The 55,853-nt window shown below is 72.0% G+C and carries 51 protein-coding genes (1 of these 51 running past the window's edge); 28 read left to right on the forward strand and 23 right to left on the reverse strand.

The window, feature by feature from the left end; all coding sequences use genetic code 11:
* Positions 1–635, forward strand: a 635-nt coding sequence (locus NJ376_RS01940) for a Bug family tripartite tricarboxylate transporter substrate binding protein (RefSeq protein WP_252951526.1), incomplete at its 5' end; no start/stop codon positions are given.
* A 190-nt stretch (positions 636–825) separates the two neighbouring features.
* On the opposite strand, the gene NJ376_RS01945 is transcribed toward NJ376_RS01940, so the two are convergent.
* Complete coding sequence (locus NJ376_RS01945) at positions 826–1,560, reverse strand: aspartate/glutamate racemase family protein (RefSeq protein ID WP_252951527.1); 735 nt, start codon at positions 1,558–1,560, stop codon at positions 826–828.
* Between the two features lie 202 nt (positions 1,561–1,762).
* Positions 1,763–2,611, reverse strand: a complete 849-nt coding sequence (locus tag NJ376_RS01950) for a TauD/TfdA family dioxygenase (RefSeq protein ID WP_252951528.1) — start codon at positions 2,609–2,611, stop codon at positions 1,763–1,765.
* 199 nt (positions 2,612–2,810) lie between these two features.
* Here NJ376_RS01950 and NJ376_RS01955 point away from each other — a divergent pair, with 199 nt between their 5' ends.
* Positions 2,811–3,944 carry a M20/M25/M40 family metallo-hydrolase gene (locus tag NJ376_RS01955; protein ID WP_252951529.1) on the forward strand — a complete coding sequence of 378 codons (1,134 nt, stop codon included), beginning with the start codon at positions 2,811–2,813 and terminating at the stop codon, positions 3,942–3,944.
* A 220-nt stretch (positions 3,945–4,164) separates the two neighbouring features.
* On the opposite strand, the gene NJ376_RS01960 is transcribed toward NJ376_RS01955, so the two are convergent.
* Positions 4,165–5,178, reverse strand: a complete 1,014-nt coding sequence (locus tag NJ376_RS01960) for an NAD-dependent epimerase/dehydratase family protein (RefSeq protein ID WP_252951530.1) — start codon at positions 5,176–5,178, stop codon at positions 4,165–4,167.
* A 435-nt stretch (positions 5,179–5,613) separates the two neighbouring features.
* Between NJ376_RS01960 and NJ376_RS01965 the strand changes: the two genes are divergently transcribed.
* Positions 5,614–6,588 (forward strand): Bug family tripartite tricarboxylate transporter substrate binding protein, encoded by a 975-nt coding sequence (locus NJ376_RS01965; RefSeq protein WP_252951531.1) that lies wholly within the window; start codon positions 5,614–5,616, stop codon positions 6,586–6,588.
* Between the two features lie 137 nt (positions 6,589–6,725).
* Here NJ376_RS01965 and NJ376_RS01970 read toward each other — a convergent pair whose 3' ends face one another.
* Positions 6,726–6,956: a hypothetical protein gene (locus NJ376_RS01970; RefSeq protein WP_252951532.1), complete on the reverse strand. Its 231-nt coding sequence runs from the start codon at positions 6,954–6,956 to the stop codon at positions 6,726–6,728.
* 134 nt (positions 6,957–7,090) lie between these two features.
* On the opposite strand from NJ376_RS01970, the gene NJ376_RS01975 reads away from it, so the two are divergent.
* Positions 7,091–7,516, forward strand: a complete 426-nt coding sequence (locus NJ376_RS01975; RefSeq protein ID WP_252951533.1) for a hypothetical protein — start codon at positions 7,091–7,093, stop codon at positions 7,514–7,516.
* A 138-nt stretch (positions 7,517–7,654) separates the two neighbouring features.
* Here NJ376_RS01975 and NJ376_RS01980 read toward each other — a convergent pair whose 3' ends face one another.
* From NJ376_RS01980 to proB, 5 genes are all read right to left on the reverse strand, one after another.
* The gene (locus NJ376_RS01980; RefSeq protein WP_252951534.1) at positions 7,655–8,104 is read right to left on the reverse strand and encodes an acyl-CoA thioesterase; all 450 of its coding nucleotides are present in this window, start codon (positions 8,102–8,104) and stop codon (positions 7,655–7,657) included.
* Complete coding sequence (locus NJ376_RS01985) at positions 8,097–8,714, reverse strand: HD family hydrolase (RefSeq protein WP_252951535.1); 618 nt, start codon at positions 8,712–8,714, stop codon at positions 8,097–8,099. The genes NJ376_RS01980 and NJ376_RS01985 overlap by 8 nt, the downstream gene beginning before the upstream one ends.
* Positions 8,715–8,904: 190 nt before the next feature.
* A complete protein-coding gene (locus tag NJ376_RS01990; protein WP_252951536.1) occupies positions 8,905–9,660 on the reverse strand; it encodes an MBL fold metallo-hydrolase in 756 nt (251 codons plus the stop codon).
* Between the two features lie 131 nt (positions 9,661–9,791).
* Positions 9,792–10,787 carry an asparaginase gene (locus NJ376_RS01995; RefSeq protein ID WP_252951537.1) on the reverse strand — a complete coding sequence of 332 codons (996 nt, stop codon included), beginning with the start codon at positions 10,785–10,787 and terminating at the stop codon, positions 9,792–9,794.
* Between the two features lie 194 nt (positions 10,788–10,981).
* Entirely contained in the window at positions 10,982–12,130 is a 1,149-nt protein-coding gene (gene proB, locus NJ376_RS02000; protein WP_252951538.1) for a glutamate 5-kinase, read from the reverse strand.
* 256 nt (positions 12,131–12,386) lie between these two features.
* Between proB and NJ376_RS02005 the strand changes: the two genes are divergently transcribed.
* The 6 genes from NJ376_RS02005 to NJ376_RS02030 all read left to right on the forward strand — a co-directional run bounded on the left by NJ376_RS02005 (position 12,387) and on the right by NJ376_RS02030 (position 17,704).
* Positions 12,387–13,379 (forward strand): Bug family tripartite tricarboxylate transporter substrate binding protein, encoded by a 993-nt coding sequence (locus tag NJ376_RS02005; protein WP_252951539.1) that lies wholly within the window; start codon positions 12,387–12,389, stop codon positions 13,377–13,379.
* Positions 13,380–13,512: 133 nt separating this feature from the next.
* Positions 13,513–14,742 (forward strand): MFS transporter, encoded by a 1,230-nt coding sequence (locus tag NJ376_RS02010; protein WP_252951540.1) that lies wholly within the window; start codon positions 13,513–13,515, stop codon positions 14,740–14,742.
* Positions 14,739–14,930, forward strand: a complete 192-nt coding sequence (locus NJ376_RS02015) for a twin transmembrane helix small protein (protein ID WP_252951541.1) — start codon at positions 14,739–14,741, stop codon at positions 14,928–14,930. The genes NJ376_RS02010 and NJ376_RS02015 overlap by 4 nt, the downstream gene beginning before the upstream one ends.
* 136 nt (positions 14,931–15,066) lie before the next feature.
* Positions 15,067–15,816 (forward strand): electron transfer flavoprotein subunit beta/FixA family protein, encoded by a 750-nt coding sequence (locus NJ376_RS02020; RefSeq protein WP_252951542.1) that lies wholly within the window; start codon positions 15,067–15,069, stop codon positions 15,814–15,816.
* Between the two features lie 3 nt (positions 15,817–15,819).
* Positions 15,820–16,749: an electron transfer flavoprotein subunit alpha/FixB family protein gene (locus NJ376_RS02025; protein ID WP_252951543.1), complete on the forward strand. Its 930-nt coding sequence runs from the start codon at positions 15,820–15,822 to the stop codon at positions 16,747–16,749.
* A gap of 76 nt (positions 16,750–16,825) precedes the next feature.
* Positions 16,826–17,704 carry a 3-hydroxybutyryl-CoA dehydrogenase gene (locus tag NJ376_RS02030; protein WP_252951544.1) on the forward strand — a complete coding sequence of 293 codons (879 nt, stop codon included), beginning with the start codon at positions 16,826–16,828 and terminating at the stop codon, positions 17,702–17,704.
* A 180-nt stretch (positions 17,705–17,884) separates the two neighbouring features.
* Here NJ376_RS02030 and NJ376_RS02035 read toward each other — a convergent pair whose 3' ends face one another.
* Entirely contained in the window at positions 17,885–18,766 is an 882-nt protein-coding gene (locus NJ376_RS02035; RefSeq protein WP_252951545.1) for a helix-turn-helix transcriptional regulator, read from the reverse strand.
* Between the two features lie 86 nt (positions 18,767–18,852).
* Between NJ376_RS02035 and NJ376_RS02040 the strand changes: the two genes are divergently transcribed.
* The 5 genes from NJ376_RS02040 (at position 18,853) to NJ376_RS02060 (ending at position 24,625) form a co-directional block, all read left to right on the forward strand.
* A complete protein-coding gene (locus tag NJ376_RS02040; RefSeq protein ID WP_252951546.1) occupies positions 18,853–19,557 on the forward strand; it encodes an ABC transporter permease in 705 nt (234 codons plus the stop codon).
* Positions 19,557–20,402 (forward strand): ATP-binding cassette domain-containing protein, encoded by an 846-nt coding sequence (locus NJ376_RS02045; RefSeq protein WP_252951547.1) that lies wholly within the window; start codon positions 19,557–19,559, stop codon positions 20,400–20,402. Before NJ376_RS02040 ends, NJ376_RS02045 begins: the two co-directional genes overlap by 1 nt.
* A 185-nt stretch (positions 20,403–20,587) precedes the next feature.
* Positions 20,588–21,418, forward strand: coding sequence for a substrate-binding domain-containing protein (locus tag NJ376_RS02050; protein ID WP_252951548.1), 831 nt, complete (start codon positions 20,588–20,590; stop codon positions 21,416–21,418).
* A 7-nt stretch (positions 21,419–21,425) separates the two neighbouring features.
* Positions 21,426–22,544, forward strand: coding sequence for a molybdopterin-binding protein (locus NJ376_RS02055; RefSeq protein WP_252951549.1), 1,119 nt, complete (start codon positions 21,426–21,428; stop codon positions 22,542–22,544).
* Positions 22,545–22,648: 104 nt separating this feature from the next.
* Positions 22,649–24,625 (forward strand): molybdopterin biosynthesis protein, encoded by a 1,977-nt coding sequence (locus tag NJ376_RS02060; protein ID WP_252951550.1) that lies wholly within the window; start codon positions 22,649–22,651, stop codon positions 24,623–24,625.
* A gap of 263 nt (positions 24,626–24,888) precedes the next feature.
* Here NJ376_RS02060 and NJ376_RS02065 read toward each other — a convergent pair whose 3' ends face one another.
* Positions 24,889–25,320, reverse strand: coding sequence for a DoxX family protein (locus NJ376_RS02065; RefSeq protein ID WP_252951551.1), 432 nt, complete (start codon positions 25,318–25,320; stop codon positions 24,889–24,891).
* Positions 25,321–25,448: 128 nt separating this feature from the next.
* On the opposite strand from NJ376_RS02065, the gene NJ376_RS02070 reads away from it, so the two are divergent.
* The 3 genes from NJ376_RS02070 (at position 25,449) to NJ376_RS02080 (ending at position 28,727) form a co-directional block, all read left to right on the forward strand.
* On the forward strand, positions 25,449–26,405 hold the full coding sequence (locus NJ376_RS02070; protein WP_252951552.1) for a LysR family transcriptional regulator: 957 nt from the start codon (positions 25,449–25,451) through the stop codon (positions 26,403–26,405).
* A gap of 131 nt (positions 26,406–26,536) precedes the next feature.
* Positions 26,537–28,162 (forward strand): GMC family oxidoreductase, encoded by a 1,626-nt coding sequence (locus NJ376_RS02075; RefSeq protein WP_252951641.1) that lies wholly within the window; start codon positions 26,537–26,539, stop codon positions 28,160–28,162.
* A 49-nt stretch (positions 28,163–28,211) separates the two neighbouring features.
* Positions 28,212–28,727, forward strand: coding sequence for a pyridoxamine 5'-phosphate oxidase family protein (locus NJ376_RS02080; protein ID WP_252951553.1), 516 nt, complete (start codon positions 28,212–28,214; stop codon positions 28,725–28,727).
* Positions 28,728–28,817: 90 nt separating this feature from the next.
* On the opposite strand, the gene NJ376_RS02085 is transcribed toward NJ376_RS02080, so the two are convergent.
* Both NJ376_RS02085 and NJ376_RS02090 read right to left on the reverse strand, forming a co-directional pair.
* Positions 28,818–29,753 (reverse strand): histone deacetylase family protein, encoded by a 936-nt coding sequence (locus tag NJ376_RS02085; RefSeq protein ID WP_252951554.1) that lies wholly within the window; start codon positions 29,751–29,753, stop codon positions 28,818–28,820.
* Positions 29,750–29,989 (reverse strand): sulfurtransferase TusA family protein, encoded by a 240-nt coding sequence (locus tag NJ376_RS02090; RefSeq protein WP_149537293.1) that lies wholly within the window; start codon positions 29,987–29,989, stop codon positions 29,750–29,752. Before NJ376_RS02090 ends, NJ376_RS02085 begins: the two co-directional genes overlap by 4 nt.
* 89 nt (positions 29,990–30,078) lie before the next feature.
* Here NJ376_RS02090 and NJ376_RS02095 point away from each other — a divergent pair, with 89 nt between their 5' ends.
* From NJ376_RS02095 to NJ376_RS02110, 4 genes are all read left to right on the forward strand, one after another.
* Complete coding sequence (locus tag NJ376_RS02095; protein WP_252951555.1) at positions 30,079–30,969, forward strand: ROK family protein; 891 nt, start codon at positions 30,079–30,081, stop codon at positions 30,967–30,969.
* A gap of 12 nt (positions 30,970–30,981) precedes the next feature.
* On the forward strand, positions 30,982–31,638 hold the full coding sequence (locus NJ376_RS02100) for a response regulator (protein ID WP_252951556.1): 657 nt from the start codon (positions 30,982–30,984) through the stop codon (positions 31,636–31,638).
* A gap of 8 nt (positions 31,639–31,646) precedes the next feature.
* Entirely contained in the window at positions 31,647–32,906 is a 1,260-nt protein-coding gene (locus tag NJ376_RS02105; protein ID WP_252951557.1) for a DNA polymerase IV, read from the forward strand.
* A gap of 177 nt (positions 32,907–33,083) precedes the next feature.
* A complete protein-coding gene (locus NJ376_RS02110; protein WP_252951558.1) occupies positions 33,084–34,007 on the forward strand; it encodes a manganese catalase family protein in 924 nt (307 codons plus the stop codon).
* 143 nt (positions 34,008–34,150) lie between these two features.
* Here NJ376_RS02110 and NJ376_RS02115 read toward each other — a convergent pair whose 3' ends face one another.
* From NJ376_RS02115 to NJ376_RS02125, 3 genes are read right to left on the reverse strand one after another with little or no spacing between them, the layout of a single operon-like run.
* Complete coding sequence (locus NJ376_RS02115) at positions 34,151–34,996, reverse strand: ABC transporter permease (RefSeq protein WP_252951559.1); 846 nt, start codon at positions 34,994–34,996, stop codon at positions 34,151–34,153.
* Between the two features lie 19 nt (positions 34,997–35,015).
* Positions 35,016–35,954, reverse strand: coding sequence for an ABC transporter permease (locus NJ376_RS02120; RefSeq protein ID WP_252951560.1), 939 nt, complete (start codon positions 35,952–35,954; stop codon positions 35,016–35,018).
* Between the two features lie 9 nt (positions 35,955–35,963).
* The gene (locus NJ376_RS02125) at positions 35,964–36,725 is read right to left on the reverse strand and encodes an HpcH/HpaI aldolase family protein (protein ID WP_252951561.1); all 762 of its coding nucleotides are present in this window, start codon (positions 36,723–36,725) and stop codon (positions 35,964–35,966) included.
* Positions 36,726–37,020: 295 nt separating this feature from the next.
* Between NJ376_RS02125 and NJ376_RS02130 the strand changes: the two genes are divergently transcribed.
* A complete protein-coding gene (locus NJ376_RS02130; RefSeq protein WP_252951562.1) occupies positions 37,021–41,655 on the forward strand; it encodes a beta strand repeat-containing protein in 4,635 nt (1,544 codons plus the stop codon).
* On the opposite strand, the gene NJ376_RS02135 is transcribed toward NJ376_RS02130, so the two are convergent.
* The 5 genes from NJ376_RS02135 to NJ376_RS02155 form a co-directional block, all read right to left on the reverse strand.
* Positions 41,656–42,759: a glycosyltransferase gene (locus NJ376_RS02135; RefSeq protein WP_252951563.1), complete on the reverse strand. Its 1,104-nt coding sequence runs from the start codon at positions 42,757–42,759 to the stop codon at positions 41,656–41,658.
* Complete coding sequence (locus NJ376_RS02140) at positions 42,756–43,901, reverse strand: glycosyltransferase family 4 protein (protein WP_252951564.1); 1,146 nt, start codon at positions 43,899–43,901, stop codon at positions 42,756–42,758. Before NJ376_RS02140 ends, NJ376_RS02135 begins: the two co-directional genes overlap by 4 nt.
* The gene (locus NJ376_RS02145) at positions 43,898–44,953 is read right to left on the reverse strand and encodes a GNAT family N-acetyltransferase (RefSeq protein ID WP_252951565.1); all 1,056 of its coding nucleotides are present in this window, start codon (positions 44,951–44,953) and stop codon (positions 43,898–43,900) included. Before NJ376_RS02145 ends, NJ376_RS02140 begins: the two co-directional genes overlap by 4 nt.
* Before the next feature lie 36 nt (positions 44,954–44,989).
* Positions 44,990–45,529 (reverse strand): PEP-CTERM sorting domain-containing protein, encoded by a 540-nt coding sequence (locus NJ376_RS02150; protein ID WP_252951566.1) that lies wholly within the window; start codon positions 45,527–45,529, stop codon positions 44,990–44,992.
* Between the two features lie 117 nt (positions 45,530–45,646).
* Complete coding sequence (locus tag NJ376_RS02155; protein WP_252951567.1) at positions 45,647–46,732, reverse strand: alpha/beta hydrolase family protein; 1,086 nt, start codon at positions 46,730–46,732, stop codon at positions 45,647–45,649.
* A 141-nt stretch (positions 46,733–46,873) separates the two neighbouring features.
* On the opposite strand from NJ376_RS02155, the gene NJ376_RS02160 reads away from it, so the two are divergent.
* Together NJ376_RS02160 and NJ376_RS02165 are read left to right on the forward strand one after the other, a co-directional pair.
* Positions 46,874–47,458 carry a chromate transporter gene (locus NJ376_RS02160; protein ID WP_252951568.1) on the forward strand — a complete coding sequence of 195 codons (585 nt, stop codon included), beginning with the start codon at positions 46,874–46,876 and terminating at the stop codon, positions 47,456–47,458.
* Positions 47,455–47,979 (forward strand): chromate transporter, encoded by a 525-nt coding sequence (locus tag NJ376_RS02165; protein ID WP_252951569.1) that lies wholly within the window; start codon positions 47,455–47,457, stop codon positions 47,977–47,979. Before NJ376_RS02160 ends, NJ376_RS02165 begins: the two co-directional genes overlap by 4 nt.
* Positions 47,980–48,213: 234 nt before the next feature.
* On the opposite strand, the gene NJ376_RS02170 is transcribed toward NJ376_RS02165, so the two are convergent.
* Together NJ376_RS02170 and NJ376_RS02175 are read right to left on the reverse strand one after the other, a co-directional pair.
* Positions 48,214–48,828 (reverse strand): HAD family hydrolase, encoded by a 615-nt coding sequence (locus NJ376_RS02170; protein ID WP_252951570.1) that lies wholly within the window; start codon positions 48,826–48,828, stop codon positions 48,214–48,216.
* Positions 48,828–49,841, reverse strand: a complete 1,014-nt coding sequence (locus tag NJ376_RS02175) for a TauD/TfdA dioxygenase family protein (protein ID WP_252951571.1) — start codon at positions 49,839–49,841, stop codon at positions 48,828–48,830. The genes NJ376_RS02170 and NJ376_RS02175 overlap by 1 nt, the downstream gene beginning before the upstream one ends.
* 140 nt (positions 49,842–49,981) lie before the next feature.
* Here NJ376_RS02175 and NJ376_RS02180 point away from each other — a divergent pair, with 140 nt between their 5' ends.
* From NJ376_RS02180 to NJ376_RS02190, 3 genes are all read left to right on the forward strand, one after another.
* Complete coding sequence (locus NJ376_RS02180; RefSeq protein ID WP_252951573.1) at positions 49,982–51,484, forward strand: flavin-containing monooxygenase; 1,503 nt, start codon at positions 49,982–49,984, stop codon at positions 51,482–51,484.
* A 300-nt stretch (positions 51,485–51,784) separates the two neighbouring features.
* A complete protein-coding gene (locus NJ376_RS02185) occupies positions 51,785–52,975 on the forward strand; it encodes an efflux RND transporter periplasmic adaptor subunit (RefSeq protein WP_252951574.1) in 1,191 nt (396 codons plus the stop codon).
* A 6-nt stretch (positions 52,976–52,981) separates the two neighbouring features.
* A protein-coding gene (locus NJ376_RS02190; protein ID WP_252951575.1) for an efflux RND transporter permease subunit crosses the window boundary here: on the forward strand, positions 52,982–55,853 show its 5' portion. It continues 317 nt past the right edge of the window; 2,872 of the gene's 3,189 nt are visible here — the first part of the coding sequence; its start codon is at positions 52,982–52,984; the stop codon falls past the right edge of the window.

Here is a 55,853-nt window from a genome sequence, read left to right on the forward strand (position 1 = left end):
GCCTGCTGACCAAGGTGCCGAACCTGATCTTCGTCCACCCCTCCACCCCGGCGCGGAACGTGGCGGAGCTGGTGGCGCTGGCCCGGGCACGGCCGGGGCAGATGAACTATGGCAGCGCCGGCAGCGGCGGCTCCCCGCATATGTGCATGGAGCTGTTCAAGATGCGCACCCGCACGAACATCAACCACGTACCCTTCCGCGGCGCGGGGCCGATGCTGGTGGAGGCGGTGGCGGGGCGGCTGGATTGCGGCTGCGACAACATGCCTTCGGTCATCGGCCATGTGCGGGACGGCAGGCTGCGCCCCCTCGCGGTGACGGGGCGGGGCCGTGCCGCGGTGCTGCCGGAGGTGCCGAGCCTGCACGAGGCCGGGCTGACGGATTTCGAGGCGACGGCCTGGTTCGGCATCCAGGCCCCGGCACGGACGCCGGCGGCGGTCGTCGCGCGGCTGGGGCAGGCGGTGGACGCGGTCACCCGCGACCCGGCCTATCGCGCTCGGCTGGCCGATCTCGGCGGCGCCCCGCCCGGCCTGACCGAGGGTGACGGCACCAGCCCGGCAGCCTTCGAGGCCTTCATCACGCAGGAAATCCGCCGCTGGGCGGAGGTGGTGCAGGCGTCCGGCGCGACGGTGGACTGATACCCGGTTCGGAAAGTCCTGACTTTACGAACCAGGTATCGCGCGCAGGGTTGGTGTGGCGGCCGCGCGCCCGTGGGCCGACGTCGGTCAGTATTTCACGCGGCCGGTATGGTACCCGGCGCGGCAGGCGAGGCGTCCCCCGGCCGGCTGTCGCCGCGCCATCCGGCCGCAACCGGCCGCCCGCCGGCCTTCAGCCGCCGCGCAGCAGCGCCGCCAGGGCGGGCGCGACCCCGCCCACCTCCCGCCCCTGCGCCGCGGCGTAGCTGCCGCCCTGCGGCTTGGGCAGCTGCAGCCGCACCAGCATCTCCAGCAGGCCGACGCCGCAGGCCATGCCGTCCAGCAGCGGCACCAGGCTGTCCGGCTGCAGCTTCGGCGCCATGCCGGCCAGGGCGGCGCCGCCCAGCACCACCGCATCCGCCCCCTGCGCCACCAGCGCGCCGAGCCCGGCCCGGAGCTTCCGCGCCACCCCGTCCGGGTCGCGCACCGCCTCCTGCGGCGTCGCCGCCACCGAGGCCAGCCCGGCCAGGCGGCTGGCGAGGCCATACTGGGCGATGCGCTCCCGGTAGGTCTCCGTGCTGCCGAAGGTCATCAGGCCGAAGCGCCCGCCGATGAGGCAGGCGGCGAAGCAGGCGGCCTCCGTCATCCCCACCACCGGGCAGGGCAGCATCTGACGCGCGGCTTCCAGCGCCGTGTCATGGCTGACGGCCAGCAGCACGCCATCCACCCGGCCGGCATGCTCCGCCAGCAGCTCCAGCAGCGCATGGCCGGCGATGATGTTCTCGGCGCGGGTGGAGATGACGGCGGGGCCGAAGCGCGGGGTCGCCGGGATGATCTCGGTGCCCGCCGCGGCCGCGCCGCGCGCCGCCGCGGCGCAGAGTTCGGTGATCGCCTCCGTGGTGTTGGCGTTCGCCACCAGCAGCTTCATCGTCCCGGCCCCTTCTGCGGATCTGCGCCGAGAGTGCGGCCAGGCCTTTCAGCGCGCCATGGCTGAATCGCGCTTGCCTGCTGTCGCAACCCGGACCGCCCGATGTCCTGCCGCGGCTTCGCCGCGGCAGGCTGTGCGAGGCTTCGGTCACCAAGCGCTTCCCGGGACCCCCGCGAAGGCGCGGAGCGACTTCGTGGGGAGCTTACCCGCCCACCAGCCCCGGCGGGGTGGCGACGCCGCCGCGAGGGGCACCGGCCGCGGTCTCGCCGAAGACCGCGCGGAAACTCTCCGGCAGAGCACGGCTGCCGGGCAAGGCCAGCCACAGGCGGAGCAGTTGCCGCACTGCCTCCTCCGGCGGCGGCGCCTCCCCCGCCGCCACCCGCTTCCAGACCAGATGCGGGTTGTGCAGCAGCAGGTCGCCCGCATGCAGCGGGATGGTCAGCGCCTGGCCCGGCGCGGCCGCCGCATCGTCCAGCGCCGCCAGGGCGGCGAGCTGGGCCGGCTCCAGCGCCGTCTCCAGCATCGACTCCCGGTCGTAGCGGCCGACGAAAGCGCCGCTCGCCGTGCTGAACACCGGCAGGGGCAACGGCGCCTCCGCCCCCAGATGCGGGAAGGGCTGGTGCAGCGTGGCCAGCGCGGCGCGATCCGATTTCATCAGCGCATTGTGCAGGGCGGGGGCGGAGACCAGCGTCACCTCCCCACCCTCCCGCGCCTGCTGCAGGCAGAGCAGCGCCACGGCATCGGCCGGGTCCGCATGGAAGCGCGCCGGCCCGCCCGACGCCGCGCCCGGCCCGGCCAGCATGCCGACCAGCCGCCCGGTGGCATCCTGCGGCAAGGGGGTGCCGAGGCCCTGGCCGAGCGCCAGCAGCGCCGCCTCCGGCGCGGCCAGCTTCTCGAGCGGCAGGCCGCGCAGCAGCACGAAGCCGCGGCCATGCTCCAGCCGCTCCGCCACGGGGCCCAGCAGCGGGGCCAGCCTGGCGGCAGGGTCCGGCTCGGCCAGGGCGGCGGCCAGCTCGGCACCGACCGGCAGCATCCAGTCGGCAGGGGTCAAGTCAGCGCCGCTCCAGACGGAGAGGCCGGCCTGGGGGATAAGCCGGGGGGGTGGGGTCATGCGCCGAAGGTAGCAGGCTCGCCCCCCCTTCCGCACCTTGCCTCTCCATGCCTGCCCCGCAGCGGGGGGTTGTGGCGGCGCGGCGAAGCGGCAAACCTGCGCCGCCCGCCCTTCCCTGGCGGCCACGGAGACCGATGCGATGGATGCCCCCGTTCTCGACCTGCCCTTCGACGCCGCGGCGATGATCCCCGGCCTGAAACGCTGGGTGGAGTGCGAGAGCCCGACCTTCGATGCCGCCGCGGTCGGCCGGATGATGGACATCGCCGCGCGGGATCTGGCCCTGCTCGGCGCGCGGATCGAGGTGATCCCCGGCCGCATGGGCTACGGCCCCTGTCTGCGCGCCACTTTCGCCCACCCCAAGGCCAGCGAGCCGGGCGTGCTGGTGATGGGCCACATGGACACCGTGCACCCGATCGGCACGCTGGAGCCCCTGCCCTTCCGGCAGGAGGGCAACCGGCTCTACGGCCCCGGCGTCTACGACATGAAGGGCGGCAATTACATCGCCGTGGAGGCCATCCGGCAGCTGCTGAAGGCCGGCATCCCCACCAGCCGGCCGGTGACGGTGCTGTTCACCTCGGATGAGGAGATCGGCAGCCCCTCCACCCGCGACCTGATCGAGGCGGAGGCGGCGCGCCATGCCGTGGTGCTGGTGCCGGAGCCGGCGCGGCCGGATGGCGGGGTGGTGACGGGGCGCTACGCCATCGCCCGCTTCAACCTGCGCACCACCGGCCGCCCCAGCCATGCCGGCGCCCGCCTGGCCGATGGCCGCAGCGCGATCCGCGAGATGTGCCGCCAGGTGGTGGCCATCGAGGCGATGACGACGGAGGACGTGACCTATTCCGTCGGCGTCATCCATGGCGGGCAATGGGTGAATTGCGTCGCCACTTATTGCGATGCGGAGAGCCTTTCCATGGCCAAGCGCCAGGAGGACCTGGATGCGGCGGTGGAGAAGATGCTCTCCCTCCGCCCTACCGGGAACGATGTGCAGCTCACGGTGACGCGCGGCGTGACGCGGCCGGTCTGGGAGCCGGATGCGAAGGGGATGGCGCTGTACGAGACGGCGCGCGGCATCGCCCGCAAGATCGGCTTCGACATCAACCACCAGAGCGCGGGCGGCGGCTCGGACGGGAATTTCACCGGGGCGATGGGAATCACCACGCTCGACGGCCTCGGCGTGCAGGGTGCCGGCGGGCATACGCTGGAGGAGCATCTGGTGATCGACAGCCTGGTGCCGCGGGCGAAGCTGTTGGCCGGGCTGCTGCAGGTCGTCTGATCGGGGCGAAGAATGGGGGCTCCGCCCCCATGCCCCGGGCAGGGGGCGGAGCCCCCCGTTGGCGGCAGTGCCGCCAACCCCCGGCAGGGTTAAAGCTTCCCCCGGCCCCCGCCCTCAGTCGGCAGGTTGAACCGTCGGGTCTGAAACTCGGACCGGGGTCCGGGGAGGAGCATCCTCCCCGGTGGGGGCTCGGGGGCAACGCCCCTGATCTTTTTCCTTGCTACTCCGCGGTCTTGCCCTCGTTCCCGTCCCGCCAGGCGATCAGCCGGCGCAGGCCTTCCCGCATATCCACCTCCGGCTTCCAGCCAATGGCGTTGAAGGCTTCCTCATGCGCGATGCGGAAGGCGCCGCCGCTGGTCAGCCGCACCTTGCCGTCATTGCCGACGAATTCCGGCTCGGGCCCGCCGCCCGCCAGCTCCGTCACCAGCTTCACCAGCTCCAGCGTGGTGATCGGCGCGACGCCGGAGGCGTTCACTGCCACATCGGTCGCATCCGCCTCGAAGGCCATGCGGTTGGCCCGCGCCAGGTCGCCGACATAGACGAAGTGCTTGGTCTCGGACCCGTCGCCGAAGACCTGCGGCGCCTCGCCGCGGCGCACCCTGTCGATGGTCTCGATGATGTAGAGCGCGTTGGCGGCGCGGTAGTGCTGGCGCTCGCCATACACCGTCGAATAGCGCAGCACGACATAGTCCTGGCCATGCTTACGGTAGGCGTCGCGGCAGAGCTGCTCGCCGATGATCTTGCTGGCGCCGTAGAGGATGGCGGCCGGCGGCGCGCCCACCGAATGGAAGGGCGTGCTCTCCACCAGCTCGCCCGAGACGCCGGGGCCATAGCCATAGACGGCGTTGGAGGAGGCGAAGACGACCTTCCTCACCTTGTTGGCGCGGCAGGCCTCCAGCGCGTTCTGCACGCCGCGGATGTTCACATCCAGCCCGCCCCAGGGGTCGCGGTCCATCGACAGCGTCATGAAGGCGGCGAGCTGCAGCACGCCGGCGGCGCCCTCCGTCACGCGCAGCAGGTCCGCCATGCGCATGACGTCGCCACGCACCAGCTTGAGGCGCGGATGGTCCTTCACATGGGCGATGGCGGCTTCCGAGCCGAAGGCGAAATTGTCGAACAGCACCACCTCGGCCGCGCCGTGATCGAGCAATTCGCCGGCGGTGGCGGAGCCGACGAGGCTGGCGCCGCCGATGATGACGAAGCGGTTGCCGGCGATGGGCACCGAAGCGGGCATGTTTCTCTCCCCTAGGGAATCGCGGCGGCATCCAAGCGCGGACCGGGCGCGGGGGAAAGGGGGCGGGTGGGCAAGAATGCTCCACAAGGCCGCCGCGTGGCGTCGTGCTCCCTGGATTCGCGGATTCCCCGGACCTGGCGCGCCTGCCGCAGCCAGGCCGCAAGGGACAGCGGGCGGCCGCAGGCTTGGCGGGTGCGCCGATCCATCGGCGGCGCCATCTCCCGCGCCACATGCACCGGCTGGTCTCCATCCCGCCGGACATGCCAAGCGAGGTCGAGGCGGCCTCCCTCCACCGGCAGGGGTGGCAGCTCATTACACCGTCCGATTGGCTCCCCTCCCAAGGTTGTGCCTGCTTGCCGGCGGGTGCATGTAGCGCCCCTGCGCGCCGGGATGGCCCCGCCTTGCCGCCCGGCGCGCCGGAAGGAAGGTCCCCCCATGAAAAGCGTGACCCGTCGCGCCGCCCTTGGCGGTGCCGGCAGCCTGTTGCTCGCCCCCCGCCTCTCCGCCCAGCCGGCCTGGCCCAGCCGGCCGGTGCGCATCATCGTGCCCTTCAGCGCCGCCGGCACCACGGATATCGTCGCCCGGCTGCTGGTGGAGCCGCTGACGGCCCGGCTCGGCCAGTCCGTGGTGGTGGAGAATCGGCCCGGCGCCGGCGGCAACATCGGCGCCGATGCCGTGGCCAAGGCCACCGACAACCACACCCTGCTGATGACGACGATCGGCACGGCGGCGATCAATTACGGCCTCTACCGCACCACCATGCCCTACAAGCCGGAGGATCTGGCGGCGGTCTCCAACATCGCCGGGGTGCCGAACGTGATCATCGCCGCGCCGAACCTGCCGGTGAAGACGCTGGCGGAAGCGGTGGCGCTGGCGAAGCGGCGCAGCGGCGGCCTGACCATCGCCTCCTCCGGCAACGGCACCTCCCTGCACCTGACCGGTGAGCTGCTGAAGCAGGTGGCGGGGATCGAGCTGGTGCACGTGCCCTTCCGCGGTTCGGGCCCGATGCTGACGGAGGTGATCGCCAGCCGGGTGGACCTGGCGGTGGACAACCTGCCGAGCTCGCTGGGCCATATCCGCGACAACCGGGTGAAGGCCCTGACGGTGACGACGCCGCAGCGCAGCCCGGCGGTGCCGGAGGTGCCGACGACGGCGGAGGCCGGCTACCCGGCGCTGGACGCCACCGCTTGGTTCGGCATCCAGGCCCCCTCCCGCATGCCGAAGGAGATCGTTGCCCGGCTGTCGCAGGAGCTGCAGGCGATCGTGAAGGAGCCGGCGATGCGGGCGAAGATCGCCGAGCAGGGCGCGGTGCCGATCGGCGACACGCCGGAGCAGTTCCAGGCCTTCATCGACAGCGAGATCGCCAGATGGGGCGAGGTGATCCGGAAGGCGAATATCAGCCTGGAGTAGATCCCCACGAAGCCGCTGCGTGGCTCCGCGGGGGCCCCGGGACGCCTGGGCATTCAGGGCCTCGCACAGCCTTCCGCGGCGAAGCCGCGGAAGGGCAACGGGCGGCGCGGGTTGCCGCAGCGGCGCCGAAGACGGGGTCAGCCCGCCTTCCCGGCCCCCGTCTCCTCCTCCTCGGCCATCGCCAGCAGCTCCGCCGTGCTCAGCAGCAGCACCCGGCGGGCGTCGAGGAGCTGCGGCGCCTGGTGCTGCAGCGTCTCCCAGCGCGCCTCCACCGCGTCCAGCGCGGCATCCAGGTTGGGGAATTCCTCCTGCTCCGGCGCCGGGCGCCCGGCGCGCCAGCGCAGATAGACCGGACCTTGTTGCGCCATGCGTGACCCTCCTCCGATCCTTCCTTTGCGTTATGGCGGCACCGGCTGACAAGCCGCCCGCACGACCCCAGATGAGGCGGGGCCGCCGGGGCGCGCGCCGGCCGGCCAGCCATCTCAGCCAGGGGGAGGGCGATATGCGCTACATCTGCGACGCGCCAGGGGGACTGAGCTGGTTCCGCCTGGAAACCGAGGCCGAAGCGGCCCAGGAATCGCTGCTGATGCGCCATGCGGTGGAGAAGCACTACCGCCGGGCGCGGGAGGATGCGGCGCAGGGATTCGACCCCTCCGGCATCCCCTTCATCGAGCAGGATATCCGCCGCGCCACGCATATCGAGCGGACCATGCCGGTTTTCCTGACGCTGCGCGACGCCGAGGGAAAGCCGCTGGTGACGGCCATGCTGCCGCCGCCGAGGCAGGGGCTGCAGGGGTTCCGGCCCATCGTCGTCGGCGCGGGGAACAGCGACCCCTTCCCGGATTACGGGGAGGCGATCGCGGCGCTGGCGCGGCATCTGCGCCTGACCCTGGACCCGGTGCTCTGCTACCCCTACCGCAGGGGCTGAGAGCGCAGTGCAGGACCGTTGCGCCGCCTTGCGGCGGCCCTGGAGGCGCTGCATTCCCGGGGCCTCGCACGGCCTCCGCGGCCAAGCCACGGAAGGGCACCGGGTGGCAGCCTGTTCCGGCAGGCGCACCAAGCCGGGTCAGCCGGATTGCCGCGCCGGCGGGATACGCTCGAAGGCCAGGACCTTGGCGATGAAGGGCTCCGGCAGCGGGGTCGGCCGGCGGGCGTCGCGCGTCGCATTCACATAGGTCAGGCGGCCGGCGACCAGCAGGGCACCGTCCCGGAAGCAGCCCATGCGGAAGCGGAAGCTGGTGCGGCCGAGATGCTCGATGCGCGCGGCGATCAGCAGCTCATCGTCATGGCCCGCCGGGGCGTGGAAATCCAGCGTGGCGTTCACCGCGAAGATATCGGTGCCGTGGCCGGCGAAGCCCGCGGCGCCGCGCCAGCCCAGGGCGCGCAGATATTCGGTGAGGCCGATATCGAAATACATCAGGTAGTTGGCGTTGAAGACGATCCGCTGCGGGTCCAGCTCCGCCCAGCGGACGCGCAGCGGGTGGGCGAAGGCGAAATCCTCGAGCGTCTCAGCCATGCGGGTCCGTCAATCGTGCCAGGGCGGCGAGGAAGCGTTCGGCGGCGCGCTCCGGCGGCCAGGGCCGCCAGGGCGGGTCGCCGAAAGCAGCCAGCGGATCCGCCTGCAGCAGCGGCGCCCGGATGCCGAGGGTGAAGCGGACCTCCTCCGGCGTCCAGCCCGCCACATGCACGGCCTCCGCCGCGGCGAGGGCGATGTCGCAGGCCTTGTGGGCGCGCTTGGCCTCCGGGGTCCAGGCCGGCAGGGCGTAGCGCAAGGCGACGGCCTGCTGCAGCCGGGATTGCAGCGCGGCGAAGCCGGTACCGAGGAAGGGCTTGAGCGGCGAGATGCAGTCGAAGCCGAGCAGGCCTTCCTCGGCATCATGCAGCAATTCGCGCAGGGCTTCCGCCTGCGTCAGCCCGCCCCTGGTGCGGGCGCGGCGGAGGGCGAGGACGGCCAGGGAATGCTGCGCGACGGAGAGTGGGGCACCCGGCCAGATGGAATGGCCGCCCCAGCGGAAGGTGCGGGAGAGGCCGATGGCCAGATCCTCATCCGTCCAGTCGAAGGGGGTGGGGGAGAGCAGGTCCAGGCGGCGGCCGGAGGGGAGGCGGACCCAGGCACGGTCTGGCATGGCGCGGTGTCGAGGGGGAGCGCTGCTCCCCCTCACACTCCCCCTCGCCAAGGGCCGAAAGGCCCTTGGATCCCTTGAGTCGGCAGGTTCAACCGTCGCGCTCCAAATTCACGGTTTCCAGAGGCCCTTCGGCCTTTGGCAGGGGCGAGTTCGAGAGGGGGCAGCGCCCCCTCTCGACACGAGGTTGCCATCAGAACCTCGGCGCCGAGATGTCGAACTCCTCCATCACCGCCAGGTCCTCGTTGAACCATGCCTTGATGCCGGCGCGGCGCTGGCCGATGTATTCCGGCTTCCCCGCGGCATCGAGCCGCATGGTGAGATCGTGCCCCGGGATCAGCAGCGTGCCGGGCTCCTGCTTCCACAGCCCCCAGATGCGGTCCAGGCTGGCGCGGCTGGCGCCGGCATCCATGGTCATGTCGGTGGTCATGGAGAGCATCTCGGCGCGGTTCTTCGCCGCGTCGCCGCTGAACACCACCGGCACGTCGTTGCCCGTCATCCGGTAGACCAGGCAGCCCGGGGTGTGGCCGGGGCAGAGATGGGCGGTGAAACCGGGCAGGAAGGCTTCATTGTCCTCCAGCAGGCGCAGCTTCGGGTGCTTCGCCAGATCCTGGAGATAGAGTTCCGGCAACGGGTTGAAGCCGACCGGGGTAGCGCTGGCCCACTCCATCTCGACGCGGCCAATCCAGATATCGGCATTCGGGAACAGCGTGTAGTTCACCGAATGGTCCCAATGCGCGTGGGTGAGGACCACGTCGGTCACGCTCTCCGGCGCGCAATCGGCGGCCTTGAGCTGCTTGCCGAATTCCGGCCGCACCGCGAAGGCGCCGACATCGACGAGGATGGTCCGCCCCTCGCCGCGCAGCAGCGCGATGGTGGACCAGCCAAGGCCGCCATGACAGAGCGACTTGCCGGGATAGCCCTGGATCAGCACGTCAATCTTGTACATCGCTTCCTCCTGTTGGGATTCCTGCGCTGCCTGTTGTCCTGGCGTGGCTTCGCCACGCCAGGCTGTGTGGGGCGCCGATCGCCGAGCGACTCCGGCCCCTCATGGCGTTGCGCAGCAACGTCATGGGGAACCTAGTAGGTGGCGAAGATGCGCTCGATCTCGAGCGGCTCGCTGCTGACGGTGAGCGCGAGCGAGAGCAGGATGCGCGCCTTCTGCGGGTTGAGGTTGTCGGCCGGGATGAAACCCGCTTCCGCCAGCTTGGTCGTCGGGAAGACGCGGCCGCTGCCGGCGCGGGTGGATTGCACGACGGTGACGCCCATCTGCTTCGCCTCCAGCAGCGCCGCGGCATCGCCCGGCGTGACGAAGCCCGGCGCGAAGCCGGCGACGACGATGCCGCGGGCGCCCGCCTCGGTGAAGGCGCGCACCGCCGTGCCATCTGCGCCGGCGTAGGAATAGGCGATATCGACGCGCGGCAAGGCATCGAGGCCGCGGATGTCGAATTCCGTGTCCGGCGCCAGCCTGCGCAGCGGGCGGCGATACCACGCCACCTTGTCGCCATCCGCCTGGCCCAGTACGCCGACATCCGGGCTGCGGAAGGTCTGCATCCGGCCGGTGGAGGTCTTCGTCACCTCCCGCGCCGCCTGGATCTCGTCATTCAGCAGCACCAGCGCGCCGAGGCCGCGCGCCCCCTCATCGGCCGCGACGCGCACCGCATTCACCAGGTTCAGCCCGGCATCGGTGGAGAGCGCGGAGGCAGGGCGCTGGGAGCCGACGACAACCACCGGCACCGGGACCTTCAGGGTGAGGGAGAGGAAGAAGGCCGTCTCCTCCAGCGAGGCAGTGCCATGGCCGATGACGATTCCGGCGAGGTCCGGGTTCTCCGCCACCACCTTGTCGCAGAGCAGGACGAGTTCCTGCCACTCCTTCCAGGCGATCTGCGGCGAGGGGACGTTGCGATAGGGCAGCGCGAAGACATCGGCGACGAGCTGCACTTCCGGGAAGCGCTCCAGGATGCCGTCGGCCTGCAGCATCAGCCCGTTGGCGCCGTAATTCACCGTGTCCAGCGGACCCTTGCCGATGGAGGCGATGGTCCCGCCGGTGCCGATGAAGGCGACGCGCTTCCTCATGCCTGCCCGCTCCCCGAAGCTGCGGGCAAGAGTGGCACGGGCGAAGGGCCGCGCCTAGCGCAAGGCCGGGTCATCCCGGAGGCGACTCTCGCCGCCCGCGCTGCTCGTTGCTTGCCGCGGCTTGGCCGCGGCAAGCTGTGCGAGGGCTGGGGAATACGGCGACTCCGGGGCCCCCATGGCGTTGCGCAGCAACGTCATGGGGAAATGAGTACGAGGTCGTCCCGGTGCACGATCTCATCCCGGCCGCGCCAGCCGAGAATCGCCTCGATCTCCTCCGAGCGGTGGCCGGCGATGCGGCCGGCATCCTCGGCGTCATAGGCGGAAAGCCCGCGCGCCAGCTCGCGCCCCGTCGCGTCGCGCACGCTCACCGGATCACCGCGGTGGAATTGCCCCTCCACCCCGCGCACCCCGGCGGGCAGCAGGGAGGAGCCGCGGGAGAGCGCCCGCGCCGCCCCCTCATCCACCGTGAGGCTGCCGAGCGGCGCCAGCGAGCCGGCGATCCAGCGCTTGCGCGCGGTGCGGCCTTCCGGCGCGGGCAGGAACCAGGTGCAGGGCGCGCCCTCCTCCATCGCCCGCAGCGGGTTGTCCCGCTTGCCCAGCGCGATCGCCATGGCGCAGCCCGCGCCGGTCGCGATCCGCGCCGCGATCAGCTTGGTGCGCATGCCGCCGGAGGAATAGCCGGGCGGCGGCTCGCCCCCCATGGCCATGATCTCGTCGGAGATCCGCTCCACCACCGGCAGGTGCCGGGCCGCCGGGTCCTTGCGCGGATCCGCGGTGTAGAGCCCGTCGATGTCGGAGAGCAGCACCAGCGCATCGGCGCCGGTCATCTCCGCGACGCGCGCCGCCAGCCGGTCATTGTCGCCGAAGCGGATCTCGGCCGTCGCCACCGTGTCGTTCTCGTTGATCACCGGCACGCAGCCCAGTTCCAGCAGCGTGCCGAGTGTCGCGCGGGCGTTGAGGTAGCGGCGGCGATCCTCGCTGTCCTCCAGGGTCAGCAGCAGCTGCGCGGCGGAGAGACCATGTGCCGAGAGCGCCTCCTGCCAGGCGCCGGCGAGGCGGATCTGCCCGACGGCCGCGGCGGCCTGCTTCTCCTCCAGCCGGAGCTTCTTCCGGGTGAGGCCAAGGGCCCGGCGGGCGAGGGCGATGGCGCCGGAGGAGACCAGCACCACCTCCGTCCCCCGCGCCCGCATGGCGGCGACATCGGCGGCCACGGAGGCGAGCCAGGCGGCGCGCGGCGCGGCGGTCTTCTCCTCCACCACCAGGGCGGAACCGATCTTCACCACCACCCGCTTCGCGTCCCGCAACAGGGGAAGGGCGGGGCCCAAGGGAACTGCCTGATCCATGACGCGGGCGCATAGCATGGGCAGGCGGGCATGGAAAAAGGGGCAGGCGGTTGGGGCTTGCCCATTGCCGGCAGTGCCGCCGCCCCGGCTGCGTCCTGGCCCGCCCCCCGGCCGGGGCTGGCGGCGGTGGCGCCAAAGGGCAGCACCCTGGCAGGGGCACCCCCCTCGCGCCCCTGCCGCCGCTTGACCCCCGCGCAGCCCAACCGGCAGGCTGGCCACAAGCGGCGCCGCCAAGCGCCCCGTGGAGGAAACGAGCATGCCCCGAGCCATGCGCCCCGGCCGCCGGGCGGCGCTGGGCCTGGCCCTGGCCGCCCCTGCCCTGGCCATTCCCGCCCGGGCCCAGGGGCCGCTGCCCTGGCCGGTCCGCGGTATCCGCCTGGTGGTGCCCTTCGGCCCGGGCGGGCCCACCGATGTCATGGCCCGCGCCCTCTCACACGGGCTGCCCCCCGTCCTCGGCCAGCCGGTGGTGGTGGAGAGCCGGCCGGGCGGCGGCGGCAATATCGGCGTCGCGCATGTCGCCCGCGCCGCGCCGGATGGCGACACCCTGCTGGTCACCTCCACCGGCTTCGTGGTGAACCCCAGCCTGTTCCGCAACCCCGGCTACGACCCGGTGCGGGACTTCGCCCCGATCACCGAGCTCGGTGCCTCCCCCAACGTGCTGCTGGCGCGGCCGGACAGCGGGATCGAGTCCGTGGCGGCGCTGGTGGCGCGGGCGAAGGCGGAGCCGGGGGTATTGAACATGGCCAATCCCGGCACCGGCTCCACGCCGCACCTGACGATCGAACTGCTGCGGCTGAAGACCGGGATCGAGGTGGTGCAGGTGCCGCACAACAGCGCCGCGCTGGCCATCCAGTCCCTGCTCGGCGGCACCACCAGCATCGGCGTCACTGCCCTGCCCCCGGCGCAGCCGCAGATCAAGGCCGGCGCGCTGCGCGCCCTGGCGCTGACCGGCGCCAGCCGCTGGCCGGACCTGCCAGAGGTGCCGACCATGCAGGAGCTGGGCTATGAGGGATTCGTTTCCGAGACCTTCCAGGGCCTGCTGGCGCCCGCCGGCACCCCGGCCGCCATCCTGGCACGGCTGACGGCGGCGGCGCGGGAGGTGCTGGCGGCGCCGCAGATCGCCGCCCGGCTGCGCGCCGCTGGGTTCGAGCTGCGCCTGGCCGGGCCGCAAGCCCTGGCCGACCGCATCGTCCGCGAAGTGCCGCTGTGGCGGGAGGTGATCCGCGCCGCCGGGCTGCCGCAGGAATAGCCGGGGCGCGGGGCCGCCCGCTGTCCGGCCCGGGGCGATTGCGGCGCGGCCGCCGCCCCTCGCAGCCTGGGCCCGGACCGCCGCCGGGCGGATGGGTTGCCGCCGCCGCGCGAGGGCGGCAGGATGCGGGAAGATGTCACCCGGCCCTTCCATCTGGCTGGTGATGCTGGCGCTGCTCGGCACCCATCTGGCCGGGATGGGCACCTTCCTCACCCTGCCCGTCCTCGCCCCCGCCATCGCCGCGGAGCTGGAATTGCCGGCCAGCCTGGCCGGGGTGCACACCGCCCTCGCCTATGCCGGCGCGCTGGTGTCCGGCCCCTTCGCGCAAGGGCTGCTGCGGCGACATGGCGGCATCCGGGTGTGCCAGGGGGCGCTGGTGGTCATCGCCTGCGGCATCGCCCTGGCGGTGCTGGGCCATCCGCTGGCGCTCATCGCCTCTGCCGTGGTGGCCGGCGCCGGGCACGGGCCGCTGACCCCGGCGGGCAGCCATGTGCTGGCGGCGCGCACCCCGGCCCAGATCCGCAGCCTGGTCTTCGGCCTGAAGCAGACCGGGGTGCCCGCCGGGGCCATGCTCGTCTCGGTCATCGCCCCCGTGGTCGGCAGCCTTTATGGCTGGCGGGCGGGGGTGCTGGCCATCGCCGTCTTCGCCCTGCTGCTGGCGCTCGCCCTGCAGCCGCTGCGGGCCGCGCTGGATGCGGACCGCGACCCGGCGGCGCCCAGCCGCGCCGCCTTCGGCGAGGCGCTGGGCAGCCTTCGCCTGCTGCGGGAACATGCGCCGCTGCGCGCCACCAGCCTCTATGGCTGCGGGCTGGCGGTGGGGCAGTTCGGCTTCTTCTCCTTCTTCGTCGTCTGGCAGGTGCAGGCGCTGGGCATGGGGCTGGTGGAGGCGGGGATGACGCTGGCCATCGGCCAGGGCGCCGGCATCCTCGGCCGCATCCTCTGGGCGGTGGCGGCGGATCGCCGCGGGGCCCGGCCGGTGCTGAGCGTGATCGGCATCGGTGCATGCCTCTCCGCCCTGCTGCTGGCGCTCGCCGGCCCCGGCCTGCCCTGGCTGGCGGTGGTGGCGCTGGCGGCGGCGATGGGCTGCTTCGCCGTCGGCTGGACCGGGGTATTGCTGGCCGAGGTGGCGCGGCTGGCCCCGCCGGGAAGGGTGGGCGCCGCCACCTCCGCCATGGGCTTCGCCATGGCGCTGACCCTGATCCTCGCACCCAGCCTGCTCTCGGCGCTGGCCGGGCTGACGGGCGGCTATGCGGCGGGCTTCGCGCTGTGCGGCGTGCTGGCGGGGGGTGCAGTGCTCATCCTCCGGCGCGGCACGGCGCCGGGCATTGCGATTTCCCGGGCGCCCTCCAAATTGACCCCATGAAGCTTTTCCTCGGCATCCTCACCGGCATCGCCATGCTGGCGACGCTCGGCACCCTCTTCGCCGGCATGCTCGGCCTGGTGCGGCAGGGCGGGGATGCGGAGCGCTCCAACCGCTTGATGCGCTGGCGGGTCATCCTCCAGGGGATCACCCTGGCGCTCTTCGCCCTGCTGCTCTGGGTTTCCCGCTGAACCCCCAGGGGGTTGAGCTTGGGGGTTTTTGACAGCGACGCCACCGCCGCCCTATTTTGCCGCCCGATCCGCGGGCGCCGGGCCTCGCCTTGCCTCCCGCTCCTTCAGCAACAACAGCCAGGAAACGGCAGCGGCGATGAAGCTTCTCGTCCCGGTCAAGCGGGTGGTCGACTACAACGTAAAGGTCCGCGTGAAGGCGGATGGCACCGGCGTCGAGACGGCGAACGTCAAGATGTCCATGAACCCCTTCGACGAGATCGCGGTGGAAGAAGCCGTGCGGCTGAAGGAGAAGGGCGTGGCGACCGAGGTCGTCGTCGTCTCCTGCGGCCCCGCCGCCTGCCAGGAGCAGATCCGCACCGCCCTCGCCATGGGCGCCGACCGCGGCATCCTCGTGGAGCATGACGGCGTGCTGGAGCCGCTGGCGGTGGCCAAGCTGCTCAAGGCGCTGGCGGCGAAGGAGAGCCCGGAGCTCGTCATCCTCGGCAAGCAGGCCATCGACGACGACATGAACGCCACCGGCCAGATGCTGGCGGCGCTGCTGGGCTGGGCCCAGGGCACCTTCGCCAGCAAGGTGGAGAAGGATGGCGACAAGCTGAAGGTGACGCGCGAGGTCGATGGCGGCCTCGAGACCGTCTCGCTCAAGCTGCCGGCCATCGTCACCACCGATCTGCGGCTGAACGAGCCGCGCTACGCCTCCCTCCCCAACATCATGAAGGCGCGGAAGAAGCCGATCGAGAACGTGAAGCCGGCCGATCTCGGCGTGGATGTCACGCCCCGGCTGACCGTGCTGAAGGTCGAGGAGCCGCCGAAGCGCCAGGCCGGCAAGAAGGTCGGCTCGGTGCAGGAGCTGGTCGAGAAGCTGCGCAACGAAGCGAAGGTGATCTGAGCCATGGCCGTTCTCGTTCTTGCCGACCATGACGGCAGCGCGCTGACGCAGCCGAGCCGGAGCACCATCGCCGCCGCGGCGAAGCTCGGCGAGGTGCATGTGCTGGTCCTCGGCGCCGCCGCTGCGGCGCAGGCCGCCGCCCAGGTGGCGGGCGTCGCCAAGGTGCTGCACTCGGATGCGGCGCTCTACGCGAACGGGCTGGCGGAGCCGGTGGCGGCGCTGCTGGTTTCCATGGCGCCCAACTACTCCCACCTGCTCGCCCCGGCCTCCGCCGCGGGCAAGAACGTCATGCCGCGCGTCGCCGCGCTGCTGGACGTGCAGGTGCTGAGCGACATCGCCGGCGTGGTGGATGCCGACACCTTCGTGCGCCCGATCTATGCCGGCAATGCGCTGGCGACGGTGAAGAGCGCCGATTCGAAGAAGGTCATCACCGTCCGCGCCGCGAGCTTCGATCCGGCCCCCGCCACCGGCGGCAGCGCCGCGGTGGAGGCCGCGCCCACGGCCGAGGATCCGGGCCTCTCCAGCTTCCTCGGCGCCGAGATCGCGAAGAGCGAGCGGCCGGAGCTGACTGCGGCGCGCATCGTCGTCTCCGGCGGCCGCGCCATGGGCTCCGCCGAGAACTTCAAGATCATCGAGGGCGTGGCGGACAAGCTCGGCGCCGCCGTCGGCGCCTCCCGCGCCGCGGTGGATGCCGGCTACGCGCCGAACGACCACCAGGTGGGCCAGACCGGCAAGATCGTGGCGCCGGAGCTGTACATCGCCGTCGGCATCTCGGGCGCCATCCAGCACCTGGCCGGCATGAAGGACAGCAAGGTGATCGTCGCCATCAACAAGGACGAGGAAGCGCCGATCTTCTCCGTCGCCGATTACGGGCTGGTGGGCGACCTGTTCAAGGTGATGCCGGAACTCGAAGCCGAGCTGGCGAAGAAGTAAGGCAGCAACTCTCGGACAAGGCCGCCCGACGCCTCGCGCGTCCGGCGGCCTTTTTCATGTGCGAAGGGGGATGGAGATGGCAGAGGTGAGGAAGCTTGGGGTGATCGGGGCCGGGCTGATGGGCAATGGCATCGCCCATGTGGCGGCGCTGGCCGGCCTGCCGGTGGCGCTGGTGGACGTGAACCCGAAGGCGCTGGAGAAGGCGCTGGCGACCATCGACAAGAACCTGGAGCGCCAGACCACCCGCAAGGCGATCCCGGAAGGCGCGAAGGAAGCGGCGCTCGGCCTAATCTCCACCGGCACGGACTATGCCGCCTTCGCCGAGTGCGACATGGTGATCGAGGCGGCGACCGAGAATGAGGAGATCAAGAAGAAGATTTTTGCCAGTGTCTGCCCGGTGCTGAAGCCGGAGGCGATCCTCGCCTCCAACACCTCCTCCATCCCGATCACCCGGCTGGCGGCCGCGACGGACCGGCCGGGCCGCTTCCTCGGCATGCATTTCTTCAACCCGGTGCCGATGATGAAGCTGGTGGAGATCATCCCCGGCCTCGCCACCGAGGACGCGACCGTGAAGACCGTCGCCGCCCTGGCGGAGAAGATGGGCAAGACGGTGGTGGGCGCGGCGGATTACCCCGGCTTCGTCGTCAACCGCATCCTCTGCCCCATGCTGAACGAGGCGATCTTCGCGCTGATGGAGGGCGTCGGCGATGTCCGCTCGATCGACGAGGGCATGAAGCTCGGCGCCAACCATCCCATGGGGCCGCTCGAGCTTTGCGACTTCGTGGGGCTCGACACGCTTTATTCCGTGCTGAAGGTGCTGCATGAGGGGCTGGGCGACCCGAAATACCGGCCCTGCCCGCTGCTGGCGAAGTATGTCGAAGCCGGCTGGCTGGGCCGGAAGACCGGCAAGGGGTTCTACGACTACTCCACCACGCCGCCGACGCCGACGCGGTGAAGCTTGGGGGCGCTGCCCCCAAACCCCGCCAGGGGCGCTGCCCCTGGACCCCGCCGGGGACCGGACCGGTCCGGACCCCGGTCTGAGCTTGCTGGTTCAACCCGCCGGCTCACACCGGGGGCCGGGGAGGGGTACCCTCCCCGGCGGGGGTTGCAGGGGGCGGGCGCCCCCTGCCCCTGGCTACAGGTTGAACGCCACCTTCCCCGTCTCCCCCAGCGCATAGCCGCCCAGCCGCGCCCCGCGCGCCGTGAATTCCGTCCCGCGCGCGAAGTCCAGCAGCGCCTGCATCGCCGGCATGAAGTACTGCCGCCGCGGCATCACCAGATCGAAGCGCTCCGAGACCAGCGGCACGAAGCCAAGGCCGCGCAGCGCCGCCTCTGCCCGGATGCCGAAGCCCACCTCCGCGCGCCCCTCCGCCACCGCCGCCGCCACCTCGTCCTCCGACATGGCGGGAGAAGGCAGGAAGGCGATCTGGTCCAGGCGGATGCCGGCCTCGGTCAGCAGATGGGTCAGCAGCACATGGCTGCCGGCCCGCGCCTGCCGCCCGGCCACGCGCAGGCCGGGCCGCGCCAGATCCGCCACCTGATGCAGTCCCGCCGGGTTCCCGGACGGCAGGATCAGCCCCTGTTCCCGCCACGCCCAGATGATGCCGACCATGCCGCGCCCGGGCAGCGCCTCCCGCACCGCCGGCTCGTTGAAGGTGCCGGTATCGGGGTCCAGCAGATGGGTGGCGGCGGTCATGGCCTCCCCCGCCGCCAGGGCCGCCAGCCCGTCCAGGCTGCCGCCGATGCGGAGCGCCAGGCCGCAGCCGGATTGCCGCACCGCCCAGTCCAGCAGCGGATCATGGCTGCCGGCCAGGATGGGCGGCGGGTCCGGCCGGGCGAAGCCGGCGCCCGCCTCCGCCTCCGCCGCCAGCCAGGCCACCAGATGGCGGCGGGGGAACAGCCATTTGCCGCCAAGCTGCGCCGCCGGCAGGCGGCGCTGCCGCGCCAGCTCGTACAGGCTGCGTTCAGAGAGGCGGAGAAAGGCCGCGGCCTCCCGCAGGGTCAGCACATCCGGCATATCACGGCAAAATCCGGCAAACAGCGGCAGGCTGCCGAGGTTATCGGCAATTGACCGCAAGCGATACCAACTGCCAATCAGGGAGGGTGCAGGATCTCGCCAGCGCCTTCGCCACGGCCCTCGGGCTGGTCGCCACCGCCGACCCGGCGGTGATGCGGATCCTGCTGCTCTCGCTCCGCGTCAGCCTCACCGCCCTGGCGCTGGCGGCGCTGGTCGGCCTGCCGCTCGGCGCGCTGCTGGCGGTGGCGCGCTTCCCCGGCCGGCAGGCGGTGCTGGTGGCGCTGAACGCGCTGATGGGCCTGCCGCCCGTGGTCGCCGGGCTGCTGATCTACCTGCTGCTCTCCCGCGCCGGGCCGCTCGGGCCGCTCGGCCTGCTCTTCACGCCGACGGCCATGGTCATCGCCCAGGCGGTGCTGATCGCCCCCATCCTCGCCGCCCTCTCCCGCCAAGTGCTGGAAGGGCTGTGGGAGGAGTACGCCGAACAGCTCCGCAGCTTCGGTGCGGGCCCCTGGCGGGCGGTGCCGACGCTGCTCTGGGACGGGCGCTTCGCCCTAATGACCGTGCTGCTGGCCGGCTTCGGCCGGGCGGCGGCGGAGGTCGGCGCGGTGATGATCGTCGGCGGCAACATCGAGGGCTTCACCCGGGTGATGACCACCGCCATCGCGCTGGAGACGAGCAAGGGCGACCTGCCCCTGGCCCTGGCGCTGGGCCTGCTGCTGATGGCGATCGTGCTGGCGGTGAACGCCCTGGCCCAGGGGCTGCGCGAGGCCGCCGCGGAGCGGGCCGGCTGATGCGCGCGACGGAAAGCCTGCCTCGGAAGGGCCTGCGGCATGTCATGGCGGACCTCTTCCGCCCCGGCGGCGCCCGCATCCTTGCCAGGACGCCAGATCCCTCACCCATCCATGGCCGGAGCCGTATCGGAGCAGGCACCGGCGGCATCCTGCCGCTGCGGGTGGAGGGCCTCTGCTACCGCGCCGGGGCGGTGGAGGTGCTGCGGGAGGTCGGCTTCACTCTGGAGAAAGGGGGGCCGAGCCTCATCATCGGCCCGAACGGCGCCGGTAAGAGCGTGCTGCTGCGCCTGCTGCACAGGCTGCTGCGGCCGAGCGCCGGGCAGATCTTGTGGGGCACGCCGGAGGCAGCACGGCGCCAGGCCATGCTGTTCCAGCGGCCGGTGCTGCTGCGGCGCTCGGTGCTCGCCAATGCCGCCTATCCGCTACGCCTGGCCGGGCTGGGCAGGGCGGAAGCCATGGCACGGGCGCGGGCCGAGCTGGCGCAGGTGGGGCTGGACGGGCTGGCGGACCGGCCGGCGCGGCGGCTTTCGGGCGGGGAGCAGCAGCGCCTCGCCCTGGCCCGCGCCGCGGCGCTGCAGCCGGAGGTGCTGTTCCTGGACGAGCCCTGCGCCAGCCTCGACCCCGCGGCGACGCGGGCGGTGGAGGAGATCGTCCAGGCGCTGGCGGCGCGCGGCACGAAGATCGTCATGACGACGCATGATCTGGGCCAGGCGCGGCGGCTGGCGGCGGAGGTGCTGTTCCTGCATCGCGGCCGGCTGCTGGAGCAGACGCCGGCAGCGCGCTTCTTCGCCGGGCCGGAGAGCGCGGAGGCGAGGGCCTTCCTGCGGGGGGAGCTACTGTGGTGAGGGCGCCGCCGAGGCAGGGCGCTGCAATGCGCCCATCCCCTTCGAACTGTCGGCTCGGCTGGTTGAACGCACGAGGCCCAAACTCATGGTTTCCTAAGGCCCTTCGGCCTTTGGCGGGATCGGACGCACTGCGTCCGATGCGAGAGAGGGGCAGCGCCCCTCTCGACCATCGGGGAGAGAGAACAATGCCCATCCTACGCCGGGTCCTCCTGGCCGCCTTCCTCGCCTGGGCCGGCATGGCCACGGCGCAGGAGCGCAGCATCACCGTCGCCTCCACCACCAGCACGGAGCAATCCGGCCTCTTCAGCCACATCCTGCCCCTTTTCACTCAGGCCAGCGGCATTGCGGTGCGGGTGGTGGCGCTCGGCACCGGCCAGGCGCTGGATGTCGGCCGGCGCGGCGATGCGGATGTGGTCTTCGTGCATGACCGCGCGGCGGAGCAGCGCTTCGTTGCGGAGGGCTTCGGCGGCCCGCGCCGGCGCGTGATGTACAACGACTTCGTCCTGGTCGGCCCCGCCACCGACCCCGCCGGCATCGCCGGGCTGACGGACAGCACGGCGGCGCTGCAGCGCATCGCCGTCGCCCGCGCCCCCTTCATCAGCCGCGGCGATCGCAGCGGCACCCATGCGGCGGAGCTGCGGCTGTGGCAGATGGCGGGCGTCGATCCCGTCTCCGGCCGCGGCCAGTGGTACCGGGAGGTCGGCCAGGGCATGGGTCCGGCGCTGAACACGGCGGCGGCGCAGAACGCCTATCTGCTGGCGGATCGCGGCACCTGGCTCAGCTTCCGCAACCGGCAGGAGCTGAAGATCCTGGTGGAGGGCGATGCGCGGCTGTTCAACCAGTACGGCGTCATGCTGGTGAACCCGCAGCGCCATCCCGGCGTGAAGGCGGCGGAGGGCCAGCGCTTCATCGACTGGCTGGTCTCCCCGGCCGGACAGGCGGCGATCGCTGCCTACAAGATCAGTGGAGAGCAGCTCTTCTTCCCCAATGCGGACAAGCCGGAGCCCGGCGCCTGAGGTGGCGGTGCCGCTCCGCCTGACGGCGCCGGAGGCGGCGCTGGCGCGGCTGCTGGCGCTGGCCCCGACGCCGGTCGCACCTCTCCTCCTGCCGGTGGCGGAGGCGCTGGGGCTGGTGCTGGCGGAGGATCTGCGCACCGCTGCGCCGGTGCCGCCCGTGCCGGTGGCGCGGCGGGATGGCTATGCGGTGGCAGCGGCGGAGACACTCGGCGCTGGCCCCTATGCGCCGCTGCCCCTCGCCACCCCGCCCCGCGCCATCGGCATCGGCGACCCATTGCCGCCGGGCTGCGACGCCGTGCTGCCGGGCTTCGACCTGCTGCCCGACCCGCCCTTCCCCCAGGCGCTGCAGCCCGCCGCCCCCTGGGATGGCGTGCGCCGCCCGGGGGAGGAGATCGCCGCCGGCACCAGGCTGCGCGCCGCCGGGGAGGTGCTGGCGCCGCGCGACCTGCCGGCCCTGGCCGCGCTCGGCCTGGACCGGGTGGCGGTGCGGCGGCCACGCCTCGGCTGGATCGCCACGGGGGCGGAGATGCTGGCCGACCCGGCCAGGGACCGGCTGCGGCCCCTGACCGCCGCCCTGGCGCCGGAGGCGGCGCTGCGCCCCCTGCCCCCGGTGCCGGATGCGCCCGACGCCATCGCCGCCACGCTGCGCGCGGCCGCGCCCGCGCATGACCTGCTGATCCTGGCCGGCGGCACCGGGGAGGGCCAGGCCGACGACAGCGCCGCCGGCCTCGCCGCCGCGGGGCGGCTGGTGCTGCACGGGCTCGGCACCCGCCCCGGCATGACCGCCGGCTTCGGCGAGGTGGCCGGCCGCCCGGTGCTGCTGCTGCCCGGCCAGCAGGAGGACGCGATCGCCGCCTTGCTGCTGCTCGGCCGCCCCCTGCTGGCGCGGCTGGCCGCCGCCCGCCCTGCCGCGCCGCGCCGCCTGCGCCTCACGCGCAAGATCGCCTCCGCCGTCGGCCTGGCGGAATGGGTGCCGCTGCGGGAGGTGGCGCCGGGCCAAGCGGAGCCGCTGGCGGTGGGCAGCCTGCCGGCCGCCGCCCTCGCCGCCGCCGCAGCCCTGCTGCTGGTCCCGCCGGAGTCGGAGGGTTTCGAGGCCGGGGCGGAAGTCGCTGCCCTGCCCTGGTGAGGCCGCCCGAGGACCGGTGCCGCCGGCCGCACCAGCCAGTGCAGCGCCGGGCCCCGCGGCGCGATACACAGGGGGCCCCTCTCCCCGCGCGCAGAGCCTTTGCCATGCCCGACCCCGCCGCCCTTCTCGACCGCGTCCGGCGCGCCGCCCGGCAGGAGCAGTTCCTCGCCATCCTCAGCGCGGAGGAGGCGGTGCAGCGCTTCTACGCCGCGCTCGACCTCAGCCCCCTGCCGGGGGAGGCCGTGCCGCTCGCCGCCGCGCTCGGCCGGGTGGTGGCGGAGACGGTGCTGGCGGCCAGCGACGCGCCGCCCTTCGACCGCGCCTCGGTGGATGGTTTCGCCCTGCGCGCCGCGGATACGGCAGGCGCGGCGGAGGGCGCGCCGGTGCGGCTGCGCCTGAACGCCGAGGTGCTGGCCTGCGGCGTGGCACCGGCCATCGAGGTGACGCCTGGCACCGCCACCGCCATTGCCACCGGCGGCATGCTCCCGCGCGGCGCCGATGCCGTGGCGATGATCGAGCACACCGAGCTGGATGAGGGCCCCGAAGGCCCGGTGCTGCTGCTGGCCCGGCCGGCGGCGCCCGGCAGCTGCATCGGCTTCGCCGGCAGCGACATCGCCCGCGGGGAGACGTTGCTGCGCCCCGGCACCCTGATCACCAGCCGGGAGATCGGCATGCTCGCCGCCGCCGGCCACGGCACGGTGCAGGTGGTGCGGAAGCCGCGTGTGGCGGTGCTCTCCACGGGGGATGAGCTGGTGCCGCCCGGCACCCCCCTGCCCCCTGGCGGCATCCCGGACAGCAACGCCGCCATGCTCGCCGCCGCCGTGGCCGAGCATGGCGGGGAGCCGGTGCCGATGGGCATCCTCCCGGATGACGAGGCGGCGCTGGAAGCGGCGGTGCGGGCGGCGCTGGCGGGGGCCGACCTGGTGGTGATGTCGGGCGGCACCAGCAAGGGCGCCGGGGATGTCTCCCACCGCATCATCTCGCGCCTCGGCCCGCCCGGCGTGCTGGTGCACGGGGTGGCGCTGAAGCCGGGCAAGCCGCTCTGCCTGGCGGCGGTGGGGAAGCAGCCTTTGGTGGTGCTGCCGGGCTTCCCGACCAGCGCGGTCTTCACCTTCCAGGAATTCGTCGTGCCGGTGATCCGCGCCCTGGCCGGGCTGCCGCCGCGGGAAGAGCAGGCGGTGGAGGCGCAGCTTGCCGTCCGCCTGCCGAGCGAGGTGGGGCGGGTGGAATATGTCATGGTCTCGCTGGCCGAGGGCGAGGCGGGCGGGCGCATCGCCTTCCCGCTCGGCAAGGGCTCCGGCAGCGTGACGGCCTTCGCCCAGGCGGATGGGTTCTTCGCCATCCCGGCGCTGGACCAGGGGGTGGCGGCGGGCATGCCGGTCTCCGTGCGGCTGATCGGCGGCGCGGTGCGGCCGCCGGACCTGGTGCTGATCGGCAGCCACTGCACCGGGCTGGATGCGGTGCTGGAGGCGCTGGCGGCGGAGGGCTGGCGGGCGCGGACCCTGGCGGTGGGCAGCCTGGGTGGGCTGGCGGCGGCGAAGCGCGGGGAGTGCGACCTGGCGCCGGCGCATCTGCTGGACCCGGCGAGCGGCGCCTACAACACCCCCTTCCTGAGCCAAGGACTGCGCCTGGTGCCGGGCTGGCAGCGGTTGCAGGGGGTGGCGTTCCGCCCGGGCGATGCCCGCTTCGAGGGGCTGGACGGCCCCGCCGCCGTGGCGCGCGCGTCGGCCGACCTCTCCTGCCTGCTGGTGAACCGCAATGCCGGCTCCGGCACCCGAATCCTGCTGGATGGGTTGCTGGGCGGGGCACGGCCGGCCGGCTATGCGAACCAGCCGAAATCCCACAATGCGGTGGCGGCGGCGGTGGCGCAGGGGCGGGCGGATTGGGGCGTCTGCATCGAGACCGTGGCGCGGGCCTATGGCCTCGGCTTCCTGCCCCTGGCGGATGAGGTCTACGATTTCTTCCTGCCGGAGGCGCGGGCCGGGCGGCCCGGGGTGCAGGCCTTCCTCCGCGCCCTGGCCACGGAGGACGTGCGGGCGCGGCTGCGCGCGCTGGGCTTCGCGCCGGTGGCGGGCGCCTGATCCCCGGCCCGGAAAGTCCCGACATTCCGCGCCGGGCATCGCGCGCAGGGTTGGCGTGGCGGCTGCGGGCCGCACGACCGTGGACCGATATCGGTCAGAACCTCGCGGCCGGCAGGAGTGCTGCAAGCGGGGCGGACTCCCCCGGCGCTTCGGAACAGGAAGGCAGCAGCGGCCGCAGCCTGGCATGACCAGCGTGAGACCGCCCCGGCCACTGCGTTCCGGAAGGCGGCCGGGGAGCCGTCACGCTCCCCGCCCACGGATGTTCAGGCCGCCGCCACCTGATGGCTGCCCAGCAGCCGGCGGAGATCCAGCGCATGGGCGCCGGCGCCGAGCCCCGCCTGCACCACCAGCAGCACGGTCCAGAACACCGGGAACTCCCAGCCGCCGCCCGCGGCGCTGAACACCCAGCCATTGCCGATATGCTGCAGCGTCGCGCCGATCATCAGCGGCACCAGGGCCAGCGCCACCGGCCGCACCGCGACGCCCAGGATGAGGGCGATGCCCGCCAGGGTTTCGGCGATCGCCACCACGGCGCCGAGGATGGGCGGGTAGCCGAGGCTGCCGAAATACCCCATCACCCCGACGAAGCCGAAGGTGAGGATCTTCAGCACCAGCCCATGGGCCAGGAACAGGACACCCATGGAAACGCGCAACAGCAGCGCGGCATAGGGCGTGGTCACGCGGGGGTCGATCATCGGGGTCTCTCCGTTCGGGGGCAGCACCCAGGGCTGCCGTTGGGCGGAGAATGGCCCGCGCGGCGGAGACGCTTCCAACGCCCATGCGGAACATCCATCATCATCCGGCTGAATGATGTGGAACCGGCATGGCCGATCTCGGCACTCTCGACCTCAATCTGCTGCGCGTCTTCGACGCCGTCGCCCGGGAACGCCATGTGACGCGGGCGGCGGAGCGGCTGCACCTCTCGCAGCCCGCCGTCTCCAACGCCCTCGCCCGGCTGCGCGCGGCGCTGGGGGATGAGCTCTTCCTCCGCCGCCCCGGCGGGGTGGAGCCGACGGCCCTTGCCCTTTCCCTCGCCGGGCCGGTGGCGGAGGCGCTGGACCGCATCGCGGGGGCCATCCTCGCCCAGGCGCCCTTCGATCCCGCGACGACGGACCGCGTCTTCCCCATCGCCTTCAGCGAATATGCCGAGGCGGTGCTGGCGCCGCCGCTGATCGCCCGGATGCAGCTTGAGGCGCCGGGCGCGATGCTCGCCATCCGCCATGCCGACCGGACGAATTGGGAAGCCTTGCTGGCCGAAGGCCAAGCGGTGCTGGCGCTCGGCATGCTGCCGGACCCGCCGGCGCTCTACACCCGGCTGCGCCTGCTGCCGGAGGTGTTCTGCACGGTGATGCGCGCCGGGCATCCGCTGGCGGAGGGCGAGCTGACGCTGGAGCGCTTCCTCAGCGTGCCGCATTTGCTGCATTCGCCGAACGGCTCCCGTGACGGGGCGCTGGACGGGATGCTGGCGCGCACCGGCCACAAGCGCCGGCTGGGCGCGGTGGTGGCGCATCTGGCCGGGGTGCCGGAGATCCTGCGCGGCACCGATCTCGTCATGACCCTCTCCGCCCGGCTGGCGCAGCTATTGGCGGAGGCGCATGGGCTGGTGGTGCGGCCGACACCGGTGGCGATCCGGCATTCCCGCCTCTCCCTCGTCTTCCACCGGCGCTGCGAGGCGGATGCGGGCCATGCCTGGCTGCGCCGCCTGATTCTCGGCGTGGCGCGGGAGATCACCCCCGTGGGCGCGCCGCCCGAGGATGCGCCGGAGGAGGAGGACGCCTGATTATTCCCCACGACACCGCTGCGCGGCGTCGGGGGGCCCGGGAGCCGCTGTAGGACCGAGGCATTGCACAGCCCGCCGCGGCAAAGCCGCGGCAGGGCACCGGGCAGCGTCAAGGATTGAGAGAGGTGCCGATGGAGTTCGACTATGTCATCGCCGGCGCGGGCAGCGCGGGCTGCGTGCTGGCCAACCGCCTCTCCGCCAGCGGCGCCACCGTCGCGGTGATCGAGGCCGGGGGCTCCGACCGCCACCCCTGGATCCACATCCCCGCCGGCTATGCGAAGATCCTCGACCATCCGCGCCTGACCTGGGGCTACCGCACCGCGCCGGATGAGGGCACGGCGATGCGGGCGCTGGACTATCCGCGCGGCAAGGTCTGGGGCGGCTGCTCCTCCATCAACGGCCTCGGCCATGTGCGCGGCCATCCCTCCGACTACGACCTCTGGGCGCAGAAGGGTTGTACGGGTTGGGGCTGGGACGACCTGCTGCCCTATTTCCGGCGGCATGAATCCTTCGCCGGCGGTGGCGAGGGCCGCGGCGCCGAAGGCCCGCAGCCGGTGGAGCATCTGGCGGAGGTGCCGGAGCTGCTGACCCATCTCGGCCGGGCGGCGGCGGCGATCGGCCTGCCCGTGCTGGCCGACATGAACGGGCCGGAGCGGGAAGGCTTCGCCCCCTTCCAGCAGACGCGGCGCGGCCGCCGCCGCGTCTCCGCCGCCCGCGCCTATCTGGTGCCGGCGCTCAGGCGGCCGAATCTCACCCTACTCGACAACGCCCTTGCGCTGCGGGTGGTGGTGGAGGATGGCCGCGCTGCTGGCATCGCCATCCGGCGTGATGGGGCGGAACAGGTGATCCGGGCGCGGCGGGAGGTGGTGCTGGCGGCCGGCGCCATCGGCTCGCCGCAGCTTCTCATGCTCTCCGGCTTCGGGCCGGGCGCGGCGCTGCAGGCGATGGGCATCCCCATGCTGCGGGACATGCCGGGGATCGGCGCCAATCTGCAGGACCACTACATCATCCGTCTCGGCTTCCGCCTGGGCGCGCGGCGGCTCTCCGCCAACCACCGCATCGCCGGCTGGCGCCTGCCGCTGGAGGCGCTGCGCTGGGCGGCGAAGGGCGATGGCGTGCTGACCTGGTCGCCCGGCATGTTCAGCCTGTTCGCCCGCACCGCGCCGGGGCTGGAGGCGCCGGACATCCAGATCAATGGCGGCCCGCTCTCCTGGGCGCCACTGCCGCCGGAGCCGGGGCGGCGCTTCGGCGGCATCCGCATCGGGGTGCCGGAGGCAGAGCCGGGCATGACCCTCGGCGTCTGGCAATGCCGGCCGGAAAGCCGCGGCAGCGTCACCCTGGCCTCGCCCGATCCCGCTGCGGCCCCGATGATCGCGCCGCGCTACCTGGCGACGGAAGGCGACCGCGCCTGCGTGCTGCGCGGATTGCGCCTCGCCCGCCGCTGGATGGCGGCGGCGCCGTTGCGCGGGATCGTGGCCGGGGAAACCCGGCCGGGACCGGCGGCGGAGAGCGATGCCGAGCTGCTGGATTTCGCCCGCGAAACCGGTGGCACGGTCTACCACCCCTGCGGCACGGTCCGCATGGGCGGCGATCCGACAGCGCCGCTCGATGCCGCGCTGCGGCTGCGCGGCGTGGCCGGCCTCCGGGTCGCCGATGCCTCCGCCTTCCCGGACATTCCGGTCTGCAACATCAACGCCACCGTGTTGAGTTTGGCGGAAAAGGCCGCCGACCTGATCCTCTCCGCCGGCCGCGGGTGAAACCGCGCGGGCGAGGACCCGTTGCAGGGGAAAGCGAGAGGAGCCCGCCATGGTTGAAACCCGCAGCGACGCCGAGGCCAAGCGCAAGGTCTGGGAGATGATCAAGGACGTCGAGGTCGCCATGATGGTGACGCAGGATGAGGAGGGCCGCTTCCGCGGCCGCCCGATGCGCGCCGTGAACCGCGAATTCGACGGCGTGCTTTGGTTCTTCGCCACCGCCGGCGCGCCGGTGACGAGCGAGACCGCGGGCGATGGCCGCGTGCTGCTGGCCTATTCCGACCCAAGCAGCCAGAACTACGTCTCCATCTACGGCACGGCGGAGGTGGTGAAGGACAAGGCGAAGCAGAAGCAGCTCTGGTCGGAGCCGCTGCGCGTCTGGTTCCCGGGCGGCGCCGAGGACCCGAAGGTGGCGCTGATCCGCGTGGAGTGCGAGGGCGCGGAATATTGGGATTCGCCCAGCAGCACGCTGGTGCACGCCTACGGCTACCTGAAGGCCGTGACCACCGGCGAGCCGCCGCATCCGGGGGCGAATGATAAGGTGGATTTCAGCAAGAAGGCGGGGTGATTCCTCCTCCGGGAGGGGCTTTGCCCCTCTCGGTTGGACGCAGTGCGTCCAACCCCCACCAAAACCCGAAAGGCCTTTGGAAACCGTGAGTCAGGCCTGCAGCAGCACCCGGACATGGGCGGCGGTGCTGGCTGCCAGGGCATCGAGGTCGTAGCCGCCTTCCAGCAGGCTCACGACGCGGCCGGCGCAATGGCGGTCGGCCAGGGCGCAGATCTCCGCCGTCAGCCAGGCGAAATCCGCCTCGCGCACGCGAAGCTGCGCCAGCGGGTCGCGGGCATGGGCGTCGAAGCCGGCGGAGACCACCAGCAGCTCGGGCGCGAAGAGATCGACCGCCGGCAGCAGTTCGGCGGCCCAGGCGGCGCGGAAGGCCTCGCCATCGGCACCCGGCGGCAGCACGGCGTTGAAGACATTGCCCACACCCTTTTCCCGCTTCTGGCCGGTGCCGGGATAGAGCGGCCATTGGTGGGAGGAGGCGTAGAGGATGCTCGCATCATCCTCGACGCAGGCTTGGCTGCCATTGCCGTGATGCACGTCGAAATCGAGGATCGCGACCCGCGCCGCGCCATGCACCCGCTGGGCATGGCGGGCGGCGATGACGGCATTGGAGAAGAAGCAGAAGCCCATGGGCCGCCGCGGCTCGGCATGGTGGCCGGGCGGGCGCACCGCACAGAAGGCGCGGCGCACCTCGCCCCGCATCACCGCATCCGCCGCCGCCACCGCGGCGCCGGCGGCGCGCAGCGCGGCCTCGGCGCTGCCATGACTCATGACGGTGTCGGCATCCAGCGGCACCGTCTCCCCCGCCGCCGGGCGGATGCCGAGGATGGCGTCCACATAGGCCGGCGGGTGGGCCAGGGCGAGCTGGTCCGGCGTCGCCTCCGGCGCCTCGCCGCGGATCAGGGCGGCGAACTCCTCGGCGTCCAGGGCGCGCAGCACGGCGCGCAACCGGTCCGGGCATTCCGGGTGCTCCGGTCCCGGATCGTGCCGCAGGCAGGCCAGATGGGTCAGCAGCAGCACGCCCGTGCTCATGCCGCCGGCTCGGCGCGCTTCCGCAGCACGAAGCGCAGCACCTCCCCCTCCTGCGCCTGGGTCACCAGCGTGTGGCCGGTCTCGGCGCAGAAGGCGGGGAAGTCGCGGGCGGCGGCGGGGTCGGTGGCCAGCACCGTCAGCTCCGCCCCCGGCGCCAGGCCGCGCAGCGCCTTGTTGGCCTTCAGCACCGGCAGCGGGCAGGAGAGGCCGCGGACATCGAGAAGCGTTTCCACCATCCGGCCAGTCCAGCACCGGCCCCCCGGCACTGCAAGCCTTGCGATCGCAAAGGCTTGCAGCGGCGCCCGCGGCGGCACAGTTTCGCGGGATGACGCTGCGCATCGGCATCGACCTGGGCGGGACCAAGACGGAGATCGTGGCGCTGGACGCCGCCGGGGCCGTGCGGCTGCGCCGCCGCGCCCCCACCCCCCCCTCCTACGACGGGGTGATCGCCCTGGTCGGCAGGCTGGTGGAGACGGCGGAGGCGGAGCTCGGGTCCCGCGGCACGGTCGGCCTCGGCATCCCCGGCAGCCTCTCCCCGGCCACCGGCCTGGTGCGGGGCGCCAATTCCACTTGGCTGAATGGCGGGCGGCTGGACCGCGACCTGGCGGCGCGGCTGGGGCGGGAAGTGCGGCTTTCCAACGACGCCAATTGCCTGGGCGTAAGCGAGGCGGCGGATGGCGCGGGCGCCGGGTTCGACACGGTCTTCGCCGTCATCCTCGGCACCGGCGTGGGCGCCGGGATCGTGACCGGCGGGCGCATCCTGGAAGGGCGCAACCGCGTGGCCGGCGAATGGGGCCACAACCCGCTGCCCTGGATGCGGCCGGAGGAATACCCCGGCCCGGCCTGCTGGTGCGGCAAGCAGGGCTGCATCGAGACCTTCCTCTGCGGTCCCGCCCTGGCCGCCGATGCGGATGGCCCTGGCGCCCGCGATGCCAGCGCCCTGCCCGCCCGTGCCGCTGCGGGGGATGCGGCGGCCGCCGCGGCGCTGGCGCGCCATGCGGACCGGCTCGCCCGGGCGCTGGCGCATGTGGTGAACATCCTCGACCCGGACTGCATCCTGCTGGGCGGCGGCCTGTCCAACATGGCGCATCTCTATGAGGAGGTGCCGAAGCTCCTGGGCCGCTACGTCTTCAGCGATGTGGTGACGACGCCGCTTTTGCGCGCGCGGCATGGCGACAGCTCCGGCGTGCTGGGCGCCGCGCGGCTATGGGATTGAGGGCCTTACGCCATGAGCGACCTAATTGAGCTCTTCAAGGCTGCCGTCTGGCCGGCCATCGTCGTCCTGCTGGTCGTAAAGTTCGGCCAGCCGCTACACGCGATGCTGCAATCGGTCGCGGATGGCCGGGCGTCGCTGGATGTCGGGCCAAGTGGCCTTCGGGTGACCCAGGCCGCGCAGTCGGCCGTCGCCGCCGCAGTGGCAGCGGGCGCCGAGGCCAAGGATGCGCCCCCGGCGGAGAAGGCGGCGATCGCGCACGGCATCGTGGCGGCAGCCCGGACCTCGCTTGCCAGCGCGCCGACCCTGGCCACCCGCCGGATCCTCTGGGTGGACGATACCCCGGACAACAACATCCTCCTCGCCAAGTCATTCACCGAGCTGGGGATCAGCGTGATCCAGGTCGGCTCCACGGAGGCCGCCCTCGGCCGCTTGCGGGAGGAGCGGTTCGACCTGGTCATCACCGACATGGGCCGTCCGCCAGACCACACCGCCGGGCTTACCCTGCTCCGGCGCATGCGGGAGATGGGCACCTTCCCTCCTACCATCATTTATGCCGCGCGCTGGGCCGCGGCCAACAGGGGCAAGGAAGCCGAACTCGGCGCCGCCCTCATCACCAACCGGCCGGGCGAGGTCTATGCCCGGGCGCTCGAATTGCTGCAGCGTTCCTGACGGCCCGCATGCCCACCCTCTGCCGCGATTGCTGCCGGGAGGCTCCGGCCTATCGCCCCACCTGCCCCGCCTGCGGCAGCCGCCGCCTGGTGCGGCATGCGGAGCTCTTCACCCTCACCGTCGCGCATATCGACTGCGACGCCTTCTACGCCAGCATTGAGAAGCGCGACCGGCCGGAGCTGCTGGCGAAGCCCGTCATCGTCGGCGGCGGCAAGCGTGGCGTGGTCTCGGCGGCCTGCTACCTGGCGCGCACCACCGGCGTGCGAAGTGCGATGCCGATGTTCAAGGCGCTGCGCCTCTGCCCCGATGCCGTCGTCATCAAGCCGGAGATGGCGAAATACGTCGCCGCCGCGCGCCAGATCCGGGAGCTGATGGAGGCGCTGACGCCGCTGGTCCAGCCCCTCTCGATCGACGAGGCGGTGCTGGACCTGCGCGGGACGGAAGCGCTGCACCGCGCCCCGCCTGCCATCACCCTGGCCCGCTTCGCACGGGAGGTGGAGCGGCAGGTCGGCGTCACCATCTCCATCGGCCTCGCCCCCAACCGGCTGCTGGCCAAGCTGACGGCGGAGCGCGACAAGCCGCGCGGCTTCGCCGTGCTGGGCGCGGCGGAGGCCGCCGCCTGGCTCGCCCCGCAGCCCGTCTCCTTGCTGCCCGGCGTTGGTCCCGCCCTGCAGAGGCGGCTGGAGGCGGCGGGCTTCACCCGGCTCGGCCAGCTCGCCGCGCTCGATGCGCGGGAAGCGCTGCGGCGCTTCGGGGAGGACGGGCCGAGCCTCGCCGCAAGGGCGCGGGGGGAGGATAGCCGCCCCGTCGATCCCAGCCGCGAGATGAAGAGCATCAGCGCCGAGACCACTTTCGAGCATGACCTCGCCACCGCCGCAGCGCTGGAGGCGCCGCTCTGGCGGCTCTGCGAGAAGCTCGGGCGGAGGCTGCGGGAGAAGGGCCTCGCCGCCTCCGGCGTGGTGCTGAAGCTGAAGACCGCGGATTTCCGCCAGCGCACCCGCAACCTCCGCCTGCCGGTGCCGAGCCTGGTGCCGGAGACGCTCTTCGCCGCCGCGCGCGGGCTGCTGGCGAAGGAGGTGGACGGCACCGCCTTCCGCCTCATCGGCATCGGCGCCCAGCCTCTGGCCCCGGCCGCGGCGGCGGACCGGGGCGACCTGGCGGACCCGGAGGCGCCGCGGCGCATGGCCCGCTGGCGGGCGATGGAGGCGTTGCGCGCCCGCTTCGGCGACGGGGCGGTGGCTCTCGGGCGCGGAATGAAGCCGCGTTAGTGTCCTGCCCGCGAAGTTCGTGGGATTTCCCCCGAGCGCAGCGGATCGGCAGGCCACTGAAAACAATGGCCAGTGGCCTGAGAACGAAGTCCGCGGGACTTCGAAATCAGGACGCTAGAGGCAACCGTGCCGGTCAGCGACCGTTGCTCAGGCTCCCCCTCCGGAGGAGAGCCGTCGATGTTCCTGCGCGTGAACAAGCTGCAGACCGAGCTGCCGGCGCCGAAGCGCCGCGATCCCAATGCCGCCGCCGCGCTGCAGGAGCTGCTGGGCGGGAAATACGGGGAGATGTCGACCCTTAACAACTACCTCTTCCAGAGCTTCAATTTCCGCAGCAAGAGCAAGCTGAAATCCTTCTACAGCCTGGTCGCCTGCATCACGGCGGAGGAGCTGGGGCATGTGGAGCTGGTGAGCAACGGCGTCGCCATGCTGAACAACGGCCCGGACAGCGCGGGCGACGACACCGGCGATGGCGGCGATGTCAGCATGTCACCGCAGGAGGCGATGAAGGAAATCCGCCTCGCCGCCGGCTTCTTCTCCCATGGCGGCGGCGCGACGCCGGTCAACAGCAACGGCGTCTCCTGGAACAACGACTTCGTCACCACCACGGGCAACATCGTCTTCGACCTGCTGCACAATTTCCACCTGGAATGCGGCGCGCGGCTGCACAAGCTGCGGGTCTATGAGTCGCTGAGCGACCCGACCGGGCGGGAGGTCTGCGGCTACCTGCTGGTGCGCGGCTCGGTCCACGCGCATGCCTATGCGCTGGCGCTGAAGAACCTGACGGGCGTCGAGATCGAGAAGATGCTGCCGACGCCGAACATCCCGCTGGCGAAGATCCCCGAGGCGCAGAAATACCTCGATGAGGGCTCGCATCGCCGGCTCTATACCTTCAGCCCGGCCGACTACAAGGAGATCGCCGGCATCTGGGGCAATGGCGAGCAGGCGCTGCCGGGCGACCCGCCGGGCGAGCTGGTGGTGGTGGACGGCATGCCGGAAGGCGGCAAGATCCATGAGCTGGTCGGCGAGCCGAATGTCTTCACGCCGGACTACGCGCCGGAGGAGATGTACGAGATCGCCGTGAAGCTGACGAAGAAGATGTAGCAGCCCCCACGACGTTGCCACGCAACGCCGTGGGGACCCCGGTTGGCGCAAGGCAAGCGGCACCCTGCACAGCCAACCGAGGCAAAGCCTCGGTTGGCAACGGGCGGCGCGGTTGCAGGCCGGGCGCTACCGGCCCGGCCTGTTCAGCGGCGGAGGCGGATGCCGTCCGCCACCAGCGAGCAGGCGGTGACGGTCAGCAGGATGGCAAGGCCCGGCCAGAACGCCGTCCAGGGCGCGGCGAAGATCATCTCCTGCGCATTGGCCAGCATGTTGCCCCAGGAGGGCGCGGGCGGCTGGATGCCGAGGCCGAGGAAGCTCAGCGTGCTCTCCGCCAGCACCGCACCCGCCACCGCCAGCGCCGTCGCCACCGCGATGGGGCTGGCGATGTTGGGCAGGACATGGCGCAGCAGCACCCGCGCCTCCGTGGCGCCGGAGACCCGCGCTGCCGCCACATAGTCCAGCGAAAGCTGGGTCAGCGCCGCGGCCCGCGCCAGCCGCGCCACGCCCACCCAGCCGAACAGCATCAGGATGAGGGTGATGCGGGCGATATCCGCCACCGCCTCCCCACGCGGCAGGCCGAAGCGGCCGGTATCCACCGCCGCCAGCACCACCAGCAGCGGCAGGGCGGGCAGGGCCAGCAGCCCATCCGCCAGCCGCATCAGCACCGCCTCCATCCAGCCGCCCCGCCAGGCCGCCAGCAGCCCGATGCCGGTCCCGAGCAGGGTGGCGCCCAGCGCCACGCCGAGCCCCACGGCCAGCGAGACCCGCCCGCCGTGGAGCAACCGCAGCAGGATGTCCCGCCCCAGCTCGTCGGTGCCGAGCGGGTGGTCGGCGGAGGCCTCCCCGTAGCGCTGGAACAGGTCCGGCGCGAAGGGATCGTGCCCCAGCATCTGCTGGACGATGCCCGCCCCGGCCGCCGCCGCCGCGAGCAGCGCCAGGATGGCGAGGCCGAGGACAAGGCGCAGGTTCACGGATGGCGAGCGGCGCATGGGGCGCGGTACGTCCCTCTCAATGCCCCAGCCTCGGGTCGATCGCGCGCTGCAGCAGATCCGCCGCCAGGGTCGCCAGCATCGTCACCAGCGCCGCCAGCAGCAGCGCCAGCAGGGCGAGGTTGTAGTCATTTCCCATGATGCTGTCGTAGATCAGCTTGCCCATGCCCGGGCGGGCGAAGATCGTCTCCGTCACCAGCGCGCCGGAGACCAGCGCCCCGGCATCCAGCGCCGCGATCGTCACCAGCGGGATGGCCGCGTTGGGGAAGGCGTGCCGCCACAACACGGCCCGCTCCGGCAGCCCCTTCATGCGCGCAGTGCGGATATAGGGCGCGGCGAGCTCCGCCTGCATCGCCGCCAGCGCGTGCCGGGCATAGCCGGCGCTATTCACCAGGGCGAGGGTCGTCACCGGCAGCAGCAGGAAGCGCGCCGCCTCCCACCACCCCGGCGCCTCCGCCACCCCGCCCGCCGGCAGCCAGCCGAGCGTGACGGCGAACAGGATGATGAGCATGAGGCCGAGCCAGAAGCTCGGCGTGGATTGCGCCAGGATGCTGAGCGCATCCGCCGCCCGCCCCAGCCAGGGCCGTGCCGCCCCCAGCACGCCGAGCAGCACGCCCCCCGCCGCCGCCAGCAGCAGGGACCAGCCGAGCAGCGTCAGGGTCGAGAGCAGCGCCGGCCACAGCACCGCGCCGGCGCGGACGGAGAACAGCCGGGAATAGCCGAAATCGCCCCGCAGCACGGCCGCCGCCCAGGCCAGGTAGCGTTCGTGCAGCGGGCGATCCAGCCCATGGACCGCCCGCAGCTTCGCCACATCCGCCGCGCTCAGCGTCGGGTCGCCGAGCATGGCAAGGTCCAGCGGATCCCCCGGCATCAGCCCCATGGCCAGCCAGGTCAGCGCGGAGAGCAGCAGCAGCGTCACCGCGATCTGCGGCAGACGCCAGGCCACCAACCGCGCCATGCCGGCGCCTCAGCCGCCGCGGGCAGCCTTCACCGCGGCCTTCGCCGCATTCACCATCAGCCCGACCTCGTTGGAGATCGTGACGAGCTTGAAGCCCATCTGGATCATCCGGTGGGCATAGGCGGGGGAGCCGTTGTGCAGCCCGGCGGCGATGCCGCGCTTGCCCGTCTCCTTCAGCAGCTTCTCATAGATGCCGAGGATGAACGGGTCCTCGACATCCAGCTTCGGCTCCAGCCCGTAGGAAAAGGAGAGGTCGGAGGGCCCGACATAGATGCCGTCGATGCCCGGCACGTCGAGGATCGCCTCGATGTTCTCGATGGCGGTCTTGGTCTCGATCATCGGGATGACGAGGATGTTCTCATTGGCGGTCTTCTGGTAGCCGCCCGCCTCCCCGTACACGCCGGCCCGGATCGGGCCGTTGGAGCGCGTGCCGGCCGGCGGGTACTTGCTGTACTGCACCAGCCGGGCGGCCTCGTCGGGCGTGTTGATCATCGGGCAGATCACGCCGTAGGCGCCGGCATCCAGCACCTTGCCGATGATGCCCGGCTCGTTCCACGGCACCCGCACCATGGGGGTGACGCCGGAAGGCTGGATGCCCTGGAAGCAGGCGACGCAGGAGAGGTAGTCCTGCACCCCATGCTGCATGTCCACGGTCACGCTGTCCCAGCCGCACTGGCTGTACATCTCGGCGCTGAACGCGTTGGGGATGGCGAGCCAGCCATTCACCACGGCCTTCCCGGCCTTCCAAGCTTCCTTGACCTTGTTCGGCATCGCTTCCTCGCTCCGCGTCGCGCATGGGGACGAGCCATCGGCGGCGGGCCGGCGGCGAAGCGGCGGGGCCGATCGTCACCGGGACGTGACCGGTTCAGCCCGTTTCCCCAACCAGCACTAAGCGGCGTGCCGGCCAGCGTCAACGCGCCAGTCGCCGGCCTGGGCCGTCAGGCCGCAGGATACCGGCCAGGATGCCAGGATGCACCGAGGTGGCGTCTTTACCTTGGGTCAATAAACACCTGCGATTTTTGAGACAGGGATCAAAAACCTTGTGCCCCTCAGCCGGAGATCCTCAATGAGCGGGACCAGCCTCGTCGCCCCGACGACCTCCATGATCGGCCATTTCGTGCTGGAGAATGCCGGGGCGGGTCCGCTCGGCGCCGGCATCGCCACCCTCGGCCAGCTCTTCGCCGCGGGGGAGGTGCCGGCCGGTGCCACGCTGCTGGCCCGGATCGGCGACAGCCTGGTGCCGGTGCAGCTCGACGTGAAGACCACCTGGCCGGACGGTTCGGCGAGGATGGCGGTCCTCAGCCTGGCGCGGCCGGAGCTCGCGGCAGGCCAGTCGGTCGAGGTGACGCTCGGCCTCGGCACTGCGGCGGCCGCCCCGGCGCTCGACCTCGCCAGCGCGCTGGCGGGCCACAGCTTCGCCCTGGACTTCGCCATGGCGGATGGCAGCACCTGGCATGTGGACGCGCTGGCGGCGCTGCAGCAGGCCATCGCCCAGGGCAAGGCAAGCTTCTGGCAATCCGGCCCCCTGGCCACGGAAGCCCGCGTGGAGATCGATCTGCCCGGCTCCCTGCGCCTTGTCCTCGACATCACCGCCTATAAGGGGGGCGGCTACGCCGTCTCGGCCCAGTTCAACAATGACGGGGCGATGCAGGCGAGCGGCGGCCGGGTGCAGTACGGCGTCACCGCCACCATGGACGGGCGGCAGGTGCTGGCGGAAACGCTGGACCAGGGCCAGTACCAGAACTGGCATCGGGACTTCTCCTCCACCGGCCTCGATGGCGGCCAGGGGCTGGGCAGCGCCGATGCCGGCTGGCTGAACATCCGCCAGGATGTGGCGAAGCTCTCCGCCCTCGGCGCCATCGCCGACTACGACCTCTCCATCGCGGTGCCGGAGGCGAAGCTCGCCGCCTATGCCGTGGCGACGGCGACGGATGGCTGGGGCGATCCGCTCGCGACCAACGGCGTCACCACCTACATGCCGATGACCGGCGCCCGGGCGGATATCGGCTTCACCACCCAGGCCAACACCGCCTGGCTGCTGAGCCAGGATGCGCGCGCCGCCAACTATGCGCTGGGCCAGGCCGAGGCCGCCAGCGCGGTGCCCTGGCATTTCTGGGACACGGCGCACGGCACCTGGCTGAACACGGGCGATTATGCGCGCCTCTGGCTCGACGGCCGCGGCGGCACCGGCCGGCCGGGGGATGCCACTTCCGGCGGCCTGACCCAGCAGGTGGACAAGCTGACCGGCTGGACCACGGACACCGCCCATCAGCCGGACCTCTCCTATGTCCCCTACCTGCTGACCGGGGAACGCTGGATCCTCGACAACCTCCTTGCCCAGGCGGCCTGGAGCGTCATGGGCATCTGGCCGGCGCAGCGGGTGGGCGAGGCCATCGTGGTGAACAACGTCCAGGTGCGCACCGCCGCCTGGTCCCTCCGGCAGATCGACGAGGCCGCCTTCACGGCGCCAGACGGCAGTGCAGAAAAGGCCTATTTTACCCAGGTCTCCCAGGAGAACTGGGCTTGGCTGGTCAGCCAGATCCCCGTCTGGACCGCCCAGCAGGGCGAGGCCCATGGCTGGCTGCCGGGCGCCTACGGCACCCCCGGCGCCATCGCGCCCTGGCAGCAGGACTACTTCGCCTCCACCGCCATCGCCGCCGCCGCCCGCGGCAATGCGGATGCGCTCACCTTCCTCGACTGGATGTCGAACTTCCTGATCGGCCGCTTCCAGGCGGAGGCGCAGGGCTTCAACCCGCATGACGGCATCGCCTACAATTTGGCGGTCAGCGACCCGGCGACCGGTCGGGTGTTCCAGAGTTGGGCGGAGATCGGGGCGGCGACCAGCGCCCGCGGCCTGTCCAACGGCGATGGCTGGTCCCAGAGCAATGGCGATTATGGCCGCCTCGGCCTCGCCACCCTGGCCGGCATCTGGCACCTGACGGGCAACCCGGCGGCGCGCAAGGCCTACCACGCCCTGCTGATGGAGCTGCCGCCCGGCACCACCGAGGCCAGCCTCGCCGCCGCCCTCGACCACCTCGTCACCATCCCCGACATCCTGTCCGGCGACGATGTGATGACGCCGGCCACAACGCTGAACTACGTCGCCATCGACCTCGAGACCGGGGCCGACCTGCTGCGCCTGGCGAACGGCACCAATACCCTCAGCGTCGCCAACACGGAAACCATCCTGGGCGGCACCGGCAGTGACCGGGTGACCCTCACCACCCTGGCCGATGATGTGCTGGTCGATCTCGGCGCCGGCGCCGATGCGCTGGTGCTGGCGGGCGGCGGCGCCAACCGCCTGGCCGTGGCAGGCGTGGAAACGGTCACCGGCGGCAATGGCGATGATGCGGTGCGGCTCCTCACCCCGTTCGCCGGCGGCAGCATCGCCCTGGGCGAGGGCCAGGACCGGCTTACCCTGGCCGATGGCGGCAACAGCCTCACCGTCTCCGGCGTCGAGACCCTGGCCGGCGGCAGCAGCGCCGACAACGTCACCATCTCCGGCGCCGCGACCGGCATGGTCGATCTCGGCGCCGGCGCCGACCGGCTGGTGCTCGGCAATGCCGGCAGCAGCGCGACCATCGCCAATGTCGAGACGCTGGCCGGTGGCAACGGCGCCGACATCATCCAGCTTGGCGACGGCATGCAGGATGCCGTCATCGACCTGGGCGCCGGCGCCGACCGTCTGACCCTGGCTGCCGCCGGTGGCCGGGTGCGCGTGGCCAATGTCGAGACCATCCTGGGCGGCGCCGGGAACGACGAGGTGCTGTTCACCGCCCGCGGCAGCCAGCTCGTCATCGACCTCGGCGACGGCCGCGACCGTCTGACCCTGGCCGATGGCGGCAACGGCGCCACCGTGAGCGGTGCCGAGACCATCCTCGGTGGCAGCGGCGCGGACACCGTCACCCTCGGCAGCGCCCTGCCGGACGGGGCGATCGACCTCGGCGCCGGCAACGACCGGCTGATCCTGGCCGCCGGCACCAACCGCCTGTTGCTGAGCAACGTGGAGACGGTGACGGGCGGCGAGGGCGATGACAGCCTGACCTTCGCCACCGCCCTCGCCGGCCCCACCATCGCGCTGGGTGGCGGCAATGACCGGGTCGTGCTGGCCGATGGCGGCAACACCGCCACCCTTTCCGGCGTCGAGACGGTGATCGGTGGGGCGGGGGGCGATGTCCTGAAGCTCTCCGGCGCCGGGCTGCGCATCGAGCTCGGCGCCGGCCGCGACTGGCTGACCTTCACCGCCGCCAGCAGCGCGCTGGTCTCGGGAGCGGAGACGATCACCGGCAGCGGCGGCGCCGATGCCGTCACCCTCTCCGGCGCGATGGACGGGGTGGTGGATCTGGGCAACGGCAATGACTGGCTGGCGCTGGGCAATGGCGGCAACCGGCTGACGGTGAGCCGGGCGGAAACCATCCTCGGCGGCACGGGGGACGATGCCGTCATCCTCGGCACCGCCCTGGTCAACGGCGTCATCGACCTCGGCGACGGCAACGACCGGCTGGAACTGCTCACCAGCAGCAGCGTGCTGTCGGTGAGCCATGTCGAGACCCTCATCGGCAGCGCCGGGAACGAGACGGTCACCCTCGGCAGCGCCATCCAGGGCGGGGTCATCGACCTCGGCGCCGGCAGCGACCGGCTGACCCTGAGCAGCGCGGGCGTCAACCGGCTGACGGTGAGCGGGGTGGAAGCCCTGCTCGGCGGCACCACGGTGGACTACGTGACCCTCGGCGCGCCGGTGAGCGCCATGACCGTCGATCTCGGCGAGGGGATGGACCGGCTGGTCATGTCCAGCCAGGGGAACAACCGCGCCACCCTCGCCAATGTGGAGTTCATCACCGGCGGCGCCGGGGACGACACCGTCACCCTGACCACCGGCCTGCCGGTCTACTCGATGATCGACCTGGGCGGCGGCTACGACAAGCTGCAGCTCGCCAATGCCGACAACAGCGCCACGATCGCCAATGTCGAATGGCTCCTCGGCGGCAGGGGGGCGGATGTGATCAAGCTCGGCGCGCCGGTCATGGGCGTGCTGGTCGATCTCGGCGCCGGGGCGGACCGGCTGACCCTGGCCAACGGCACCAACAACCTCACCGTGCTAAACGCCGAGACCATCCTGGGCGGCACCGGCAACGACACGGTGATGCTGAACACCGCCCAGACCGATGGCGTCATCGACCTTGGCGCGGGCTATGACCGGCTGGTGCTGGGCGGCGGCAGGACCAGCCTGACGCTGAGCCATGTGGAGCTGGTGGTGGGCAGCGCCAGCAACGACATCCTGACCGTGCTGGGCGACACCCCCATCGCCATGTCCGGCAACGGCTCCGCCGATACGCTGATCGGCGGCGGCCGGGCGGATACGCTGAATGGCGGCGCGGGGGCTGATTACCTGACCGGCGGCGCGGGCGCGGACCACTTCGTCTATGCCGCGGCCAGCGAGTCCGGCCTCTACGCGGCCGACCGCATCACCGACTTCACCCCGGGCCAGGATCTGCTGGAGTTCAGCCTGCTGCTGCAGGACAGCTTCACCTGGCGCGGCGCCGCCGCCTTCGGCCGCAGTGGCGGCACGGAGGCGCGCTTCGTCGACGCCACCCAGCAATTGCAGATCGACCTGAACGGCGACGGCGCGGCCGATATGGCGATCGTGCTGCAGGGGGTGACCGCGGCGTCCCTTTCCGCCCGGGATTTCCTCTGGAGCTGATCAGCGGTGCAGCAGGCGCTCGATCAGCCCGGCATAGGCCTGGTACATCACCTCCTGGTCGTAGTCGCGCTCTGCCTTGGCGCGGTTCGCGGCGCCCAGCCGGGCGCGCAGCGCGGCATCTGCCAGCAGGGGGCGGAGGGCGGCGGCCAGCGCCGCATCCTCGCGCGCGGCCAGGTGCGGCAGATTCTCCGGCGCCAGCATGGCGCGCAGATCGCCCACCTCGGTCGCCGCCACGGGCAGGCCGCTCGCCATCGCCTCCATGACGGAGAAGGGCATCTGCTCCGTGTCGGAGGAGAGGGCGAGGAGATCCATGGCGCCATAGGCCGGGGCGGGATCCACCCAATGGCCGAGGAAGGCGGTGCAGCCGCCCAGGCCGAGCTGCGCCGTCAGCGCCTTCAGGGCCGGGCGTTCCGGCCCGTCGCCGAGGATGGCGAGGCGGGCGGCGATCCCCTCCGCCCGCAGCAGGGCGACGGCGCGCAGCAGCCGGGCGATGTTCTTCTCCGGCCGCAGCGCGGCAACGGTGCCGATCACCGGCCCCTCCCCCGGCACCGCCAGCGGTCGCGTCAGGCCGCCGGGGCGGAAGCGGCCGAGGTCGAGCCCGTTCGGGATGTGGTGCAGCCGCGCCTCGGGCAACTGCCAGCCCTCCCGCGCCGCGCGCAGCAGCACCGTGGAGGGCATCGCCACCTCCGACCAGCGCAGCGCGAGGCGCCGGGCCAGCATGCGGCGCGGCTTCTGCCCGGCCGCCTCATCCGGGCCGAAGCCGTCCTCGGTGTGCAGGTGCGGCAGCCGGGGCGGCAGGAGGTTGGCGATGGCGTATTCGATGGCGCCCCAATTGCTCGTCACCAGCAGGGCCGGGCGCAATTCCCGGAACAGGCGGCGGATCGCCGCCAGCCGCGCCAGCGGCGAGGCCCCGCGCGGCGGCGCCGGTACCAGCGTATAGGGCACCTCCGGCGCCAGCCGCTCGGTGCAGGCGGTGTTGCCGTCCAGCGCCAGGATGGCGTGGCGCCAGCGCGGGCCGAAGCGGTTGGCCAGCGCGGCGAAGCGCACCTGCGCGCCCCCCACCCCGAAGCCCGGGAAGACATGCAGCAGCAGGGGCGCGGTCATGGCCGGGCGCGACGCTCCCGCTCCGCCTGGAACAGCGCCGCGACGCGGCGCGCATTGCCGGCCCAGGTCAGGTCCCGCGCCACCACCTCCGCCCGTGCCGCCGCCCCTAGCCGGGCGCGCAGCGCCGGGTCGCGCGCCAGCCGCTCCACCGCCGCCCACATGGCGCCGGGCGCCGCGGGGTCGAAGAGCAGGGCGGTCTCCCCATCCCGCAGCACCTCCCGGATGTTCGGCTGGTCCGGCGCGACGATGGCGCGGCCGGCGGCCATGTATTCGAAAACCTTGAGCGGCGAGGCATAGGCGACGGAAGCCGGCTGCAGGGCGATGTCGAAGCCGGCGACGAGGCCGGGAATCGCCTCCCGCCCGGCGAGGCCGGTGAAGCGCACGCGGTCGGCGATACCCAGCTCGGCGGCCAGTGCCTCCAGCCCGGGGCGCGCCGGCCCCTCCCCCACGACCAGCAGCTCCAGGGGCATGTCGCCCTGGAAGCCGGCGATCGCCCGCACCACCGCATCCAGCCCATGCCATTCCCGCACGAAGCCGACGAAGCCGAGGGTGACGGCCGGCTTCGGCGCCGGCGGGGCGGGGTCCGGGAATTCCGCCAGATCGATGCCATTCGGCACCACCAGGATGCGCTCCGGCGCCACCCCCGCCGCGCGGAGATGGCCGGCGAGCACCTCGGTCACCGGCAGGGCACGGTCCGCGGCGCGCCAGACGAAGCGCTCCGTCCAGCGGGCCAGGGCGCCGAGGGCGAGGCCGCCGAACCGGGCGCGCTCCTCCGCCAGCGGGGCGTTCACCTCCACCAGGAAGGGCAGCTTCAGCCGCCGGGCCAGCAGGGCGCCGGAGAGGAAGAAGAGGTTGTAGCGCTCATAGATCGCCTCCGGACGGAAGGCGTGGGCAGCGCGGGCGAGGCGGAGATAGGCCGGGAAGGAATAGGCCAGCTCCGCCAGTTCGGCGGCGAAGCGGGGCAGCAAGCGGCGGACCAGGGCGGTCAGCCGGCTCTCCCCGCCGAAGCCGGCCTCCTCATAGGCGGAGGGGCCGACGACCAGCACCTCATGCCCCTCGGCGCGCAGCGCGGCCACCAGGCTGTCCAGGTGCACGCTCATCCCGTCCCGCGACTGGATGCGGTGGCTGTAGAGGATCCTCATGCGGCGTCCCGTGCCGGGGCGCGGCCGAGGGCGGCGCGCAGCCGGCCGGCGGCATGCCGGGCCAGCGCCAGGGCGCCCGCCGGGTGCCAGGGATCCACCAGCAGCACGCCCATGCGCTGCCGCCGCCGCCCGACCCAGAGCCGCTTGTAGCCATCATCGCCGCGGCCGAAATCCAGGGCCCGCACGCCATCCTCCTCGATCAGCCGCCGGATCATCAGCGCGGTCAGCACGGTGCCAGGGGATGCGGCGCGTGCCGCCTCCAGGTGGAACAGCTTCGGGACCACGGCGCACCCCCGGTGCAGCACCCAATACTGCGCCGCGAGCGGCCTGTCGTCCCTGTTCCGCAACAGGCCGAGCCGGAGTGCCCCGGTCGGGGCCAGGGCGCGCATCAGCGCCGCGTCGAAATGCGGGGCGGGCTCGGCGGGCTTCCAGCTTCCGGCGCGGACGGCCGCGAAATCGGCGATCCCCGCCTCCAGCGCCGGGCCGGGGGCGGCGAGGCATTCGAAGCGGAATTCCCGCCCGGCCCGGGCCAGCTTGCGGGCGACGGTGTTGCGATGCGCCGGCGGCCGGGCGGCGAGATAGGCGGCCCAGCCCATGCCCTCCGGCAGCACCTCCCGCCAATTGCCGAAATGCCGGAAGTGCAGCGGGATCAGCCCGCCCGCCCGCAACCCGGCGAGGAGCGGGGGGAGGCGCGGATCGTCTTCCGCCAAAGCCTCCAGCCTGGTCGGCGGGCGGCGGCGCAGCAGCGGGGCCAGGGCGCGGCCGGCCTCGGCCAGGGCGGCGGGATCCGTGCCGGGCAGGACCAGGGGATGCCAGCCCAGGCTGTAATCGGTGGTGAGGCTGGCAAGGGCACCGCCGCGGCGCAGCAGGGGCAGCAGCACCGGGCCCGCCATGGCCGCGACCGGCGCCGCGCCCGGCGGCAGGGCCTGGGCCAGGGTCGTCTCGTACCAGAGGCGGCCGCCCAGCGGGTCCTGCACGGCGTCGAGCCAGGGGGCGGACCAGGCAGGCAGGGCGCCGCAGGGCCAGTCCTGCAAGGCGGCAGTGGCGGGCATCGACTCTCCCTGCGGCGCCGGGCCGGCGCCGCGCCCCTATACCAGCCCGGCGCGGGGGCGGCTCCGGCGCAGGGCGAGGAGGCCGAGCAGCCCGGCGCCGAGCAGCAGCAGCGCCCCCGGCTCCGGCACCGCGGCGAAGCTGAGGGTGACGGTATCGCCCGGCTCGAAATGCTGGCCGGCCCAGTCGATGAAGAGCATGTCGCCCTGCAGAAAGGCCGCCACCACCTGCCCGGCCGAGGCGACGATGGAGAGGATCCGGCCGAACCCCTCACCGGCGAGCAGGGTGAGGCCGAGGCCGTTGAAGGGCGCCGCCGCGTAATCCACCAGCGTCCCGGCGGTCAGCACCAGGGTGGAGGCACCGACATCGATGGCGGTGGTGACATTGCCATCCACCGTCAGCAGCGCCTCCACCCCCTCTCCCGTGGTGAAGGGGCCGGGGGAGAGGCTGGCGTCGCCATAGGGCGTGGCGGTGCCGCCGTAGAAATAGGCGCCCTGCATCACGCTGCCGACCAGGCTGGCCCGGGCCGGCAGGGGCAGCAGGGCGAAGCCGAGAAGGAGGAGAAGGAGGCGCGGCATGCGGAGGCTCCGGCTGGCGAAGTCTCTTTTATGATACGTTCCTTGGTCTCAACAAAGTATCGTTTTATCTCACGCTGAGGCAAGGCCGCCCGCCCCCGTCGCAGATGGCGGGACGGGCTATCGCCACAGCCCCTTGGCCGCCAGCCAGTCCTGGACCAGCGCCGCCACCTCGTCGCTGTTGCGGTCCATCATGATCATGTGGCTGTTGCCGCGTATGCCGCGCTCCGGCAGGTCCACCCAGTCCACCGTGCCGCCGGCGGCCCGCACCGCCTCGGCGAAGCGGAGCCCGTTGCCGCGGATGGCGGGCCAGCGGGCATCGGTGGCGATGTAGTCGCCATAGATCATCAGGATGGGGATGTCCTTCAGCGCCGCCACCTTGGCCGGGTCCCCCACCGCCGCGGGCTCCACCAGCACCAGCGCCTTCACCTTCTCCGGCCGCTCCTGCGCCGCGCGCCAGCCGAATTGCCCGGCCTGGCTGTGCACCATGACGACGCTCGGCCCGACGCGGTCGAGCAGGGCGAGATAGGCTTCGAGCGTCAGCGCATCCGTCGTGGTGAAGCGCGGCACGTTCTGCCGGACGAAATTGCGGTAGCTCTCGGGGTCGGTGGGGAAGAGCACGCCGGGATTGGTGCTCTGCCGGGCGAAGCTGCCAGGGCCATCGCCGATGCGGAAGCGCTCCCACGGGTTGTCCATGGGCAGCACCACGGGGGTGCCGCCGGTCTGCTCCGGGATCATGCCCCAGCCGGCGCGGCCGCGCTCCACCGCATCCGAGACATAGACGGGCCAGCCGCGGCGGAGGAAGAAATGCTGCCAGCCCTCGCGGCCATCCGGCGTGGTCTCCCAGGTGACGCCGGTGAGGCCGCCGCCATGCCACATCAGCAGCGGGAAACCGCCGCGGGGATTGGCCGGGATCATGTACTGGGCATACATCCCGCCCATCAGGTAGGTGCCGTTCGGATCCACCTTCGCGGGGACGCCGCCGGGGGTGAAGGTCACTTCCCGCGCCGGCTGGCCGCTGATGACGGCCTCCCGCCCGCCGACATGGAAGCTGCCCCAGCGGTCCAGCGCCACCGGCTCCGCCCGCGCCGCGCCGCTCATCGCCAGCAGCCCCGCCAGGAGGAGCCCGGCGCCGCGGCGCCCCGCTGCGGGATGCCCTGCCGCACGCCGCCCCAGCCAGGGGCGCGCCCCGAGACGCCCGCGCATGCCATGTTCCCTCCCGCCTGGTGGCCGGTCCGATCATGCCGGGGGATGCGGGCGGGCGCCAAGGGGCGGCCGGCCGGGGAGCCGGGCTTTTCCCCGCCGCCGATCCGGGCCAGCATGGCGGCCCACCCGGAGACCTGCCCCTTGTCCGACGCCCCGCCGGCGCTGACCCATCCCACCCCTGGCGCGCTTTTCTTCGGCTATCTGAAGATCGGCCTGTTCGGCTTCGGCGGCGTCGCCGCCTGGGCCCGCCGCGTCATCGTGGAGGAGCGGCGCTGGCTGACGGAGCGGGACTATGCCGAGATCCTCGGTATGGGGCAGATCCTGCCCGGGCCGAATGTGGGCAATGCGGCGGTGATGATCGGGCGGCGCTTCCACGGGCTGGCGGGGGCGCTGCTGGCCACCGCCGGGCTCTACTTCGCGCCGCTCATCATCCTGATCGGCCTCTGCCTCTTCTATGACCGCTACGGCCAGCTGCCCGCCGTGGCGCCGGTGATGAACGGCATCGCCGCGGGGGCGGCCGGCATGGTGATCGGCACCGCGCTGAAGATGACGGGCAAGCTGAAACTCTCCGTGGAGGCGCTGGCGGTGCTGCTGCTGGCCGCCATCGCGGCCTTCGTCTTCCGCCTGCCCCTGCCGCTGATCGTGGTGCTGCTGGCGCCGGTCTCCATCGCCTTCTCCCTGTGGCGGGCGGGGCTGCTGGGCGGGGCGAAGGGGGCGGCGCGATGACCCTGGTGCTGCAGATCCTGCTGACCTTCTCCATCCTCTCCCTGGTGGCGGTGGGCGGCGCCAATGCCGTGCTGCCGGAGATGCACCGCCAGCTGGTCGAGCTGCGGGGGTGGATGGATGACGCCACCTTCTCCCAGCTCTACGCCCTGGCCCAGGCGGCGCCCGGGCCGAACATCCTGGTGGCCAGCGTGATGGGCTGGCAGGTGGCCGGCGTGTCCGGCATGGCGGCGGCGACGCTCGGCATGCTGGTGCCGGCGGCGGTGCTGGCCTGGGGCATGGCCGGGCTGGCCTGGCGGCTGCGCGGCGCGCCCTGGCTGAAGCCGGCCCAGGGCGGGCTGGTGCCGGTGGCGATCGGGCTGATCCTGGCGGCGGGGCTGACCATGGCCCAGGCCTCCTACAGCCATGGGCTGTGGCCGCTGCTGGTGGTGGCGGTGTCCACGATCTTCGTCTGGCGGACGGATTACAACCCCCTCTGGGTGCTGGCCGGGGGCGGGGTGCTGGGGGCGGTACTGCTGCAATAGGGGCCGGCTAGAGCAATATCCGATCAGGTGGAATCACCTGTTCGGCTCTCTTGCTCTAGAAAGTACAACAGCTAGAGCAGTTTATCTCCGACCTGATGGAGCACGCGGTGATCCATCAGGTCGGAGGCTGCTCTAGAGCGTTTTCGGTTCATATGCGTTCACCGAAAGCGCTCTACGCCTTCGTATGCAGAGCAGATTCACGCCTTCAGGCGATGCGCCCTACAGCGATCTGCTTTACCCCGCCAGCACTCCCAGCCCCACCAGCTCCAACCGCAGCGCCTCCGGCGTGGTGAAATGCACGCCATGCATCCCGAGCGCGCTCGCCGCCGCCGCATTGCGCGGCTTGTCGTCGATGAAGACCGTCTCCGCCGCCGCCAGCCCGAAGCGCTCCAGCAGCAGCCGGTAGATGCGTGGGTCGGGCTTCACGATCCTCTCCGTGCCGCTGACCACCACGCCACGGAACCACGCCATGAAATCGAAGCGCTCCAGCGCCACGGGGTAGGTTTCCGCCGACCAATTGGTCAGGCCGTAGAGCGGCGTGCCCTGGGCATGCAGCTCCGCCAGCACGGCGACCGTCCCCTCGATCGGGCCGGCGATCATCTCCGGCCAGCGCAGGTGGTAGGCATCGATCAGCGCCGCCTTCTCCGGATGCTGCGCCTTCAGCAGCGCCGTGGCCTCCGCCCAGCTGCGCCCGGCATCCTGCGCCAGGTTCCACTCCCCGGTGCACACCTCTGCCAGGAAGCGCTCCATCCCCGGCGCGTCGCCGGGGAAGAGCTTGCGGTAGAGGTGGCGCGGGTCCCAGTCGATCAGCACCCCGCCCAGGTCGAAGACGACGTTCCTCGGCGGCATCACTCCGCCGCCACGAGCCAGCTCTTCGCCTCCCCGGCATAGAGCGCGCCCGGATTGCCGCTGACCGTGGTGCGCCACATCACCCGCGCCTCATGCTCGGCATCGAACCAGGTGGCGGCGTGCAGGGTGCAGCGATTGTCCCAGATGACGAGGTCGCCCGGCGTCCATTCATGGACATAGACGAAGCGCTCCTGCGTGCAGTGGGCCATCAGCGCCTCCAGCAGCTTCGCGCCCTCGCCATGCGGCCCCGGCTCCATGCCGAAGATGGGGCCTTCCAGCCAATCCATCTGCCCGTATTCGCACATATAGAGGGCGCGCTTGCCGGTGACCGGATGCTCCCGCACCAGGGGCTGGCGCTGCGGCAACTGGCTCGGCTTCAGCGCCGGGGCGGGGGTGCCGGCCAGCACCGCCTCCCGCCGCCGCCCGAGCCCGCCGCTGATATGCAGCCCGTCCAGCCCCTCGATCCGCGCCTTCATCTCGGGCGAGAGCGCCTCATAGGCCGCGGTGGCATCGGCGAAGAGGGTCTGGCCCTGGCCGCGCGGCACCGTCCGCACGCCGAGGAAGAGCGAGACATCGGGCGGCGGGCGGCGGTAGCTCTGGTCGCTGTGCCAGCCGCGGCGCTGCGGGAATTGCACCGGGAACTTCCCCTCCGCAGTCAGCGGCGGGTCCGGCATCGCGGGCGGCGTGCGGCAGACCGGCGGGATGTTGGAGACGACGAAGATCTCCGGCACCTCCGGGTGGATCATGTTCGGCGCCATGCCGGTTTCGCGGTAATTCTCCACCTCCGGGCCGAAAAGGCGGCTGAGGCGGAGCAGCAGCTCCGGCGCTTCCGCCATGCCGCCCATGCCAGGGATCAGCAGCACCCCGCCGCATTCCGCCAGCGCGGCGGGCAGCGCGCCGGGCGTCGCCTCCGCCGCCGCAACGAACTCCGCCGCGCCTGCGCCCGCAAGGGTCACGGTCCCGCCGAACCCGCCCGCCGTCAGGCCCCGCGCCAGGGTGAAGCCGCCGTCCATCGCCCGCTCCTTCGTCGCTACCCGCGTAGCGTAATCCCGCCCCGCCACCCCGGTCACCAGGGGGTGAAGGGAGTTTTGCCTCGCCCCACCCGTCCCTTCATGTCAGGCTGGCTGCCACAACCGCGCAGAAGACGGAGACAATGTCCGAGATATCCCCGCTCGCCCGCCCCCGCCCCGCCAAGGTCGAACATGTCGACGTACTGATTGTCGGCGCCGGCATTTCCGGCGTCGGCGCCGCCTATCACCTCACTACCCAGCGCCCCGGCACCAGCTTCGTGGTGCTGGAGCGGGAGGAGACCTTCGGCGGCACCTGGTGGACGCACAAATACCCCGGCATCCGTTCCGATTCCGACCTGCATACCTTCGGCTACCGGTTCAAGCCCTGGGTCGGCCCGCCCATCGCCACGGCGGAGGAGATCCGCAGCTACATGGGCGAGGTGATCGAGGAGAACGGCCTCACCCCACATATCCGCTACCAGCACCGCATCGACCATGCGAGCTGGTCCAGCGAGACCAATCTCTGGACCATCGACGCGACGCGGACCGATACCGGGGAGGCGGTCTGCTTCACCGCCAACTTCCTCTACATGTGCCAGGGCTATTACCGGCACAATCGCGGCTACATGCCGCAATGGCCCGGCATGGACGCCTTCAAGGGCCAGATCGTCCATTCCGAGGAATGGCCGGAAGGGCTGGACTATGCCGGCAAGCGCGTGGTCGTCATCGGCTCCGGCGCCTCCGCCGCCACCATGGTGCCGGCCATGGCCGGGCGCGCCGCGCATGTGACGATGCTGCAGCGCACCCCCACCTATTTCCGCACCGGGCGCAACGCCATCGAGATCGCCGAGGAGCTGCGCGCGCTCGGGATCCAGGAGGAATGGATCCACGAGATCACCCGCCGCAAGATCCTCTACGAACAGGCCAAGTTCACCGAACGCTGCTTCACCGAGCCCGACAAGGTGAAGGCGGAGATGCTGGGCAATCTGCGCAACATCCTCGGCCCGGACTACGACATCGGCACGCATTTCACGCCGAGCTACCGGCCCTGGCGCCAGCGCATCGCCTTCGTCCCCGACGCCGACCTGTTCCAGGCAGTGGCGAAGGGCGATGCCTCCGTCGTCACCGACGAGATCGAATCCTTCGACGCCACCGGCATCCAGCTCAAATCCGGCGGGCATCTGGAGGCGGACCTGATCGTCGCCGCCACCGGCTTCGACCTGAACGTGCTGGGCGACATCGCCTTCGAGATCGACGGCAAGCCGCTCGCCTTCCATGAGACGGTGACCTATCGGGGCATGATGTTCACCGGCATCCCCAACATGGTCTGGGTGTTCGGCTATTTCCGCGCGAGCTGGACGCTCAGGGCCGACCTGGTGGGGGATTTCGTCTGCCGCCTGCTGTCGCACATGGAGCAGAAGGGGGCGAAGCGGGTCGAGGTCGCGCTGCGGCCGGAGGACCACAACATGCCGCTGCTGCCATGGATCGACCCGGAGAACTTCAACCCGGGCTACCTGATGCGCGGCCTGCACCTGCTGCCGAAGCGCGGCGACAAGCCGGAATGGCAGCACAACCAGGATTACTGGGCGGAGAAGGACGCCTTCCCGGCCATCGATCTGGAGGATGCCGCCTTCCGCTACGCATGACGACATTGCGAATATAATTGCAACAGGCCTTGCCCGCTTGCGCGGGCAGGGCCAAATCACGACGCCAGAGGCTTATCGGCCGGGAATGCCTCGCACCCCTGCCGTCCTGGGCAGCCTCAGCCGGGCCGGAACTATCTCCGTTCCAGCCCGGCTGAGGCTGTTCTGAAATTGAGCCCTGTTTCTAGGGCAGACCCGCCGGTCGATCACGGCCAGCGAGACCTGCCCTGGCCGCCCTCCCGACGCGGCACGGCAGCGGGCGCACCCGCCCGCCGCGCCGCGTCCCCGACCGGAATTGGACGCATGCTGCTGACGCGCTTTCTGCTCCTGCTCATCCTTTTGGCCGGAGGGGGCGCGGCGCAGGCGCAGTTCGGTCCACAGGGCCCGCCCGCCGTCGGCGTCATCACCGCGGAACGCCGGCCGGTCACCGAAAGCACCGAATTCACCGGACGGATCGAGGCGGTGAACCGCGTGGATGTCCGCGCCCGCGTCACCGGCTTCCTGCAGGAACGCCTGTTCCAGGAAGGGCAGGAGGTGACGGCGGGCGACGTGCTCTTCCGCATCGAGAAGCCGCCCTTCGAGGCGCAGCTCGAACAGGCCCGCGCCAATGTCGCCTCCGCCCAGGCAACGCTGGAGAACGCCCGGGTCTCCCTCGCCCGGGCGCGGGAGCTGCGGCAGACCGGCGCCGGCACCCAGGTGAACCTGGACAACGCCCAGGCGCAGGAACGCACGGCCAATGCCCAGCTCCTCGGCGCCCAGGCGGCGGTGCGCGTCGCCGAGATCAATCTCGGCTACACCGACATCATCTCCCCGATCGACGGCAAGATCGGCCGCGCCATCCTGACGCCGGGCAATGTGGTAACGCCCAGCCTGACCGAGCCGCTGGCGACCATCGTCAGCCAGGACCCGATGCGCGTCGCCTTCACCGTCTCCTCCCGCGCCGGGCTCGAGCTGCGCAACCGCTATGAGAGCCGCGGCGGGGTGAACGCCGTGGTGGTCCGCATCCGCCTGACCGATGGCCGGGTCTATCCCCATGCCGGGCGGATCGACTTCATCGACACCCAGGTGGACCGCAACACGGACAGCCTGCTGGTCCGCGCCCTGATCCCCAACCCGAAGCGGACCGGGGTGCAGGCCGGCGCCGGCGACCGGGAACTGATCGACGGGCAGTTCGTCACCGTGGCGGTGGAGGGGGCGGAGCCGGTGCAGGCCATCGTCCTGCCCCGCGCCGCCGTGCTGCAGGACCAGGGCGGCAATTACGTGCTGGTGGTCGGCGAGGGGAACCAGGCGCAGCGCCGCGGCGTCCGCCTGGGCCAGGCGCTGAACGAGAATGTGGTGATCGAGGACGGGCTGCAGGGCGGCGAGACGGTCATCAGCGAGGGGCTGCAGCGGGTGCGGCCGGGCCAGCCGGTCAACCCCAGCCCGGCCGGGGAGCCGCCGCGGCCCGCAGGTGGCGCGCCAGGCGGCGCCCCCGCCGGCGGAAGGCAGGGCTGAGCCGGCATGATCTCAGGCGTCTTCGTCGACCGGCCGCGGCTGGCGATCGTCATCGCGATCGTCACCACCCTTGCCGGCGCCCTCGCCCTGCTGCGCATCCCCGTCGCGCAATTCCCGGACATCGTGCCGCCCCAGGTCTCGGTGCAGGCCACCTATCCCGGCGCCTCGGCGGCGGTGGTGGAGGCCACCGTCGGGCAGATCATCGAAAGCGCCGTCAACGGCGTCGAGAACATGATCTACATGCGCTCGAACAGCGCCAATGACGGCACCTACCAGCTCAACGTCAGCTTTGCCCTGGGCAGCAACCCGGACATCAACACCGTCAACGTCAACAACCGCATCCAGGCCAACCTGGCCAGGCTGCCGACCGAGGTGCAGCGCGCGGGCCTCATCGTCCGCAAGCAATCCTCCTCGGTGCTGCAATTCATCGCGCTGACCTCGACCAACCCGGACCACCCGCCGCTCTTCCTCTCGAACTACGCCACGATCAACATGATCGACCGGCTGGCGCGGGTGCCGGGCGTCGGCCAGGTGAACCTGTTCGGCGCGCAGAACTACTCCATGCGCGTCTGGTTCGAGATCGACCGGCTGACCAGCCTGAACCTGACGCCGCAGGACATCGTCACGGCGATCCAGAGCCAGAACATCCAGGCCGCGGTCGGCCGCATCGGCGCCCAGCCGATGCCGGACAGCCAGCAATTCCAGATGAACATCCAGACGCTCGGCCGTCTGGTGACGCCGGAGCAATTCGGCAACATCGTCATCCGCGCCAACCCCGACGGCTCCGTGCTGCGGGTGCGGGACGTGGCGCGGGTGGAGCTCGGCGCCCAGGCGCAGGACACGGTCAGCCGGCTGAACGGCCAGCCGGCCATCACCATGGGCGTCTATCTTTCCCCGGGCGCCAATGCCGTCTCGGTCTCCGCCGCCATGACGGCGACGCTCGACGAGCTGGCGACCCGCTTCCCGGAGGGGATGAAGGCGCAGGTCCTCTATGACAGCTCGACCTTCGTCGTGGACACGATCCAGGAGGTCATCAAGACGCTGCTGGAGGCCTTCGTCCTCGTCGTCGTCGTGGTCTACCTCTTCCTCGGCAGCTTCCGGGCGACGCTGATCCCGACCATCGCGGTGCCGGTCAGCCTCATCGGCTCCTTCGCCATCCTGCTCAGCATCGGCTACAGCGCCAACACCATCTCGCTGCTCGCCATGGTGCTCGCCATCGGCATCGTCGTGGACGACGCCATCGTGGTGGTGGAGAATGTCGAGCGGGTGATGGAGGAGCACCCGGACTGGACGCCGGCCCGGGCGGTGAAGCAGGCGATGGCGGAGATCACCGCGCCGATCATCGCCATCACCCTGGTGCTGCTCTCGGTCTTCGTCCCCATCGCCTTCATCCCGGGCCTGTCCGGCGTGCTGTTCCGGCAGTTCGCGGTGACCATCTCGGCGGCGATGGTGATCTCGGCGATCAACGCCCTCACCCTCTCCCCCGCGCTCTGCGTGCTGTTCCTGCGGCATACCGGGCCGAAGCGCGGCCCCATCAAGTACGTGCTGCGCGGCATCGACAAGGTGCGGGACGGCTATGCGGGCATCGTGCGGCGCATCGTCCGCATCTCGGTGCTCTCGCTGGTCATCACGGCGGGGCTCGCCTTCGCGATCTTCACCATCGGCAGCAAGACGCCGCAGGGCTTCCTCCCGCAGGAGGATCAGGGCACTTTCTTCGTCCAGGTCTCCCTGCCCCAGGCCGCCTCCCTCTCCCGCACCCGCGCCTCGGTGGAGCAGGTGGAGGGCATCCTGAAGCAGATCCCGGCGGTGGAGAACGTGCTCTCCATCGTCGGCTTCTCCCTCATCGACCAGGGGGCGCAGTCCAACTCCGCCTTCATCGTCGCCCGGCTCAGGCCCTTCGAGGACCGCACCGCGGCGGCCGACAGCGTCTTCGCCTCCATCGGCCGGGTCTTCCAGGCCGGCGCCGCGGTGAATACCGCGACCGTCGTCGCCTTCAACCTGCCGCCGATCATCGGCCTCGGCACTGGCGGCGGCTTCGAATACCAGCTCCAGGACCTGGCGGGGCGCGACCCGGCAGAGCTCGGCAGCGCCATGCTCGGCCTCGTCGTCGCGGCCAACCAGGATCCGCGGCTGCAGCAGGTCTTCTCCACCTTCTCGGCCGCCACCCCCTCCATCTACCTGGACGTGGACCGGGACAAGGCGCAGGCGCTCGGCGTGCCCATCAGCTCCATCTTCTCGGCGCTGCAGGCCTCGCTGGGCGGGTTCTACGTGAACGACCTCAACCTGTTCGGCCGTACCTGGCAGGTGAACATCCAGGCGGAGGCGCAGGACCGCAACGAGATCGAGGATATCTGGCGCATCCGGGTGCGCAGCAACAACGGCAGCATGGTGCCGCTGCGCGCCGTGGCGGATGTGCGGATCGTGGTCGGGCCGCAGACCATCAGCCGCTACAACAACTACCGCGCGGTGCTGGTCAACGGCTCGCCGCGCGCCGGCGTCTCCTCCGGCGATGCGCTGGCGGCGATGGAGCAGCTTTCCGCCCGCGTGCTGCCGGCGGGCTACGGCTTCGAATGGACCGGCACGGCCTACCAGGAGAAGCTGGCGGCGGGGCAGACCATCTACGTCGTCGCGCTGGCGGTGCTGTTCGCCTACCTCTTCCTCGTCGCGCTCTATGAGAGCTGGACCATTCCGGTGCCGGTGCTCATGTCCGTGGTGGTGGGCGGGCTCGGCTCCTTCCTCGCCATCCAGATCGCGGGGCTCAGCCTCGACGTCTATGCGCAGATCGGTCTCGTCGTGCTGATCGCGCTGGCGGCGAAGAACGGCATCCTCATCATCGAATTCGCCAAGGAGGCGCGGGAGCGCGGCATGCCCATCCGGG

The organism is Siccirubricoccus soli (assembly GCF_024178315.1).
Lineage (GTDB): Bacteria > Pseudomonadota > Alphaproteobacteria > Acetobacterales > Acetobacteraceae > Siccirubricoccus > Siccirubricoccus soli.

Coding starts and splice junctions, on each gene's coding strand:
- NJ376_RS02135 (WP_252951563.1), bottom strand. CDS start 42,759: ATGACCGCGCCCCTGCTGCTGCATGTCTTCCCGGGCTTCGGGGTGGGG.
- NJ376_RS02115 (WP_252951559.1), bottom strand. CDS start 34,996: ATGCGCCGCTCGCCATCCGTGAACCTGCGCCTTGTCCTCGGCCTCGCC.
- NJ376_RS01945 (WP_252951527.1), bottom strand. CDS start 1,560: ATGAAGCTGCTGGTGGCGAACGCCAACACCACGGAGGCGATCACCGAA.
- NJ376_RS02140 (WP_252951564.1), bottom strand. CDS start 43,901: ATGAGGATCCTCTACAGCCACCGCATCCAGTCGCGGGACGGGATGAGC.
- proB (WP_252951538.1), bottom strand. CDS start 12,130: ATGGATCAGGCAGTTCCCTTGGGCCCCGCCCTTCCCCTGTTGCGGGAC.
- NJ376_RS02165 (WP_252951569.1), top strand. CDS start 47,455: ATGACCCTGGTGCTGCAGATCCTGCTGACCTTCTCCATCCTCTCCCTG.
- NJ376_RS02125 (WP_252951561.1), bottom strand. CDS start 36,725: ATGCCGAACAAGGTCAAGGAAGCTTGGAAGGCCGGGAAGGCCGTGGTG.
- NJ376_RS02020 (WP_252951542.1), top strand. CDS start 15,067: ATGAAGCTTCTCGTCCCGGTCAAGCGGGTGGTCGACTACAACGTAAAG.
- NJ376_RS02070 (WP_252951552.1), top strand. CDS start 25,449: ATGGCCGATCTCGGCACTCTCGACCTCAATCTGCTGCGCGTCTTCGAC.
- NJ376_RS01985 (WP_252951535.1), bottom strand. CDS start 8,714: ATGCCAGACCGTGCCTGGGTCCGCCTCCCCTCCGGCCGCCGCCTGGAC.
- NJ376_RS02145 (WP_252951565.1), bottom strand. CDS start 44,953: ATGCCCGCCACTGCCGCCTTGCAGGACTGGCCCTGCGGCGCCCTGCCT.
- NJ376_RS02060 (WP_252951550.1), top strand. CDS start 22,649: ATGCCCGACCCCGCCGCCCTTCTCGACCGCGTCCGGCGCGCCGCCCGG.
- NJ376_RS01995 (WP_252951537.1), bottom strand. CDS start 10,787: ATGAGGAAGCGCGTCGCCTTCATCGGCACCGGCGGGACCATCGCCTCC.
- NJ376_RS02090 (WP_149537293.1), bottom strand. CDS start 29,989: ATGGTGGAAACGCTTCTCGATGTCCGCGGCCTCTCCTGCCCGCTGCCG.
- NJ376_RS02075 (WP_252951641.1), top strand. CDS start 26,537: ATGGAGTTCGACTATGTCATCGCCGGCGCGGGCAGCGCGGGCTGCGTG.
- NJ376_RS01975 (WP_252951533.1), top strand. CDS start 7,091: ATGCGCTACATCTGCGACGCGCCAGGGGGACTGAGCTGGTTCCGCCTG.
- NJ376_RS02155 (WP_252951567.1), bottom strand. CDS start 46,732: ATGCGCGGGCGTCTCGGGGCGCGCCCCTGGCTGGGGCGGCGTGCGGCA.
- NJ376_RS02180 (WP_252951573.1), top strand. CDS start 49,982: ATGTCCGAGATATCCCCGCTCGCCCGCCCCCGCCCCGCCAAGGTCGAA.
- NJ376_RS02080 (WP_252951553.1), top strand. CDS start 28,212: ATGGTTGAAACCCGCAGCGACGCCGAGGCCAAGCGCAAGGTCTGGGAG.
- NJ376_RS01970 (WP_252951532.1), bottom strand. CDS start 6,956: ATGGCGCAACAAGGTCCGGTCTATCTGCGCTGGCGCGCCGGGCGCCCG.
- NJ376_RS02045 (WP_252951547.1), top strand. CDS start 19,557: ATGCGCGCGACGGAAAGCCTGCCTCGGAAGGGCCTGCGGCATGTCATG.
- NJ376_RS01965 (WP_252951531.1), top strand. CDS start 5,614: ATGAAAAGCGTGACCCGTCGCGCCGCCCTTGGCGGTGCCGGCAGCCTG.
- NJ376_RS01990 (WP_252951536.1), bottom strand. CDS start 9,660: ATGTACAAGATTGACGTGCTGATCCAGGGCTATCCCGGCAAGTCGCTC.
- NJ376_RS02015 (WP_252951541.1), top strand. CDS start 14,739: ATGAAGCTTTTCCTCGGCATCCTCACCGGCATCGCCATGCTGGCGACG.
- NJ376_RS02065 (WP_252951551.1), bottom strand. CDS start 25,320: ATGATCGACCCCCGCGTGACCACGCCCTATGCCGCGCTGCTGTTGCGC.
- NJ376_RS02005 (WP_252951539.1), top strand. CDS start 12,387: ATGCCCCGAGCCATGCGCCCCGGCCGCCGGGCGGCGCTGGGCCTGGCC.
- NJ376_RS02130 (WP_252951562.1), top strand. CDS start 37,021: ATGAGCGGGACCAGCCTCGTCGCCCCGACGACCTCCATGATCGGCCAT.
- NJ376_RS02185 (WP_252951574.1), top strand. CDS start 51,785: ATGCTGCTGACGCGCTTTCTGCTCCTGCTCATCCTTTTGGCCGGAGGG.
- NJ376_RS02010 (WP_252951540.1), top strand. CDS start 13,513: ATGTCACCCGGCCCTTCCATCTGGCTGGTGATGCTGGCGCTGCTCGGC.
- NJ376_RS02050 (WP_252951548.1), top strand. CDS start 20,588: ATGCCCATCCTACGCCGGGTCCTCCTGGCCGCCTTCCTCGCCTGGGCC.
- NJ376_RS01980 (WP_252951534.1), bottom strand. CDS start 8,104: ATGGCTGAGACGCTCGAGGATTTCGCCTTCGCCCACCCGCTGCGCGTC.
- NJ376_RS01960 (WP_252951530.1), bottom strand. CDS start 5,178: ATGCCCGCTTCGGTGCCCATCGCCGGCAACCGCTTCGTCATCATCGGC.
- NJ376_RS02175 (WP_252951571.1), bottom strand. CDS start 49,841: ATGGACGGCGGCTTCACCCTGGCGCGGGGCCTGACGGCGGGCGGGTTC.
- NJ376_RS02110 (WP_252951558.1), top strand. CDS start 33,084: ATGTTCCTGCGCGTGAACAAGCTGCAGACCGAGCTGCCGGCGCCGAAG.
- NJ376_RS02105 (WP_252951557.1), top strand. CDS start 31,647: ATGCCCACCCTCTGCCGCGATTGCTGCCGGGAGGCTCCGGCCTATCGC.
- NJ376_RS02025 (WP_252951543.1), top strand. CDS start 15,820: ATGGCCGTTCTCGTTCTTGCCGACCATGACGGCAGCGCGCTGACGCAG.
- NJ376_RS02030 (WP_252951544.1), top strand. CDS start 16,826: ATGGCAGAGGTGAGGAAGCTTGGGGTGATCGGGGCCGGGCTGATGGGC.
- NJ376_RS02120 (WP_252951560.1), bottom strand. CDS start 35,954: ATGGCGCGGTTGGTGGCCTGGCGTCTGCCGCAGATCGCGGTGACGCTG.
- NJ376_RS02100 (WP_252951556.1), top strand. CDS start 30,982: ATGAGCGACCTAATTGAGCTCTTCAAGGCTGCCGTCTGGCCGGCCATC.
- NJ376_RS02095 (WP_252951555.1), top strand. CDS start 30,079: ATGACGCTGCGCATCGGCATCGACCTGGGCGGGACCAAGACGGAGATC.
- NJ376_RS02150 (WP_252951566.1), bottom strand. CDS start 45,529: ATGCCGCGCCTCCTTCTCCTCCTTCTCGGCTTCGCCCTGCTGCCCCTG.
- NJ376_RS02035 (WP_252951545.1), bottom strand. CDS start 18,766: ATGCCGGATGTGCTGACCCTGCGGGAGGCCGCGGCCTTTCTCCGCCTC.
- NJ376_RS02170 (WP_252951570.1), bottom strand. CDS start 48,828: ATGCCGCCGAGGAACGTCGTCTTCGACCTGGGCGGGGTGCTGATCGAC.
- NJ376_RS01955 (WP_252951529.1), top strand. CDS start 2,811: ATGGATGCCCCCGTTCTCGACCTGCCCTTCGACGCCGCGGCGATGATC.
- NJ376_RS02085 (WP_252951554.1), bottom strand. CDS start 29,753: ATGAGCACGGGCGTGCTGCTGCTGACCCATCTGGCCTGCCTGCGGCAC.